Annotated in this window: 52 protein-coding genes and 1 riboswitch (2 of these 53 only partly in view); of the genes, 32 read left to right on the top strand and 20 right to left on the bottom strand. The window is 68.6% G+C overall.

The features are described from left to right. On the bottom strand, nt 1-282 hold the beginning of the coding sequence (locus TFU_RS06885; protein ID WP_011291822.1) for a hypothetical protein. Its footprint begins 528 nt before the window's first position; 282 of the gene's 810 nt are visible here — the first part of the coding sequence; the start codon lies at nt 280-282; its stop codon lies beyond the left edge, outside the window. A 127-nt stretch (nt 283-409) separates the two neighbouring features. On the opposite strand from TFU_RS06885, the gene TFU_RS06890 reads away from it, so the two are divergent. The 11 genes from TFU_RS06890 to TFU_RS06940 all read left to right on the top strand — a co-directional run bounded on the left by TFU_RS06890 (nt 410) and on the right by TFU_RS06940 (nt 14,422). Then, entirely contained in the window at nt 410-2,209 is a 1,800-nt protein-coding gene (locus TFU_RS06890; protein WP_011291823.1) for a carbon starvation CstA family protein, read from the top strand. Next, a complete protein-coding gene (locus TFU_RS06895) occupies nt 2,206-2,484 on the top strand; it encodes a cory-CC-star protein (RefSeq protein ID WP_011291824.1) in 279 nt (92 codons plus the stop codon). Before TFU_RS06890 ends, TFU_RS06895 begins: the two co-directional genes overlap by 4 nt. Next, a complete protein-coding gene (locus tag TFU_RS06900; RefSeq protein ID WP_011291825.1) occupies nt 2,475-3,380 on the top strand; it encodes an ArsA family ATPase in 906 nt (301 codons plus the stop codon). Before TFU_RS06895 ends, TFU_RS06900 begins: the two co-directional genes overlap by 10 nt. A 182-nt stretch (nt 3,381-3,562) precedes the next feature. Further along, nucleotides 3,563-4,210, top strand: coding sequence for a gamma-glutamyl-gamma-aminobutyrate hydrolase family protein (locus TFU_RS06905; RefSeq protein WP_011291826.1), 648 nt, complete (start codon nt 3,563-3,565; stop codon nt 4,208-4,210). Nucleotides 4,211-4,305: 95 nt separating this feature from the next. Next, a complete protein-coding gene (locus TFU_RS06910) occupies nt 4,306-4,974 on the top strand; it encodes a CDP-alcohol phosphatidyltransferase family protein (RefSeq protein WP_011291827.1) in 669 nt (222 codons plus the stop codon). A gap of 151 nt (nt 4,975-5,125) precedes the next feature. After that, entirely contained in the window at nt 5,126-7,624 is a 2,499-nt protein-coding gene (locus TFU_RS06915) for a mannose-1-phosphate guanyltransferase (protein WP_011291828.1), read from the top strand. A gap of 307 nt (nt 7,625-7,931) precedes the next feature. Beyond that, a complete protein-coding gene (locus TFU_RS06920) occupies nt 7,932-8,468 on the top strand; it encodes an FHA domain-containing protein (protein WP_011291829.1) in 537 nt (178 codons plus the stop codon). 238 nt (nt 8,469-8,706) lie between these two features. Beyond that, complete coding sequence (locus TFU_RS06925) at nt 8,707-9,177, top strand: bifunctional nuclease family protein (protein ID WP_011291830.1); 471 nt, start codon at nt 8,707-8,709, stop codon at nt 9,175-9,177. Between the two features lie 199 nt (nt 9,178-9,376). After that, nucleotides 9,377-9,985: a MerR family transcriptional regulator gene (locus TFU_RS16055; protein WP_016188631.1), complete on the top strand. Its 609-nt coding sequence runs from the start codon at nt 9,377-9,379 to the stop codon at nt 9,983-9,985. A 101-nt stretch (nt 9,986-10,086) separates the two neighbouring features. After that, nucleotides 10,087-10,178, top strand: a riboswitch (glycine riboswitch). 96 nt (nt 10,179-10,274) lie between these two features. Then, a complete protein-coding gene (gene gcvP / locus TFU_RS06935; RefSeq protein WP_011291832.1) occupies nt 10,275-13,148 on the top strand; it encodes an aminomethyl-transferring glycine dehydrogenase in 2,874 nt (957 codons plus the stop codon). A 170-nt stretch (nt 13,149-13,318) separates the two neighbouring features. Further along, nucleotides 13,319-14,422, top strand: coding sequence for a tetratricopeptide repeat protein (locus TFU_RS06940; protein WP_011291833.1), 1,104 nt, complete (start codon nt 13,319-13,321; stop codon nt 14,420-14,422). 24 nt (nt 14,423-14,446) lie between these two features. Here TFU_RS06940 and TFU_RS06945 read toward each other — a convergent pair whose 3' ends face one another. Next, nucleotides 14,447-15,142, bottom strand: coding sequence for an endonuclease V (locus tag TFU_RS06945; RefSeq protein ID WP_011291834.1), 696 nt, complete (start codon nt 15,140-15,142; stop codon nt 14,447-14,449). Nucleotides 15,143-15,179: 37 nt separating this feature from the next. After that, nucleotides 15,180-15,746, bottom strand: coding sequence for a hypothetical protein (locus tag TFU_RS06950; protein ID WP_011291835.1), 567 nt, complete (start codon nt 15,744-15,746; stop codon nt 15,180-15,182). A 147-nt stretch (nt 15,747-15,893) separates the two neighbouring features. Here TFU_RS06950 and TFU_RS06955 point away from each other — a divergent pair, with 147 nt between their 5' ends. After that, complete coding sequence (locus TFU_RS06955) at nt 15,894-17,132, top strand: sensor histidine kinase (protein ID WP_227480862.1); 1,239 nt, start codon at nt 15,894-15,896, stop codon at nt 17,130-17,132. Nucleotides 17,133-17,152: 20 nt separating this feature from the next. Next, nucleotides 17,153-17,797 (top strand): response regulator, encoded by a 645-nt coding sequence (locus TFU_RS06960; protein WP_011291837.1) that lies wholly within the window; start codon nt 17,153-17,155, stop codon nt 17,795-17,797. Nucleotides 17,798-17,822: 25 nt separating this feature from the next. Here the strand turns inward: TFU_RS06960 and TFU_RS06965 are convergent, their stop codons facing one another. Next, on the bottom strand, nt 17,823-18,506 hold the full coding sequence (locus TFU_RS06965; protein ID WP_011291838.1) for a TetR/AcrR family transcriptional regulator C-terminal domain-containing protein: 684 nt from the start codon (nt 18,504-18,506) through the stop codon (nt 17,823-17,825). Nucleotides 18,507-18,622: 116 nt separating this feature from the next. Between TFU_RS06965 and TFU_RS06970 the strand changes: the two genes are divergently transcribed. Beyond that, nucleotides 18,623-19,018: a hypothetical protein gene (locus TFU_RS06970; protein ID WP_011291839.1), complete on the top strand. Its 396-nt coding sequence runs from the start codon at nt 18,623-18,625 to the stop codon at nt 19,016-19,018. Nucleotides 19,019-19,031: 13 nt separating this feature from the next. Continuing rightward, entirely contained in the window at nt 19,032-19,406 is a 375-nt protein-coding gene (locus tag TFU_RS06975; RefSeq protein ID WP_011291840.1) for a GntR family transcriptional regulator, read from the top strand. Between the two features lie 271 nt (nt 19,407-19,677). Here TFU_RS06975 and TFU_RS06980 read toward each other — a convergent pair whose 3' ends face one another. After that, the gene (locus TFU_RS06980; RefSeq protein ID WP_011291841.1) at nt 19,678-20,994 is read right to left on the bottom strand and encodes an RNA polymerase sigma factor; all 1,317 of its coding nucleotides are present in this window, start codon (nt 20,992-20,994) and stop codon (nt 19,678-19,680) included. Nucleotides 20,995-21,266: 272 nt separating this feature from the next. Next, entirely contained in the window at nt 21,267-22,442 is a 1,176-nt protein-coding gene (locus TFU_RS06985; RefSeq protein WP_011291842.1) for an AMP-binding protein, read from the bottom strand. 92 nt (nt 22,443-22,534) lie between these two features. On the opposite strand from TFU_RS06985, the gene menB reads away from it, so the two are divergent. From menB to TFU_RS07005, 4 genes are all read left to right on the top strand, one after another. Further along, nucleotides 22,535-23,374 (top strand): 1,4-dihydroxy-2-naphthoyl-CoA synthase, encoded by an 840-nt coding sequence (menB, locus tag TFU_RS06990; protein WP_011291843.1) that lies wholly within the window; start codon nt 22,535-22,537, stop codon nt 23,372-23,374. Continuing rightward, nucleotides 23,371-24,324: an o-succinylbenzoate synthase gene (locus TFU_RS06995; RefSeq protein WP_011291844.1), complete on the top strand. Its 954-nt coding sequence runs from the start codon at nt 23,371-23,373 to the stop codon at nt 24,322-24,324. The genes menB and TFU_RS06995 overlap by 4 nt, the downstream gene beginning before the upstream one ends. 221 nt (nt 24,325-24,545) lie before the next feature. Next, complete coding sequence (gene menD, locus TFU_RS07000) at nt 24,546-26,207, top strand: 2-succinyl-5-enolpyruvyl-6-hydroxy-3-cyclohexene-1-carboxylic-acid synthase (protein ID WP_011291845.1); 1,662 nt, start codon at nt 24,546-24,548, stop codon at nt 26,205-26,207. A gap of 207 nt (nt 26,208-26,414) precedes the next feature. Next, nucleotides 26,415-27,332: a universal stress protein gene (locus TFU_RS07005; protein ID WP_011291846.1), complete on the top strand. Its 918-nt coding sequence runs from the start codon at nt 26,415-26,417 to the stop codon at nt 27,330-27,332. Nucleotides 27,333-27,367: 35 nt separating this feature from the next. Here TFU_RS07005 and TFU_RS07010 read toward each other — a convergent pair whose 3' ends face one another. Then, on the bottom strand, nt 27,368-28,591 hold the full coding sequence (locus TFU_RS07010; RefSeq protein WP_011291847.1) for an isochorismate synthase: 1,224 nt from the start codon (nt 28,589-28,591) through the stop codon (nt 27,368-27,370). A 173-nt stretch (nt 28,592-28,764) separates the two neighbouring features. On the opposite strand from TFU_RS07010, the gene TFU_RS07015 reads away from it, so the two are divergent. Together TFU_RS07015 and TFU_RS07020 are read left to right on the top strand one after the other, a co-directional pair. Further along, nucleotides 28,765-30,387, top strand: coding sequence for a glycoside hydrolase family 10 protein (locus TFU_RS07015; protein WP_011291848.1), 1,623 nt, complete (start codon nt 28,765-28,767; stop codon nt 30,385-30,387). A 141-nt stretch (nt 30,388-30,528) separates the two neighbouring features. Beyond that, on the top strand, nt 30,529-30,819 hold the full coding sequence (locus TFU_RS07020) for a DUF3040 domain-containing protein (protein WP_011291849.1): 291 nt from the start codon (nt 30,529-30,531) through the stop codon (nt 30,817-30,819). Nucleotides 30,820-30,864: 45 nt separating this feature from the next. Here TFU_RS07020 and TFU_RS07025 read toward each other — a convergent pair whose 3' ends face one another. Both TFU_RS07025 and TFU_RS07030 read right to left on the bottom strand, forming a co-directional pair. Then, entirely contained in the window at nt 30,865-32,481 is a 1,617-nt protein-coding gene (locus tag TFU_RS07025) for a penicillin-binding transpeptidase domain-containing protein (protein ID WP_155983536.1), read from the bottom strand. A gap of 550 nt (nt 32,482-33,031) precedes the next feature. Continuing rightward, complete coding sequence (locus tag TFU_RS07030) at nt 33,032-33,730, bottom strand: lysophospholipid acyltransferase family protein (protein ID WP_038043670.1); 699 nt, start codon at nt 33,728-33,730, stop codon at nt 33,032-33,034. A gap of 185 nt (nt 33,731-33,915) precedes the next feature. On the opposite strand from TFU_RS07030, the gene TFU_RS07035 reads away from it, so the two are divergent. Next, the gene (locus tag TFU_RS07035) at nt 33,916-34,584 is read left to right on the top strand and encodes a cyclase family protein (protein WP_011291852.1); all 669 of its coding nucleotides are present in this window, start codon (nt 33,916-33,918) and stop codon (nt 34,582-34,584) included. Nucleotides 34,585-34,656: 72 nt separating this feature from the next. Here the strand turns inward: TFU_RS07035 and TFU_RS07040 are convergent, their stop codons facing one another. Both TFU_RS07040 and TFU_RS07045 read right to left on the bottom strand, forming a co-directional pair. Further along, nucleotides 34,657-35,847 carry a hypothetical protein gene (locus TFU_RS07040; protein WP_049754934.1) on the bottom strand — a complete coding sequence of 397 codons (1,191 nt, stop codon included), beginning with the start codon at nt 35,845-35,847 and terminating at the stop codon, nt 34,657-34,659. A 234-nt stretch (nt 35,848-36,081) separates the two neighbouring features. Further along, entirely contained in the window at nt 36,082-36,636 is a 555-nt protein-coding gene (locus TFU_RS07045; RefSeq protein WP_011291854.1) for a GNAT family N-acetyltransferase, read from the bottom strand. A gap of 658 nt (nt 36,637-37,294) precedes the next feature. Here TFU_RS07045 and TFU_RS07050 point away from each other — a divergent pair. After that, the gene (locus TFU_RS07050) at nt 37,295-38,221 is read left to right on the top strand and encodes a LysR family transcriptional regulator (protein WP_011291856.1); all 927 of its coding nucleotides are present in this window, start codon (nt 37,295-37,297) and stop codon (nt 38,219-38,221) included. Here TFU_RS07050 and TFU_RS07055 read toward each other — a convergent pair. Beyond that, a complete protein-coding gene (locus tag TFU_RS07055; protein WP_011291857.1) occupies nt 38,150-39,169 on the bottom strand; it encodes a LysR substrate-binding domain-containing protein in 1,020 nt (339 codons plus the stop codon). The genes TFU_RS07050 and TFU_RS07055 overlap by 72 nt on opposite strands. Nucleotides 39,170-39,247: 78 nt before the next feature. Next, nucleotides 39,248-39,616, bottom strand: coding sequence for a hypothetical protein (locus TFU_RS07060; protein ID WP_016188644.1), 369 nt, complete (start codon nt 39,614-39,616; stop codon nt 39,248-39,250). Nucleotides 39,617-40,048: 432 nt separating this feature from the next. Here TFU_RS07060 and TFU_RS07065 point away from each other — a divergent pair, with 432 nt between their 5' ends. Together TFU_RS07065 and TFU_RS07070 are read left to right on the top strand one after the other, a co-directional pair. Next, the gene (locus TFU_RS07065; RefSeq protein WP_011291859.1) at nt 40,049-41,041 is read left to right on the top strand and encodes an EamA family transporter; all 993 of its coding nucleotides are present in this window, start codon (nt 40,049-40,051) and stop codon (nt 41,039-41,041) included. Nucleotides 41,042-41,214: 173 nt separating this feature from the next. Continuing rightward, nucleotides 41,215-43,014, top strand: a complete 1,800-nt coding sequence (locus TFU_RS07070; RefSeq protein WP_011291860.1) for a hypothetical protein — start codon at nt 41,215-41,217, stop codon at nt 43,012-43,014. 7 nt (nt 43,015-43,021) lie between these two features. Here the strand turns inward: TFU_RS07070 and TFU_RS07075 are convergent, their stop codons facing one another. After that, complete coding sequence (locus tag TFU_RS07075; protein ID WP_011291861.1) at nt 43,022-43,714, bottom strand: alpha-ketoglutarate-dependent dioxygenase AlkB family protein; 693 nt, start codon at nt 43,712-43,714, stop codon at nt 43,022-43,024. A gap of 653 nt (nt 43,715-44,367) precedes the next feature. Between TFU_RS07075 and TFU_RS07080 the strand changes: the two genes are divergently transcribed. Then, nucleotides 44,368-45,522, top strand: a complete 1,155-nt coding sequence (locus TFU_RS07080) for a magnesium and cobalt transport protein CorA (RefSeq protein ID WP_011291862.1) — start codon at nt 44,368-44,370, stop codon at nt 45,520-45,522. A 563-nt stretch (nt 45,523-46,085) separates the two neighbouring features. Then, complete coding sequence (locus TFU_RS07085; RefSeq protein WP_011291863.1) at nt 46,086-46,481, top strand: STAS domain-containing protein; 396 nt, start codon at nt 46,086-46,088, stop codon at nt 46,479-46,481. 104 nt (nt 46,482-46,585) lie between these two features. Here TFU_RS07085 and TFU_RS07090 read toward each other — a convergent pair whose 3' ends face one another. Genes TFU_RS07090 through TFU_RS07105 form a run of 4 tightly spaced genes read right to left on the bottom strand, consistent with a single transcriptional unit; the run spans nt 46,586 to nt 50,368 of the window. Further along, nucleotides 46,586-47,158, bottom strand: coding sequence for a GTP-binding protein (locus TFU_RS07090; RefSeq protein ID WP_011291864.1), 573 nt, complete (start codon nt 47,156-47,158; stop codon nt 46,586-46,588). 14 nt (nt 47,159-47,172) lie between these two features. After that, a complete protein-coding gene (locus tag TFU_RS07095; RefSeq protein ID WP_011291865.1) occupies nt 47,173-47,529 on the bottom strand; it encodes a DUF742 domain-containing protein in 357 nt (118 codons plus the stop codon). Between the two features lie 5 nt (nt 47,530-47,534). After that, entirely contained in the window at nt 47,535-47,984 is a 450-nt protein-coding gene (locus TFU_RS07100; RefSeq protein ID WP_011291866.1) for a roadblock/LC7 domain-containing protein, read from the bottom strand. Further along, on the bottom strand, nt 47,981-50,368 hold the full coding sequence (locus tag TFU_RS07105; RefSeq protein WP_011291867.1) for a sensor histidine kinase: 2,388 nt from the start codon (nt 50,366-50,368) through the stop codon (nt 47,981-47,983). The genes TFU_RS07100 and TFU_RS07105 overlap by 4 nt, the downstream gene beginning before the upstream one ends. Before the next feature lie 352 nt (nt 50,369-50,720). On the opposite strand from TFU_RS07105, the gene TFU_RS07110 reads away from it, so the two are divergent. Beyond that, nucleotides 50,721-51,857 (top strand): ABC transporter substrate-binding protein, encoded by a 1,137-nt coding sequence (locus tag TFU_RS07110; protein WP_011291868.1) that lies wholly within the window; start codon nt 50,721-50,723, stop codon nt 51,855-51,857. A 40-nt stretch (nt 51,858-51,897) separates the two neighbouring features. Here TFU_RS07110 and TFU_RS07115 read toward each other — a convergent pair whose 3' ends face one another. Together TFU_RS07115 and TFU_RS07120 are read right to left on the bottom strand one after the other, a co-directional pair. After that, on the bottom strand, nt 51,898-52,725 hold the full coding sequence (locus TFU_RS07115) for a hypothetical protein (protein WP_011291869.1): 828 nt from the start codon (nt 52,723-52,725) through the stop codon (nt 51,898-51,900). After that, the gene (locus TFU_RS07120) at nt 52,722-53,648 is read right to left on the bottom strand and encodes an ABC transporter ATP-binding protein (protein WP_011291870.1); all 927 of its coding nucleotides are present in this window, start codon (nt 53,646-53,648) and stop codon (nt 52,722-52,724) included. Before TFU_RS07120 ends, TFU_RS07115 begins: the two co-directional genes overlap by 4 nt. Before the next feature lie 92 nt (nt 53,649-53,740). Between TFU_RS07120 and TFU_RS07125 the strand changes: the two genes are divergently transcribed. The 4 genes from TFU_RS07125 to TFU_RS07140 all read left to right on the top strand — a co-directional run. Next, nucleotides 53,741-54,682 carry an SPFH domain-containing protein gene (locus TFU_RS07125; RefSeq protein ID WP_011291871.1) on the top strand — a complete coding sequence of 314 codons (942 nt, stop codon included), beginning with the start codon at nt 53,741-53,743 and terminating at the stop codon, nt 54,680-54,682. 11 nt (nt 54,683-54,693) lie between these two features. Further along, entirely contained in the window at nt 54,694-54,924 is a 231-nt protein-coding gene (locus TFU_RS07130) for a hypothetical protein (RefSeq protein ID WP_011291872.1), read from the top strand. A gap of 602 nt (nt 54,925-55,526) precedes the next feature. Then, the gene (locus TFU_RS07135; RefSeq protein ID WP_011291873.1) at nt 55,527-56,060 is read left to right on the top strand and encodes a globin domain-containing protein; all 534 of its coding nucleotides are present in this window, start codon (nt 55,527-55,529) and stop codon (nt 56,058-56,060) included. 204 nt (nt 56,061-56,264) lie between these two features. Continuing rightward, nucleotides 56,265-57,671, top strand: partial view of a DEAD/DEAH box helicase gene (locus TFU_RS07140; RefSeq protein ID WP_011291874.1) — the 5' portion only. The gene runs 282 nt beyond the window's last position; only the first 1,407 of its 1,689 coding nucleotides appear in the window; its start codon is at nt 56,265-56,267; its stop codon lies beyond the right edge, outside the window.

The raw sequence follows: 57,671 nt of genomic DNA on the forward strand, positions 1-57,671 counted from the left end.
GTCGACGAAGACGTCACCGGACAGGTCGTGGGTGACGGTGACCCGGCCGGTGGCGGCGACGGCAGGAGAACCGGGTGGGAGGGCACGGGCGTCCGTGACACTGCACACGGCCTGCCCGTCGGTGAGCGTGTCGAGTAGGGCGAGGTGGGAGAAGGGCAGTGCGACGCAGGGGTGTCCTTCCCACATGAGGGGGACGGCGGGGACGCCGACGGGGCCTGACGGGCTGAGCCATGACAGTTCCGCGGTCGTCGAGTTCTCCCAGACTGTGGCAAAAGAAGACACTTCGCTCCTTTTTGTGACGTGGATCTCATGTTACGTTCAGTGAGTCCACTCAGTCGACAGGCGGCGTCACGGAACGTGTGGGGCAGCCCCTCAGTCTCGCGGACGCCGCCGCGACCGAAGGAGCGACATGCCTGCCGTTGTCGTACTGGTCGCTGTTCTCGCCCTCTTCGCTCTGGGATACCGCTACTACTCGTCGTATCTGGCCCGCCGCGTCTACGGGCTGGACCCCAACTATGTGACCCCCGCCCACCGCTACTCCGACGGGGTCGACTTCGTCCCCACCAACCGTTACGTCGTTTTCAGCCACCATTTCATCTCCGTGGCCGGAGCCGCCCCCATCGTCGGCCCCGCGGTCGCCGTGTTCTGGGGCTGGGGCCCGGCCCTGCTGTGGGTGGTGCTCGGCACGATCTTCGCTGCGGGCGTGCACGACTTCGGGGCGCTCGCGGTCTCGGTCCGCCACCGCGCGAAAAGCATCGGCACGCTCGCCGGTGAGGTGGTGAGCAGACGCGCCGGCACCCTCTTTCTGATCATCATCTTCTTCCTGCTGACCCTGGTGAACGCGGTCTTCTCCGTGGTCATCGCCAACCTGTTCGTTTCCACCCCTAGCGTGGTGCTGCCCACCTTGGTCACGATTCCCTTGGCGATCGGTGTGGGCCAGTACGTCTACCGCACGCGCAGCGCGGCACTGCTGCCGTCCCTGGTCGTGCTGCTGCTGGTGTACGCGTCCATCCCGCTGGGCCTGCTGTTCCCGATCACTATCGACCCGCTGGCTGCCGCGGTCGGCCTCACCCCGAAAACCCTGTGGATCATCCTGGTCTTCGGCTACGCTTTCGCGGCGTCCCGGCTGCCAGTGTGGCTGCTGCTGCAGCCGCGCGACTACATCAACCAGCAGCAGATGCTGGTGGCGTTGGCGGTGATCCTGCTGGGCGTGGCCGTAGGCTTCGACTGGATCGTGGCGCCTCTCATCAACGACGTGCCCGACGGATCCCCGCCCTGGTTCCCCCTGCTGTTCATTACCATCGCCTGCGGGGCGATCTCCGGGTTCCACAGCCTGGTCTCCTCGGGGACGACAGCGAAGCAGATCGACCGGGAAACCGACGCCCGTTTCGTCGGCTACCTGGGTGCTGTCGGGGAGGGCACGCTCGCGCTGTGCGCCATCCTGGCCTGCACGGCGGGCGTGGCGGCGACCCGCGCCGACTGGGATGCGCTCTACACGGACTATGCGACCGCGTCGGGCAGCGCCACCGACAACTTCGTCAACGGGGTGGCGAACTTCGCGTCCCACCTGGGCATTCCCGAAACCGTGGGTGTGGTGTTCGCCGCCGTGGTGATCATCAGTTTCGCGTCCACCACCATGGACACGGGGGTGCGGCTGCAACGCTACATCGTGCAGGAGATCGCGGAGACCGCCCGGATCCGGCCGCTGGCACGCAACCTCACCTTGGCGACCCTGGTGGCGGTGGCGGTGCCGTTGGCGTTGGCGCTCACCCCGGGCGACTTCGCGTTCGGCACCCTTTGGCAGCTGTTCGGCACCACCAACCAGCTCACCGCCGGACTGGCGTTGGCGGTGATCGCAGTATGGGTCACCAAGAGCAGCCGCAACCCGCTCGCGGTGCTCATCCCCCTGGTGTTCCTGCTCGTCATGACCTCGTGGGCGCTGGTCCTCAACCTGGTCCGGTTTGTGACCGCTGACGACCCCATGCAGGTGTTCCTGCTCGCCCCCTTGGACGCGGTCATCTTCGTGCTTGCACTGTGGCTGATCGTTGAAGCGTCGCTGGCGCTGCGGACCGCGTGGCGGGCCCGCACGGCTGCCGCCGGCACTCCAGCAGTCCCGGCAGCGGACCCGAAGACCGGTACGGATGCGGCCCCGCCCGCGGGGGACAGCCCGACGGATCCGGCGGAGCCTGCGGGAGCAGGGGAGCAGTGAGCACCGGGTTTGCGGGGCGTGCCGTGCGCGCCTGGCGGCGGCTGGAAGCGTTCCACGAAGAGTGGTTCGCTGCACGCTGGCGGCATGCGCTGCAGCGGGAGGACCGCCGCCAGGCCGACACGTTCCGCGCCATGCTGCTGTTGCACTCGCTCGGCGTGGACGTGCCCGTGGCCTACGAAACCCTGGACCTCATCCCGTACCTGGTTGCGGACGTGCACGACTGGCATCGCCGCATGGGGCGCGACCGGTGGGGTGATGCGGGGGTGTGCTGTTGACCGGGGCAGCGATCACGCTGTTCGGGGGTAAGGGCGGCGTCGGCAAGACCACGCTGGCCGCCGCCCACGCCCTCGCCTTAGCGGACAGCGGGCAGCGGACCCTGCTCGTCTCCACGGACCCCGCGCATTCGCTCGGCGACATCCTGGACGTGCGGTTAGGGGACCGGCCGCGTCGGGTGACCGGCTGCCTGTGGGCGGTGGAACCCGATGCGGAGGCGACCGTGCGCCGCAGGATCATCCAGGTAGCGGACGAGGCGCGCACCGTCGTGCCGGACGAGGTGATGCCCGCGGTGCGGCGGCACCTGCGGCACGCTGCCGCTGCACCCGGCATGGTCGAGTCCGCGCTCCACGACCGGCTGATCGACTATGTCGACCAGGTGCCGGAAACGTGGGACCGGCTGGTCGTGGACAGTGCGCCCACCGGACACCTGCTGCGGATGCTGGCCTTGCCCACCCTGCTCGCCCCCTGGGTGCACGGCCTGATCCAGCAGCGGGAACGTGCGAGAGCAGTGGACGGGTTCGCTGCCAGCGTGTTCGACCCGGAGCCGGGACGGGATCCCGTGGTGGAGAAGCTGCGGGCCCGGCAGCGCCGCTTGGCGGCGGCCGCGGCCCGACTGCGCACTGACGCGGCCGTGTGCCTGGTCACTGTGCCCCGTCGGGCAGTGGTCGCGGAGACGCGCCGCGCAGCAGCGGCACTGCGCGACGACGGGATCCCCCTGGGCGTGGGGGTGGTCAACCAGGTTCCTTCCCGCGTGGATACCGCGGTCCTGGCGGAGCTCCGCGCCTTGTTCGCCCCGGTCGGCTGGGTGGAGGTGCCGTTGCTTGACACGGAGCCCATCGGGGTGGCGGCACTGCGCGCCCTACCGCGCCTCACCGGGGCAGAACCCGGCCCGTGACGTGCCGCCTCGCCAGGGCGGCCCTGTGGCGGGCGGCACGGCGAGGCGGCATGTGTCCGACGCTACGGCGGGAGTGAGCGACAGCACGGCGAAATGTTGTTAACGTCAAGGAGAGTGTGAATTCCCGCACACTCGCGGGATTTCGCGCTGCTCCCAACTGCCCCTGCCATCCAGGAGGACGCATGCCCCGGCCGCTCATCGGTATCACCAGCTATCTCGGACCGGCACGCTGGGGACACTGGGTGCGTGAGGCGTCTGTTGTCGCCACCCCGTTCCTCCGCGAAGTGGACCGAGCGGGCGGCCTGCCCGTCGTGCTCGCTCCCGTCCACCCTCGGCGCATCCCCGACCTGCTGCACCGGATCGACGGCTTCGTCTTCACCACGGGGGCACCTGTGGGGGCCGACACGGAAGCGGAGAACGCTGATCCGCGGCGCGACCGTTTCGAAATCGAACTCATCCGTGCCGTGCTCGACGCGGGACGGCCGTTTCTCGCGGTCGAACGCGGACTGCAGGTTCTCAACGTCGCCGTGGGCGGCACGCTACTGCCCGCCGCCGACACCGGTCCGGGCCTCGCCGACGCCGAGGTGATCATCAACGTCAGCAGCATGCTGGGCAAGGTGCTGGGTGACCGTGCCCGGGTGCGCTGCGCGGCCAGCCCGGGCATCAACCGCATCGGGTCGGGCCTGATGCCGGTGGCGTGGGGCGCCACCCAGACCGTGGAAGCGGTGGAAGCGGTCGGCCACCCCTTCGGGGTGGGGGTGCGGTGGCGTCCCGAAGAGGGGACGGACCGTCGCCTGTTCTGCGCGCTCGTCGACTACGCGGCGGGGTGACCCCGTCCTCGCGGATATCCCCGCAGCCACGCGGGGATATGGCACGAAGAGAAGTCCGCGATGCCGGGTAGGCTCACCTCAAACGGGGAGGTGAGATGGCGACCGCGACGAACCAGGGGGAACGCGACGACACCGTAGACCGGATCTGGACGATCCCGAACATGATCAGCGTCCTGCGGCTGCTCGGTGTCCCGTTGTTCCTCTGGCTGGTCCTCGGCCCGCAGGCCGACCTTTGGGCACTGGGTGTACTCGCTGCCGCCGGGCTGTCGGACTGGCTGGACGGCAAGATCGCCCGGGCATGGAACCAGACCAGCCGGCTCGGCACACTGCTCGACCCGATGGCCGACCGGCTCTACATCTTCGCCGCACTGCTGGGACTGGTCGTCAGAGACATCATCCCCTGGTGGCTGATGGCGATCCTTGTCCTTCGTGACGTCCTCATCATCGGCGCGCTACCGGTGCTGCGCTACTACGGGTACGGGCCGCTTCCCGTGAACTTCGCTGGAAAAGCCGCGACGCTGTGCCTGCTCTACGCGTTCCCCCTGCTGTTCCTCGGCGGGTATTCCGGAGCCGTGGGATATGTGGCGCAAATCGTTGGTTGGGCTTTCGCAATATGGGGAACAGCCCTCTACTGGTGGGCCGGACTGCTGTACTCGGTCCAGGGCTCACAGTTGATCAGACAGAGTCGTGCCCTGGAACGCGAAGAGGACACGAACCCTGGGCGTGGACAGCGGACGGACCGGCCGGCACCGCAACGGCGGTGACACCCCAGACTCAGGCAGCATCGCCTGAGCGGTCCGTAGCTGGTCACTCCGGGCCACCACGTCGTGACAATGAAGGGAGCAGCATCCCCACCATGAGACCCCGTGCTATGGCGGTTCGCCGAACGATTTCCGGGGCTTGGAGGTGGCCGCGATGAAGGCCGTCGTGATGGCTGGCGGGGAGGGCACCCGACTCCGCCCGATGACCGCTAACCAGCCCAAACCACTACTTCCCGTGGTCAACCGGCCGATCATGGAGCACGTGCTCCGGCTGCTGAAGCGACACGGGTTTGAGGACACGGTCGTCACCGTGCAGTTCCTCGCCACCCTGATCCGCAACTACTTCGGCGACGGTGAAGAACTCGGCATGAGCCTGCGCTACGTCGCCGAAGAAGTGCCGCTCGGGACCGCGGGCAGTGTCAAGAACGCCGAAGAGCACCTGCGGGGCGAGCCGTTCATCGTCATCTCCGGTGACGCGCTCACCGACATCGACCTGACCGACATGGTCCGGTTCCACCGGGAGAACGGTGCCCTGGTGACCATCGGTCTCAAACGGGTCGCCAACCCCCTCGAGTTCGGCATTATCATCGTCGACGACAACGGGCGCATCCAGCGGTTCTTGGAGAAACCCACCTGGGGCCAGGTGTTCTCCGACACCGTCAACACCGGCATCTACATCATGGAGCCCGAGGTCCTGGACCATGTCGCACCCGGCGAGAACGTCGACTGGTCCGGCGACGTCTTCCCTAAACTCCTCAAAGCCGGCGCCCCGCTCTACGGCTACATCGCCGACGGCTACTGGGAGGACGTGGGCACCCACGAAAGCTACCTGCGCGCCCAGGCCGACGTGCTCTCCGGCAAAGTCGACGTCGAAATCGACGGCTTTGAAGTGTCCCCCGGCATCTGGGTGGCGGAAGGCGCCGAAGTCGACCCTGAAGCGGTCCTCAAAGGCCCCCTCTACATCGGGGACTACGCCAAAGTCGAGCCGGGTGCGGAGCTGCGCGAGTTCACGGTGCTCGGCAGCAACGTGGTCGTGCGCTCCGAAGCGTTCCTGCACCGGGCCGTGGTGCACGACAACGTGTACGTGGGCACCCGCGCCAACCTGCGCGGCTGTGTCGTCGGGAAGAACACCGACATCATGGCCGGGGTGCGGATCGAGGAAGGCACGGTTGTCGGTGAGGAGTGCGTCCTCGAATCCGAGGCCTACCTCGCCAACAACATCAAGGTCTACCCGTTCAAGACGATCGAAGCCGGCGCGGTCGTCAACACCAACGTCATCTGGGAGTCCAAGGGGCAGCGGTCGCTGTTCGGGCCCCGCGGCGTGTCCGGGCTGATCAATGTGGAGATCACCCCGGAGTTGGCGGTCCGTTTGGCCAGCGCGTACGCCACCACGTTGAAGAAAGGCGCGGTGGTGACCACGGCACGGGACGCTTCCCGGGCCGCGCGCACCCTCAAACGGGCGGTGATCAGCGCGCTCACCGCGGCCGCCATCAACGTCCAGGACTTGGAGGCGACCCCGCTGCCGTTGGCGCGCTTCCACACCTCCCAGCCGGGGTTGAGCGGCGGTATCGCGCTGCGCACAACCCCGGGCGACCCGCAGTCGGTGGACATCGTCTTCCTCGACTCCAGTGGCGCCGACTTGTCCCCGGCCGCCCAGCGCAAACTGGAGCGGGTCTTCTCCCGGCAGGAGTACCGGCGGGCCTTCCCCGGTGAGATCGCGGAACTGTCCTTCCCCTCCCGCAGTGTGGAGGCCTACACCCGGGAGCTGTTGCAGAGCATCGACTTGAGCGGGGTGGCGGAGGCCAACCTCAAAGTCGTGGTGGACTGTGCGGGCGGTACCGGGTCGTTGATCCTGCCGGCCCTGCTCAGCCAGATCGACGCCGATGTTCTCACCGTCAACAACCGGCTCGATGAGGCGTCCCCCACAGACACGCCGGCCAAGCGCACCCGCGACTTGCAGCGTCTCGGGGAGCTGGTGGCGTCGGCGCGCGCCGACTTCGGGGTCCGCTTCGACCCGGTGGGCGAGCGGATCCAGCTCGTGGACGGCAGCGGGACACTGGTGGACGACGAGCGGGCCCTGCTTGTCGTGCTCGACCTGGTAGCCGCGGAACGTCAAGGCGGCCGGGTGGCGCTTCCGGTCACCACGACCCGGGTGGCGGAACAGGTCGCTAACCGTCACGGCGTCGACGTGCAGTGGACCCCCACGTCGCTCGACGCGTTGACCAAGGCTGCGCTCGCTGACGACATCATCTTCGCTGCCGACGGCCGCGGCGGGTTCATCCTGCCCGAGTTCTCGCGGACCTGCGATGGAATCGCCGCATTCGTGCGACTGATCGGACTGGTGGCGCGCACTAAGATGTCGCTCAGCCAGATCGACCAGAGGATTCCGCAGGCGCACCTGCTGCGCCGTTCCGTACCGACTCCCTGGGCGGTCAAGGGCAGCGTCATGCGTGAAGTGGTGGAGGCCGCACAAGGCCGTGAGATCGACACCACTGACGGGGTGCGGGTCATTGAACCCGACGGCTCCTGGGCGCTGGTGCTTCCCGACACTGCCGAGGCGGTCACCCACCTGTGGGCCGAAGGCCCCGATGATGAGACCGCCCAGCGTCTGCTGGAGGAGTGGTCGGCCGTGGTCGAGCGAGCCGAGGGTTGATCCCGTGACCGGGCGCGCGGCCGGGGACACCCTCGACCGCGCGCCCGGCGTATGCGGAGTTTGAAATCGGTCTGGTTTCACGGAAGACTCCATCACTGCACGGTTCCACTGCCGTGCGGCTAAGGTTTAGAGCTGACTGCTCTTGGTGTAAGAGATGGTGAAAAAAGAGGTGATTATGGGGAAGAGATATGGAAAGGACCTGAACTGAAAACCAAGGTCCATGAACCACCATCTCCGTCCTCCGTCACCTGTAAGTCACCCAGCCGATTCAAGGACCGCCCCGTGCGGTAGGAGGCCGAGCCGACCTATGTCGAACTGCACGCAGTGCGGTCACGCCGTTGCGGATGATGCCCGCTTCTGCTCCAACTGCGGTTCCCCCGTCAACCGGTCGCGATGGGATCACTCGCAGTCGCGTGGCCGCGACCGCGTCGGCGAGACGACGTCCACGATTTCTCTCAGCGGCATCCAGGCGCTGGAGGCTGAAGCCGACGGCGTCGACCCCGTCGGCCCTGATGCGGCCGCGGTGGAAGCCCTGCCCCCTGGGACTGCCTTGCTCGTCGTGAAACGCGGTCCGAACGCGGGGAGCCGTTTCCTGTTGGACAAGGACCTCACCACGGCGGGACGGCACCCTAACAGCGATATCTTCTTGGACGACGTGACGGTCTCCCGGCGGCACGTAGAGTTCTACCGGCGAGGCGGCTCTTTCGGTGTCCGCGATGTGGGTAGCCTCAACGGCACCTACGTCAACCGGGAACGCATCGACGAAGCGGAGCTCGGGGGCGGAGACGAGATCCAGATTGGCAAGTTCCGACTGGTGATCCTCACCAGCCCGCGCCGTGGCTGACCGGTAGTCGACGCTGACACGACTGTGCGGCGGGCGGGGTGCCCTACTCAAGAGGTCCCGTCCGCAAAAATAGAGGTTTGTCACGCCTCGGAGCGGAGAGCTTTAGAGGAGGACCCGCTTCGGATACGCCGCCCGCCCCTGACGCGGACATCCCCCGGCGGTGTACCGTGGGGAATGGAGCAGAGCGCACTTCGGCGTGTGCCCCTCCGAACGCGACAAGTCGTGGGACGGAGCCGCAGTGAAGCATATGGAGGTCGTCGGCGTCCGAGTCGAGATGCCGGCAAACCAACCGATTGTCCTGCTCAAGGAGACTGACGGGAAGCGCTACCTTCCCATTTGGATTGGCACGGTCGAGGCTACGGCCATCGCACTGGCCCAACAGGGTGTCAAGCCTGCGCGTCCGCTCACCCATGACCTTCTTCGCGACGTGATCGAGGCGTTGAACACCAGCCTGGCCACGGTGAACATCACCGCGCTGGAAGACGGTGTCTTCTACGCCGAACTGGTCTTCTCGAACGGGGTTCAGGTCAGCGCGCGCCCGTCGGACTCGATCGCGCTGGCGTTGCGCACGGGAGCGCCGATCTACGCGCGCGACGACATCCTGGACGAGGCCGGCGTAGCAATCCCGGACGAGCAGGAAGACGAAGTGGAGCGTTTCCGAGAGTTCCTCGACAACATCACTCCCGAGGACTTCGGACGCATGACCTGAACGAGGGTGAACGGTGGTCGACGGGCGCGTTCACCGGCAGCAAACCAATGTTGTGCACGACGCGCCGACGGCTGTCGTTGACGCTGCCCACGCTCCGGCTTACCGTCGGGGGAGTGAGGCCGCCTGCGGTGTCGAAAACAAGTCGTGTTGTCTCCCCATAGTCCGGTATCGCCGCAGGCCAGGAAGCCGGAGGTTCGGCGTGGCGGGTATCAGCGGCAAGCAGAACGCCTCCGAGTATCGGCGGTCACCCGTGCGATGGACGGGTGAAGAATGCCTGCTGTGTGACGAGGACGTAGTGGGGCTGCCGATGAACGTCGGATACCGTGGTCCCACCGCCTGTATGGCAGCGGGAATCACGTATCGCCAGCTCGACTACTGGGCTCGTACTCAGTTGGTCGAGCCCAGTGTGACCGTGCCCGGCAGCTCGCCGGCGCATCGGCTGTACAGCTTCCGCGACATCCTCATCCTCAAAGTCGTTAAACGGCTGCTCGACACGGGGATCTCTCTGCAGCAGATCCGCACCGCGGTCGAGCACCTCCGACAGCGCGCCACCGCTGATCTCGCCCACATCACGTTGATGAGCGACGGGGTCAGCGTCTACGAATGCACCTCCCCCGACCAGGTCGTGGACCTGCTGCAGGGCGGCCAAGGCATGTTCGGGATCGCGCTGGGACGCGTGTGGCGGGAACTGGAGGGCAAGCTCAGCGAGCTGCAGGGGGAGCCGCTCACCGAGCAGGCCCGCATCGCCATGGAGGCGTATCCGAGGGACGAGCTGGCGCAGCGCCGCCGACAGCGCCGCACCGGCTAGTCGACCCGTGCACCGCGGTGCTCCCGGGGCAGGGGGCCCGGGGCCGGTAGCATGAGAACGACACGGTGGACCGGACACACCCGGCCGCCGACACGCGCCGTTGACACCACACGGGAGAGACTCCGCGCCGCGGAGCGCCGACGGGGCAACCCTCCCCAGCAACCTCTCAGGCACCAAGGACCGTGTGGGATAGGCACTCTGGAGCACGGCGGCACACCAGTCGCAGGCGACAGAGGGGGAGACCTAAAGGAAGCACACCGTTGATCGGCCCAGCGACCAGGAGGTCTCCATGTCGGACCGTTCTGTTTCCCGTCCCCCTGCGCTCACGTTCCCGGACCGGCACATCGGCCCTGACCCGGCGGAACGTGCCGCCATGCTGGAGACGGTGGGATACGCGTCCACCGCAGACCTCATGACCGCGGCCCTGCCCGCCGACATTCTCACCGCCCCTGATGCTCCCGCGCCTTTGCGCCTGCCGGAACCGGTGGGGGAGGCCGAGGTGCTCGCGGAACTGCGGGCTCTTGCCGCCCGCAACCGCCTGCTGGTCTCCATGATCGGCCAGGGCTACTACGGTACGGTCACCCCTCCGGTGATCCGCCGCAACATCCTGGAAAACCCTGCCTGGTACACCGCCTACACCCCCTACCAGCCGGAGATCTCCCAGGGGCGGCTTGAGGCGCTGCTGAACTTCCAGACCATGGTCGCCGACCTGACCGGGCTGCCCATTGCCGGAGCCTCCCTGCTGGACGAGGCCACCGCGGCGGCCGAGGCGATGACGTTGGCTCGCCGGGTGGACAAAGGGAAGCGGTCGGTGTTCGTGGTCGACGCCGACGTGTTCGGCCACACGCTGGCCGTGCTGCGGACCCGGGCCGAACCGTTGGGGATCGACCTGGTCGTCGCTGACCTGAGTGCAGGACTGCCGGATGTGGACGCGTTCGGGGTCCTCGTGCAGTATCCGGCGGCCAGCGGCCAGGTACGGGACCTGCGCCCGGTGGTGGACGCCGCCCACGAACGGGGCGCGCTCGTCGTCGTGGCCGCTGACCTGCTGGCGTTGACCGTGCTCCGCAGCCCTGGAGAGTTCGGTGCGGACGTGGCTGTGGGCTCCACCCAGCGGTTCGGGGTGCCCATGGGGTTCGGCGGCCCGCACGCCGCCTACATGGCAGTCCGGGACGGGCTGCAGCGGCAACTTCCGGGCCGCCTGGTCGGGGTTTCCGTGGACGCGGCAGGGAAACCCGCCTACCGGTTGGCCCTGCAAACCCGGGAACAGCACATCCGCCGCGAGAAAGCCACCAGCAACATTTGCACCGCCCAGGTGCTGCTCGCCGTGATGGCGGGCATGTACGCCGTCTACCACGGCCCGCACGGGCTTCGCGCGATCGCGGAGCGGGTCCACCGCCGCACCGCGGAACTCGCCGCCGGGCTGCGGAAGCTCGGGGTGGAGGTGCTCACCGACGCGTTCTTCGACACGCTGCGGGTGCGGGTGCCGTCCCGGGCCGCGGCCGTGGTGCGCACCGCGCGTGACCTCGGCATCAACCTGTTCTTCGCCGACGAGGACACGGTCGGTGTCTCCTGCGATGAGACCACCACATCCGAGCATGTGGCGGCTGTGCTGCGCGCGTTCGGGGCTACCACCCCGCCGCAGACCGGGGACGTCCCGTCCGCGCTGCCGGAAGGGTTGCGCCGCGACGTCGACTACCTCACCCACCCCGTGTTCCACACCTACCGCAGCGAAACCGCGATGCTGCGCTACCTGCGGCGGCTCGCCGACCGGGACCTGGCGTTGGACCGCACCATGATCCCGTTGGGCTCGTGCACGATGAAGCTCAACGCCACCGCGGAAATGGAGGCGATCACCTGGCCCGAGTTCGCGGAACTGCACCCGTTCGCCCCCCTCGACCAGGCGGAAGGCCTGGTGCAGATCGTGCGGGACTTGGAGACGTGGCTCGCGGAGATCACCGGATACGACGCGGTCTCCCTGCAACCCAACGCGGGCTCCCAAGGCGAGTTCGCGGGCCTGCTCGCTATCCGCGGCTACCACCGCAGCCGCGGTGAAGAGCAGCGCGACATCTGTCTCATCCCGAGTTCCGCGCACGGCACTAACGCGGCCAGCGCCGTCATGGCGGGCATGCGGGTGTCTGTGGTGGCGTGCGACAGTGGCGGCAACATCGACCTGGCGGACCTGCGCGCCAAGATCGACGCTGCCGGGGACCGGCTGGCCGCGCTCATGGTCACCTACCCTTCCACCCACGGGGTGTACGAGGAGACCATTGCCGAAGTGTGCCGGCTCGTGCACGAGGCGGGCGGCCAGGTCTACGTGGACGGCGCCAACCTCAACGCACTCGTCGGCTGGGCCAAGCCCGGGAAGTTCGGGGCAGACGTCAGCCACCTGAACCTGCACAAGACGTTCTGCATCCCGCACGGCGGCGGTGGCCCCGGCGTGGGACCGGTCGCGGTCCGCGCCCACCTCGCCCCGTTCCTGCCGAACCATCCGGCGCACACCGAGGCGGGGCCGCACACGAGCGCGGGCCCGGTGGCTGCGGCCCCGTTCGGTTCCGCGAGTATCCTGCCGATTTCGTGGGCCTACATCCGGCTGATGGGGGAGGAAGGGCTGCGTGCCGCCACCGAACAGGCGGTGCTTGCCGCCAACTATGTGGCCCGGCGGCTGGCCCCCTACTATCCGGTGCTGTACATGGGACGCAACGGACTGGTGGCCCACGAATGCATCATCGACCTGCGCGGCCTGCAGAAACGCACCGGAATCAGCAACGAGGACGTTGCTAAACGGCTCATCGACTACGGCTTCCACGCGCCCACCATGTCCTTCCCGGTGCCGGGCACGCTGATGATCGAACCGACGGAGAGCGAGGACCTCGCCGAACTGGACCGGTTCATCGACGCGATGATCGCGATCCGCGGCGAGATCGACCGGGTGGCGGAAGGCAGCTACGACCGGGCAGACAACCCGTTGAAGAACGCTCCGCACACGGCAGAAGAAGTCACCGCGGACGAGTGGAAGCACGCCTACTCGCGGTCGGAAGCCGCCTACCCGGTGCCGAGCCTGCGCGCCAGCAAATACTGGGCGCCGGTGGGCCGGATCGACCAGGCCTACGGGGACCGCAACCTCGTGTGCGCCTGCCCGCCCCCGGAGGCTTTCGCGCAGTAGCGGCCCGCGACAGAAGGCTCCGGTCGAGGCAGCCCGGCCCGTCCGTGAGGCTGCGCGGCCGCCCGCCGTTCCCGGCGTGGCCGGGAACGGCAAGACCGGTACAGGGGGCGGGGAGGAACCGCTAATCTCCGAAGGGTCCTTCACCCCCGGACGGAAAGCAGTGTGCGACCGTGCAGTCCTCCCGACCAGCCTCCCCGCCCCGGCTCGACGACCCTGCGGCAGCGACCCTGTGCAGCCAGGCCCGCGATTTAGCTGAGGCGGGGCACGCGGACCGGGCCGCTGAACTGTATGAGCGGGTCGTCGCCGACGCCGGGCCCCGCTACCGGGCCCAGGCCGCGCTCGGGCTCGCAGTGGTGCGCGACCACCTCGGGGACACTGCGGGCGCTCGGCAAGCAGACGAGACAGCGATTGCCGCCGCCGACCCGGAGTTCTCCCCACGCGCCGCCTACCACCTGGCGCTGCTGTGCGAAAAAGAAGGGGACGGCGACGCGGCCGCCCGTGCCTGGCAGACCGTGGTGGAATTCGGCAACCAGCGCTACCTGGGGGCGGCCCATCACGGGCTGGCGCGCCTCGCGGAAGCCCGTGGCGACGATGAGACCGCGCGCAGCCACTGGCAGTACGCGTTGAACGCTGCCGACCCGCAGACGGTAGCGGATGCGGCCCGCGAATATGCGCGACGGCTGTTGGAACGCGGCGCTGCCGCCGAGGCAGCGGAAGTCCTCGCCCGCGGGCTCGCCGCCCACGACACGCCGGACCTGCGGCTCCTGCTCGGCGCGGTCCGGGTGGAGCAGGCCATCGCCGAGTTCGACACGGCCCTCGCCCAGCAGCCGGCAGACCCCCACGACACTGCGGTGGCCCGGGAGCTTTTGGCCCGCCTGCTCGCCGTGCGCGGGGATTCCGCCACCGCGGAACGCGTGTGGTACGACGGTCTCACCCACGACGACCCCCAGACCGCCGCCGAGGTGCGCGCCCGCCTGCGGCGCGGCTTCCTCACCCCCGACCCGGACGTCGCCGCAGAAACCGGGGAGGCCACGTTCTGGTGGGACCCCTACCTGGAAGCAGCCGTGGCCTCCGACACCACGCCGATGCTCGCCGGGGAACTGTTCGCCGCCCTCAGCCGAATCTACGCCCTGCTCGCCCAAGCCGACAGCGCTGCCCGGGTGGACGCTGCTCTTGCCGCGGCGCTGCAGGTTGTCGACGACTACGTGTGGGGTGCGGCCCTCCGCGACGATGTGCACGCCCAAACCGGCCGCACCACCACAGGCCTCGACTGAAACCGGGTCGGGGGACTGGCGCGGTCACGCGCGGCCGGATGCGGCCAGTTCCCGGCGCGACAACTGGTCGGCGCGGCGGATCGGCTCACAGATCCGGTAGCGCGGCGACAGCCGTAGCACCAGCTCGCACGCGGAATCCAAGTCCACCCGGTGCCCCACCGACACGTACACCGGTTTGACCCCGTCGTGGACCCGCAGGCAGCGGCCCACCACTTCACCGCGGTCCACCAGGTCGGTGGCTGAGCCCCGCCGCGGGCCGGGTTCGGCGGCGTCACCCACAAACGCGGTCTTCGCCACCCCGAACACCGGCCGGTCCACCAAAACCCCCAGATGGCAGGCCAGCCCGAACCGGCGCGGATGCGCCAGCCCGTAACCGTCGCAGAGGTACACGTCCGGTTCGACAGGCAACTGTTCCAGTGCGGCGAGCAGCGGCGGCAGTTCCCGGAACGCGAACAGGCCCGGCACATACGGGAACGTCGGCGTTGCGCGCACCGTGGCCTGGGCGGTGACCTCCAACGTGGCGGCGTCCACGACGACCGCGGCCGCCACCAGCTCGGTCGGACCGTAGCTCACATCCAGGCCTGCGACCAGGCGCACCGCATCCGGGTCGCAGGGGTGGACACGTACCCGGGACGCCAACCGGCTTTGGAGGGCACGTGCCGCATCAGGGTCGGTAGGCCACAGTTCCATGGCCGCCAACTCCGGGGTGATGTGGGGCATGGCACCTTCCCGTCGGGTGAGGCGAGGGCAGACCTGACTACCGTGCCACGCTTTCAGTGTCGGCGGTACCTCGGGAAGGCAGCACCGCTTCCACACACCCCCACACGAACACCACCGTGTTGATCACCGTGAACCCGGCAAGCGGCGGGAAGAACCCCTGCAGCTCCGCGGTGCGCGCCGGGTCCCCGACATACCAGATCAGTCCGGCGAGCACGGCCGCGCCCACGCCCGCGGCCACCAGGCCCCGCACCCATCCCACCGTCTCGTAGCGGAGTGCGGCCCAGCCGCGGCGGGGCCGCTGCGGCGGTGGCGGGCCGCCCATGAAGCGGTGCGCGAACCGCGCGTCCGCCCACGCGATCATGCTGTGCCCGTACGCCACGGTGAAGCCGAGGTAGAGGGCACCGAACCCGTGGCTGGCGTCAGCGTGGCCGCCCGACCGCAGATGCCAGGCGATGATCAGCAGCAGCGCCACGTCCAACACGGGGACGAGCAGGAGCAGCACCGTGCTCAACCAGCGCAGCCGCAGCAGGTAGCGGGCGCTCAACCCGCCGAGCAGCAGCACCCAGAACAGCACTTCGCAGGCGACGATTGCGGCCACCACCATGACGGTTTTCCCTTCCCGGCCCTTGTGTGACAGCTCCTGTCCCCACTGTGTCGCGCAGGCCCGCGGTGGCGCGTCCGCGGAAGGAACGAATCGATGTACTGCTTTCGGACGACGCTCTAGGCCCGGCATGCGTGCTGAGATGGGAATGTGCGACAGAAGTGGATGGAGTTCCTGGACCGCGACATCCTCGGCGGTTTCTCCCGCATGGGCAGCCTGCTGTGGGCGGCTGCGAACACCGCGGTGGGACTGCTGCTGTGGGCTTTGGGCGCGTCCGTGGACCGTCCCGGAGTCCACCGGTTGTGGCTGCTCGTTCCGCTGCTTTTCGTCTGCGCGGCACTGCTGCTGCGCCGCACCCGCCCCGGGGTGGGGCTGACGATCGGCACGATCGGTCTAGCTCTCGACCTTGTCGTGGTCGGCCCCTCGGTTTGGCCAGTAGCGGTCTACGGGGACCTGCTGTACGCGGTGACCGTGTGGGGCGGCAGCCGTCTCGCCTACGGGGTGGTCGCCGCGGTAGGTGCGCTCGGTGTCCTCGGCGTGGGCGGGGCCGTGCTGGTGTGGCCGGAGGAGCTCCTCGCTGAAGGGCTGCTGGGAGTGCTTTCGCTGGTCGGCCTCTACGTTCTGGTGTTCGTCACCCCGATGACCAGCGGGTTGAGTGTGCGCGCCCACCGGGCACGGGCCGAATTGGAACGCCAGCGGGCCGTGCAGGTCACGCGGATGGCGGAACTGGACCGGGCCAACGCGATCGCGGCCGAACGGGCTCGTATGGCCCGGGAACTGCACGATGTGGTCGCCAACCATTTGAGCGCGGTGGCGCTCCAGTCCACGGCGGCTCTCGCGCTCCGCGAGTTCGACCCGGAGCGGGTCCGCGGGGTGCTGCGCACTGTGCGGGACAACAGTGTGCGCGGGCTGGCGGAGATGCGCCGGATGATCGAAGTGCTGCGGGCCGGGGAGCAGTATGAGGCCGAACGGGTCGCTCTCTGCTTGAGAGATGTGGGCCAGTTGGCCGCCACCGCGCGGGACGCGGGCCTTGACGTGGTGCTCTCCGGGGTCGAGGAGGCCGGGGAACTGCCGGCGCGGGTGGACGCGGCAGCGTACCGGACCGTGCAGGAGTGCATGACGAACGCGTTGCGCTACGCTTCGCCGCCGCGGCTGCGGGTCACGGTGCGCCGCACAGCCGACGCCGAGGACGCAGGGGAGTGGCTGGTGATCGAGGCGGAGAACCCGGTCGCAGAGCCGGCGGAGCCGTCCCGGACCGGAGCTTGGGGGTCGGGGACTGGGCTGGCGGGGATGCGGGAGCGGACCGTGCTGCTCGGCGGTCGATTCCGCGCCGGACTCAACGGGGACGGGCAGTGGCGAGTACGGGTCGAGCTTCCCATCGAGTCGTAGCAGGACAGGGTGGAGGACACGTGGTCAGGGTCGTGGTGGCTGAAGACCAGGCGGCAGTGCGCGCCGGGCTGGTGATGATCTTGGAGACCGATCCCGGCATCACGGTGGTGGCCGAGGCAGCCGACGGGCAGGAAGCGGTGGACACGTGTCTGCGGCTGCGGCCTGACGTGGCGCTCATGGATGTGCGCATGCCGCGGCGGGACGGGATTTCCGCCACCCAGGAGCTTGCCGCGGCCGGGATCGATGTGCTGGTGTTGACCACTTTCGACTTGGACGAGTACGTGTTCGGGGCGCTGCGGGCGGGGGCCGCGGGTTTTCTGCTGAAAGACGTGGAGGCTGCGGACCTGCTGAAAGCGGTGCACACGGTGGCGCGGGGAGAGGGCATGATCGCGCCCGCGGTGACTCGACGGCTCATCAACGAGTTCGCCGCCACCCGGCCGCGGGAGCAGGAGAAAGCAGACCCCGCCATCCTGGAGCGGCTCACCCCCCGGGAGCGCGAAGTGCTGGCCTGTATCGGGGAAGGGCTGTCGAACCAGCAGATCGCGCGGCGCCTCTACATTACCGAGACCACGGCGAAAACCCACGTCAGCCGGATTCTGACCAAGCTGGACCTGCGTAGCCGGGTCCAGGCGGCCATTGTCGCCCGGGAGGTCGGCTTGGGCTGACCAGGGGTGGCCGACGGGGCCGGCCTCACCGCTCGCCGTGCTGGACCCGGGGGGCGGTGAGACCGGCCAGGAGCGCGTCCAAGCCGGTGCGGAAAACCCGGTCGTGGTCGACGTCGATCGAGCTCAACGCCATAACAGTGGGGAACCGCCCGTCGAGGACGGCAGGGTCGCTGCTGGGCAGTCCTTCGGAACGCACCTGGTGGATCACCGCGCCCAAGACATAGGAGGTCAACGCGGCTGCCGCCCCGGGAACCTCCTCCGGGGGCAGGCCTGCTTCGGTGAACGCCGCATAGTGCAGTTCCGTGGCGCGCAGGGCCGCCACCGTGTCGGGACGGCGGTGGATCATGAGAGGCAGCGCCCCCGAGTGGCGGAGCAGGGCGGCACGGTAGTCGCACGCCCAGTCGCGCAGCCGCTGGTCCCACGGCCGCGGCTCGGGTTCAGGATCGGTTTCGGGGGTAGCCTCATCCTCCGGGGCGGTTTCGGCTGCAGGGGAGGCGAGAGCCCGGGCAGGGTCGCTGATGTACTCCACGATCGCGCTGTAGAGCTGTTCCTTGCCCAGCGGGAAGTGGTGGTAGATGGCCATCGCTTCGACGTTGAGGGCGTCGCCGAGCCGGCGCATGGTGAGGCTGCGCAGGCCCATGCCGTCGATGATGCGGAGAGCCTCGGCGACGATCCGTTCCCGGCTGAGACCAGCGTTGTTGCGACTCACACCGCCATCCTAGACTTACTACGTAAAGTCAGGTGCGGATGGCGGTCGGGTGTCGGAAACCGGACCACTGCAGCCCTCTAAAGTGGGTGCTAACCATCCAAGACAAGGGAGCGAGCATGGTGCTGGGAGCCCGCAAAGTCGGAGCAGAGGCGCGTGCGCGATACGCAGAGGACACCGAGAAGGCGCAGCAGCTTCCCGAGCTGCTCGAAGCAGCCCGGAAAGCGGAGGAGGAGCTGCTGCGGGCCCGCCGGGAGGGCGCCGACGTGGTGGAGCTCAACCGGTTGGGGGTCGCCTACGATGCGGCTCTCACCGAGGCGATGCGCGCCGCCTACGCCCACCAGCGGGTACTGGTGGGCCTCCGCGGCTACGAGGACCGCATCTACCGGCGGCGTCGTCTGGCCCGCCCAGAGGTGAAGAAGGCCACGGAAGTCGCAGAACGGCTGTTGAGCCTGCGGGAGCAGCACCGCCTGCACGGTATTGAGCGGGTCCCGCGCAGCCCAGTGACAGCCTGAGGGGCGTGACACCATGGCGACGGACTTTGTGCGTATCGACCCGAATTCCAAAGTTCCGCCGTACGAGCAGATCCGCGCGGCCGTCGCCAACGCCGCTGCGAGCGGACGGCTGCCGGTCGGCTACAAACTGCCTACGGTGCGTGCCCTAGCCAGCGAACTGTCGGTGGCAGTGAACACGGCGGCGCGCGCCTACCGGGAGCTGGAACAGGCAGGCGTCGTGGAAACCCGGGGCAGGTCGGGCACGTTCATTGCGGCCGGCGGCGACCGGCAGCGCGCCGAAGCGCTGGCGGCGGCACGCCGCTACGCCGAAACAGTGTCCCGGTTGGGGATCTCCCAGCAGGAGGCTGTGGACATCGTGCGGGCGGCAGTAGAGAACCTCACCCGCTGACGGGGCACGAACCAGCAAGGCAGCCGTCCTCGCAACAGGCACAGAACGACCGTCAGCGCCCCGCCGGGTGCTGCCCCGCGTTCGCCGGGCAGGACGAGTCCCGTTCCCCAGACTGGGGGCGTGGCGGGCTCACAGCTCAGCGGCCACGCCGTGACAGGGCACGTGTCGACGCTGCCGGGGATGCCTGGACGAGCAGCGGCTTCTCCCGCGCGTCGCGGCGCCGCGTACCACCCGTCTGGTGCGGGAGCCGCGACGCGCGGCCCATACCGGATCAGCTAGCGAAGTCCAGCAGTTGCCGGGCGCGGCTGGGATGCCGCAGCTTGGACAGGGACTGCTTCTCCAACTGTCGGATCCGCTCCCGGGTCAGGCCCAGGTGCTTGCCGATCTCGTCCAGGGTGCGCGGACGCCCGTCAAATAGGCCGAACCGCAGCGACATGATGGTCGCTTCACGGGGCTCCAGGTCGTCGAGCGCGCGACGCAGTTGGTCGGCCATCAACTGGCGGTCCACCACCTCGGACGCCTCGGACGCGTCCACGTCCTCGATGAGGTCGCCGATCCGGGTCTCCCCGTCTTCGCCGATCGTCGAGTCGAGACTGATCGGCTGGCGGGTGATCCGCAGCAGCTCTTCGATCTGCGCCGGGGTCTTCCCGAGCTCCTGGGCCAGCTCGTCGGGGGTGGGTTCGCGGCCCAGCGTCTGGTGCATATCGCGCTCCAGACGGCTGAGCTTGCTCAGCAGCTCCAGCACGTGGACCGGCAGCCGGATCGTCCGCGCCGAGTCCGCGAAACCGCGCTGAATCGCCTGGCGGATCCACCACATGGCGTAGGTGGAGAACTTGTAGCCCTTGGCGTAGTCGAACTTCTCCACGGCGCGGATCAGCCCGAGGTTGCCTTCCTGCACCACGTCAAGCAGGGGCATGCCGCGGTCGCTGTACTTTTTCGCCACCGACACCACCAGGCGCAGGTTCGCTTCCAGCATGTGCGCCTTGGCGCGGCGGCCGTCCTCAGCGATCCACTCCAGCTCTTCGCGTTCGGTCTCGCTCATCTCCTGGGGGCCGGGAGACTCCTCCAGCCACCCCAGCTTGTATTCGGCGTACAGGCCAGCCTCGATTCGCTTGGCGAGCTCGACCTCCTGCTCCGCGGTGAGCAGTTCCCGGCGTCCGATAGCCTTGAGGTAGGTATGGACAGAGTCGCCCAGAGCCGGTGAATGGTCGTCAAGATCGGCCTCGGGGGCGTCAGTAGTCTCCGCCCCGGCCTGGGCTGGCTGCTTCTTCCGGCTTCTTTTCTTGGCAGAACGGCGTCGACCGCTCCCCTTCGAAGTCGTCTCCAGAACAGCTTCCAGCGTGTCGTCGTCACCGGGGTCCACCGGAGTATCCTCGTTGTTGGCGATCCGGACTCCGGTGTCGGACAGCTCCCGGAGAAGAGAACGGCCTTCGGCAGGGGTGATCCCGGCCTCGGAGAACGCAGTACGCAGCTCGGAGAGAGACACGTGTCCCCGGGCGCGTCCCCGTGCGATCAGCTCATCAAGCGTCGCCGAGGCGGCCTCGATCTCCGCCGTTACGGGAGAGGCGGCTTGGGCAGTGCGCGACATGAGAGCACCTCCCTCCCTTCAAGACAGTCGGGCACGCGGCGGAAGAGGAAAACCGCCGTCTTGGGCGCGCCACTATGTCCAACGTGTGAAAGAGTCAAATGTTCCCGAATCTCGATTGGATATCGACCTAAGTGACCGCGGTCACCAGCGTGGTAGGGGATGGCGAGGTTCCGGGCGGGGAAGAGAAAAAGACTTGGACGGCAAGGAGGGAGGGGGTTAACGGCCCTCCCTGGCAACAGATATGACGCTGGGTGACGCCGGGAAGTTCCCGGTCATCCCTGGCTCAACTGGCGCACGTCCGGTTTTCCGGAGGGAAGCAGCGGCAGCTCCGCGCGAAGGTCCAGTTCCCGGGGCGCGGCATAGCGGGGCAAGTGGGCGCTCACCCACTCCCGGATCTCCGCCAGAGTCGGGGGATGCGTCGGATCGGCGGGAACCACGACCGCGGTGACCCGCTGCCCCCACTCCGGGTCGGGACGGCCCACCACGACAGCGTCCGCCACCGTGTCCAACCGGGTAAGGAGCGCCGCCACCTCCCCGGCTACCACCTTGTGGCCCCCCGTGTTGATGACATCGTCGGCACGCCCGCGGACCCGCAGCCGCCCGTCGTCCACCACGCCGAGGTCCGAGGTGCGGAACCAGTGGCGGCCCGCACGCTCCGCCCGATGGGCAGCGGTCAAGTCCGGGCGGAGCCGATAGCCGCGGTACAGCACAGGTCCCGCCAGCAGGATGCGGCCTTCCGCGTCAACGTCGACGGCGACCCCGTCCAACGGCAGGCCGTCGTACACACAGCCGCCGCAGGTTTCACTCATCCCATAGGTGGTGACGATGCGCCCGCCCGCGCGGCGGGCCTCCGCGAGCAGGCCGGGATCGGCGGCAGCACCCCCCAGCAGAATGGTGCGGAATTGCGACAAGTCCACGCCTGCGGCAAGCAGGCGGCGCAACTGAGTGGGCACGAGGGACACGTGCGGGCGCTGCCTGGCCGCGGCCTGCACCGCTTCAACCGTGAACGGGCGGAAGAGCACCGGCGCGTCCAGCAGGCGGGCCCGCAGCAGCACTTGCAGCCCGGCGATGTGCGCGGTGGGCAGCACGCACAGCCACGGCTCGCCCTGCTGCGCACCGATCCGCGCGGTCGAGGCCCGGGCGGACGCGAGGAGCGCGTCCGCGCTCAACTCCACTCCTTTAGGCTGGCCGGTCGACCCCGACGTGCTGACGACCACTGCCACGTCGTCGGCCACCGGGACCCCGTCGGCAAGCGCGACCACCCCCTGCGGGGTGCGCATACTGGTGGGGCGCAGCGTCTCAACCAGGCGCCGGAGGTGGGAATCGGGAACGTCCCCGGGGATCGGCAGGAGGGCGGGCCCGTGCCCGGCCACGGCGGCGTCGACAAGCTCGGCGAGACGCTCAGCGGCAAGGCCTACCACGGCCTGCAGGGGACGTCGGTTCCGCATGGTTGTCCAGGGTAGTGCGCAGCCGGTTCCACGGGGGGATTAGGGTTGACCCCCGAAAGTACAAGGTTGGACAGACCAGGAGAGGCAAGAACGTGGGCAGCGTGGTGGACTGGAAGCGGTCCGGGGACTACACCGACATCATCTACGAGACCGCGGAGGGCATCGCCAAGATCACCATCAACCGCCCGGAGGTACACAACGCTTTCCGCCCACAGACCCTGTTCGAGCTGCAACACGCCTTCAACGTGGCCCGAGACGACTCCTCCATCGGTGTGATCATCCTCACCGGGGCCGGGGACAAGGCGTTCTGCTCCGGCGGGGACCAGAAGATCCGCGGCGACGACGGCTACCTGGGCGACGACGAAGTGGCCCGTCAGGGGATCGGCCGGCTCAACGTGCTTGACCTGCAAGTGCAGATCCGGCGGCTGCCGAAACCGGTGATCGCTATGGTCGCGGGCTACTCCATTGGCGGCGGCAACGTGCTGCAGATCTGCTGCGACCTGACGATTGCCGCCGACAACGCCCGTTTCGGACAGACCGGCCCCAAGGTCGGCTCGTTCGACGGCGGCTACGGCTCCTGGCTGCTGGCGCAGACCGTGGGCCTGAAGAAAGCCCGGGAGATCTGGTACCTGTGCCGCCAGTACACCGCGCAGGAAGCCCTGGAAATGGGCATGGTTAACGCGGTGGTGCCGTTGGAGCGGCTCGAAGAGGAGACCGTCGCCTGGGCGCGGGAGCTGCTGGAGAAGTCGCCGCTGGCGATCCGCATGCTCAAGGGCGCGCTGAACGCGGTCACGGACGGGGCCGCGGGCATGCAGCAGTTCGCCGGGGACGCCACCATGCTCTACTACATGAGCGAAGAAGCGCAGGAAGGACGCGACGCGTTCAAGGAGAAGCGCCGTCCCCGGTTCGACAAGTTCCCGCGCCGCCCGTGACCGGCCGGGCATTCGCCATCCCGCTGCGCACCCGCTTCCGGGGGATCACCGTCCGCGAAGGAATGCTGGTGCGCGGCGCCGCAGGATGGGGAGAGTTTTCACCGTTCGCGGAGTACGGTCCCCGCGAATGCGCCCGCTGGTGGGCGGCCTGCTACGAGGCGGCGGAACTCGGCTGGCCAGCACCGGTGCGCGACACGGTTCCGGTCAACGCCACCGTCCCCGCAGTGGGCCCGGAGGAGGCCGCGCGTATCGTGGCCTCCTCCGGATGCACCACAGCCAAAGTGAAGGTGGCGGAACGCGGGCAGAGCGAAGCCAACGACGTGGCCCGGGTAGAGGCGGTGCGGGACGCGCTCGGCCCGCGCGGGCGGGTCCGTATCGACGTCAACGGTGCGTGGGACGTCGACACCGCGGTCCGCATGATCCGGCTGCTCGACCGCTTCGAGTTGGAGTACGTGGAGCAGCCGTGCGCCACGGTCGACGAGCTCGCCGAGGTACGGCGGCGCGTGTCGGTGCCGATCGCAGCAGACGAGTCGATCCGGCGTGCCGAAGACCCGCTGCGGGTGCGGGACGCGGAAGCTGCCGATGTGGTGGTGCTCAAAGTCCAACCCCTCGGCGGGGTGCGGGCCGCGCTGCGGCTCGCTGAAGAGTGCGGGCTGCCCGTCGTGGTCTCAAGCGCCGTGGAAACTTCGGTAGGGTTGGCCGCCGGAGTAGCGCTGGCCGCGGCACTCCCCGAACTACCGTACGCGTGCGGGCTGGCCACGCTGCGGCTGCTGCACGCCGACGTGTGCGACGACCCGCTCCTGCCCGTCCACGGGGTGTTGCCCGTGCGCCGGGTGGACGTGTCCGAGCAGCGGCTAGCGGAGGTGGAGATCGACCCTGCGGCGTGGCAGGCGCGGCTGGCAGCGGCACGCGCCGCCTGGGAGCAGGTCGAGCGAGAGCCGGGGCCGTGAACTACGGTGGGGCGCGCCTGTGACACGCGGCAGCAGCGGACATGAGAGCGGGTGACGGACCGGTACCGGTGACGAACCGGTCGACACGGGGGCATATTCTCGGGTTCGTCACGGTCGGCTCGTGGTGGCGTTCCGGGGAAAGCCGACCAGAACACCTAGGCGCGGTGTCAAGGTGTTCGCGGATACGACTGGCAAGTAGGTCTTGCGGTGAGAGAGTACGCATGAATCCGTCTACCGCACTGGCGCGTGTCCTTGTCGACGAGCTGGCTCGGCTGGGGCTGACCGAGGCAGTGATCGCGCCGGGCTCCCGTTCCACGCCGCTGGCCTTGGCCCTGGTGGCCGACACCCGGATCCGCACCCACGTCCGCATCGACGAACGTTCCGCGTCCTTCCTGGCTGTCGGTCTGGCCCGCGCCTCGCGCCGCCCGGTTGCGCTCGTGTGCACCTCCGGTACGGCCGCAGCGAACTTCCACCCCGCCGTGCTGGAAGCTGACCAGAGCGGGGTCAGTCTCATCGTGCTCACCGCGGACCGGCCTCCCGAACTGCGGGGGACCGGCGCCAACCAGACAGTGAACCAGATCGGCCTGTACGGTTCCGCGGTCCGGTTCTTCGCGGAAGTGGGCGTGCCGGAACGCGAAGCAGGCATGGTCGCCTACTGGCGGTCCCTGGTCTGCCGGGCCTGGGCTGCCGCCCAGGCGAACAAGCCGGGTCCCGTCCACCTCAACCTGGCGTTCCGGGAGCCGCTGGTTCCGGAACCGGGAGGGCAGCCCTGGCCGGAACCGGTGACGGGGCGGCCCGACGGGAAACCGTGGATCACCGTCGACCTCCAGCGGAACGAACCCGAACCGGTGGAACTGCCGTGGGTGGAGCGGGGCGTCATCGTCTGCGGTGACGGTGACTACGACCCGATCCCCCTGCTCGCCCTGTCCGCCCAGACCGGCTGGCCGCTGCTGGCCGAACCCACCTCGAACGCCCGCAGGGCGGAAGCCCTCTCCAGCTACCGGCAACTGCTCGCTGTCCCCGAGTTCGTCGCCGCCCACGAACCGGAACTGGTGGTGAGCGTGGGACGGCCGGGCCTGTCCCGGCAACTGCTCGCCTACCTGCGCCGCGCCCCGCGGCACGTAGTCGTGGGGGACCCGGTGGCATTCGCCGACCCGGTGCGGACCGCCACCGACGTGGTCGGCGCGGTCACCGCCCCGCCGTCCGCCACCCCCGACACGGCGTGGGCCGCATCCTGGGCCGCAGCGGAAGCAGCCGCCCGGGCCGCCGCCGACCGGCTGCTCGACAGCGACGAGACGCTCTCCGAGCTGCGGCTGGCCCGCGACCTGGCCGCCCACCTGCCCGCAGGGTCTCTCCTGTTCGCTGGGGCCAGCATGCCGATCCGGGACTTGGACGCGGTGATGCGGCCGCGGTGCGGGCTGCGGCTGATCGGCAATCGAGGCGTCAGCGGGATCGACGGCACCGTCTCCACCGCGGTGGGTGCAGCCCTCGCCCACCAGGCCGACGGCGGAGGGGAAGCGTTTGCCCTGCTCGGCGACCTGGCGCTGCTCCACGACCAGAACGGGCTCCTGCTGGGCCCGGACGAGCCCCGCCCCAACCTGACGATCGTGGTGGTCAACAACGACGGAGGCGGGATCTTCTCCGAACTGGAGCAGGCCGGGCACCCCGACTTCGAACGGGTTTTCGGCACCCCCCACGGCGTGGCCGTGGAACAGGTCGCCGCCACCGCGGGACTGCCCTACACGCGCGTGGAGTGGGCCACCGACCTGCCCAAAGCCCTCATCGGGGACGGGCTGCGCCTCGTGGAGGTTCGCACAGACCGCGCTGCTTCAGCCCGCCTGCGCCGCGCTCTGCAGGAAGCAGTCGCCGCCGCGGTGCGGTAACCCCGCGGACCGGACAGGACCCGGAGAGCTTTCGCGGGAACCACGCCGTCCCGGCCGCACAGGTCCGGCTCCTGGGGTGACGCACAGTAGTGTGCTGCTGGCCCGGCCACCATTGTCGCGGCGGGACACGCGCGGCCTGCCGGGCCCGGAGCCGCCACGGAGCAGCCGGGTAGAAAAGGCGAGACGCCGACCAGGGAAGGAGAGCGCATGTCGGACCGAGAAACCGTGCCGGGCACGGTCGTGGTCGGAGTGGACGGCTCGGAAGGCAGCCTGCACGCCTTGGACTGGGCGATTGACGCTGCCGCGGGGCGCGGGGCCACGCTGCGCCTGGTGTATGCGATGGGGCTGCCGCTCGTCACCGTCCCGCTGGGAGGACCGATCCGCACCGCCCCTTCCCCGGAAGTCTCTCAAGCAGCAAAAGCGCTCCTTGAAGAAGCGCTGCGGCGCGTCCAGGAGGCCGCACCCAGCTTGCGGGCCGTCACCGAAGTGTCCCGGGCCGAAGCCCACCACGCCCTGCTGAAATCCGCGCAGGACGCGGAACTGCTCGTCGTCGGCTCCCGCGGGTACAGCGGGGTCGCGTCGCTCTTCCTCGGCTCGGTAGCGCAGCGTGTCGCCTCCCACGCCACCTGCCCGGTCGTGGTGGTGCCGCCGACCAGCCAGGAGGCCGCGGCCCGCCGCGGCCGTGTCGTCGTGGGCGTGGACGGCTCCGAGCATGCCGCTGCCGCGCTGCGGTTCGCGCTGGTCGAAGCGGAACGGCTGCGCGCCGAACTCGTCGCTGTATACGCGTGGCAGGCGCCGGACGCCCCCGTCGACCCGTTCACCGTGCTGCAGGCCGACGTGGCAGTCGACCGGGAGCAGCAGGTCGCTCGGGCCCGCGAATGGCTGCTCCGCACCGTGGATGAAGCCCGGACCCCGCTCACCCAGCGGGTCCCGGTCCGTGTAGAAACCCCCGAGAAGCATCCCGCGGCAGCGCTGCTGGACGAAGGCGCCGACGCCGACCTGATCGTCGTCGGGTCGCGGGGCCGCGGCGGGTTCACCGGGCTGCTGCTCGGCTCGGTCAGCCAGCAAGTCCTGAACCACGCCGTCGTGCCCGTCGCTGTCGTGCGCGTCTCCTCGGCTGGTTGAGCCCGAGGCGCCCTGCTGCGGGGCGCCTCGCAGCGTTACCGTCCGGTGAGGGCGGCGCGCACCGCGCGGAACTTCGCCACGGTTTCCGCGAGCTCCGCCTGCGGGTCAGAGTCGGCGACGATCCCTGCCCCAGCGAAGAGGCGGGCCCGCGGCCCGGTGATCTGAGCGCAGCGCAGCGCGATCCCCCACTCCCCGTCGCCGCGCGCATCAATCCACCCCACCGGCCCGGCGTAGCGGTCGCGGCGCATTCCTTCCAATTCGCCGATGACGTCCATCGCTACCCGGGTCGGGGTGCCGCCCACCGCGGCAGTGGGATGCAGGGCCGCCAGCACTGGCAGGGTCGCCGTCTTTGCGGGGAGTACGGCCCGCACCGGGGTGGCCAAATGCTGCACGTTGGCAAGACGCAGCAGTTCGGGGTGGCGGGGCACGTCCAGTTCCGTGCAGAACGGGGCCAGCGACTCGCGCAGCGACTCCACCGCATAGGCGTGCTCTTCGACATCTTTCGCGGAAGTGAGCAGCGTTTTCGCGAGCACAGCGTCGTCGTCCGCGGTGGCCCCCCGCGGCGCGGTCCCCGCCAGCACCAGCGACTCCAGGCGGGTGCCGGTACGGCGCAGCAACAGTTCCGGGGTAGCCCCGGTCAGTCCCACCACCGAGTAGACGTAGCAGTCCGGATAGTCGGCGGCCAGCCGCTGCAGCGGGGTGCGGACATCAATGGGATGGTCCGCTTCCGCGACAAGGTCGCGCGCCAGGACCACTTTCGCTAGCCCGGTGGTGTGGATGCGGTCCACGGCCTGGCTCACCACTGCGCACCACTCTGCTTCGCTGAGCGTGCCCGGCCGCCACCGCAGTGCCCCCACCGGGCGGGGTGGCGGCACGGCCGGCAGCGGGTCGGCTTCGTCACCCACCACGGTGAGCCACGTCTGCCCGTCCCGCCGTCCCACGACGACTCGCGGCAGGATGAGCGTGGATCCGGCGTCGCGGCCGTCGAACGTGAACGAGCCGAACACCACAGGTCCGCTACCCGGCACCCCCACGTCGTCGTCCACCACGATCGTCGAGAACAGCGATTCAAGCCATTCATCTGCCGCCGTGAACCGTTGAATGCCGGACCGCTCCGGCTCGGCGGGCAGTTCCAAGCGCGCCGCGACTCCCCACGCCACCAGTCCCTCACCCCGCCGAACCCACGCCAGCGGTGCGGCGGGAGGCAGCAGGTCGAGCAGAGCGCGCTGGTCACGCAAGGCAACGGTGCGTGCGGTCACACGTGCACCGGAGGTCGGAGAAATCACGAGGATGGAGTCTATGCTGCCGCCCTCTCCGGCCGACGCCGCCCCGCTGCCTCGCCCGGCTGTCCCGGCATGGGAGGGGGCGAAAGCCGTCTAGGCTTGCCAACGTTTACCCCTCTTCTACCGAAACGTGTCGTGGAGAACACCCCATGGGATGGTTGACCCGTGCCACTGCTGCCGTGATGCTGCTGTCTATGACGGCCGCATGCGGACCAGTCCCCGAGGGGGCCGTCCCCCGCGTGACTACTCCGACCACTGAAACAGGCGACGCCGCCGCATCTCCCGCACCGAGTGCCGCGGCAGAGCTCACGCCGATCCCCGAGGACTGCGCAACAGACCCGGCCTATCCGAAACGGCAGATGCGCGGCGTATGGCTCACCACCGTCCGCAACATCGACTGGCCTTCCGAGCCCGGGCTGAGCCCTCAACAGCAGCAGGAGGAGCTCACCGCTTTTCTGGACCGCGCTGTCGAACTCGGGTTGAACGCGGTGTTCTTCCACATTCGCCCCACAGCGGACGCGGTCTACGCCTCAGACAAGGAACCGTGGGCCCGCTACCTGACCGGCACCCAGGGCGGCGACCCCGGCTACGATCCGCTGGAATTCGCGGTCGCAGAAGCCCACACACGCGGCCTGGAACTGCACGCCTGGTTCAACCCCTACCGGGTGGGGTGGCGGGAAGCCGACCTGGAGCACCTTGCCGACGACCATCCAGTGCGCCGCAACCCGGAGTGGATGATCGTCTACGACGACCAGGGCTACCTCGACCCCGGCAACCCCGAAGTCCGCGAATGGGTGGTCGACGTGGTCGCGGATGTCGTGGAACGCTACGACGTCGACGGGGTGCATTTCGACGACTACTTCTACCCGTACCCTGCCTCAGGGGAGACGTTCGACGACGACGCCAGTTGGCAGGCCCACGGCGACGGTTTCCCCGACCGGGACGCGTGGCGGCGCGACAACGTCAACCAGCTCATCCGGCAGGTGCACGAACGCGTCCACGACATCAAACCGTGGGTGCGGTTCGGGGTGAGCCCGTTCGGGATCTGGCGCAACCGCAGCAGCGACCCTTCCGGGTCGGCCACCAGCGGCCTGCAGTCGTACGACGCGCTGCACGCCGACACCCGCACGTGGATCCGCGAAGGCTGGATCGACTACGTGGTCCCGCAACTGTACTGGCCGCAAGGGTTCGCCGCCGCTGACTACGCGGTCCTCGCGCCGTGGTGGGCCGAGGAAGTGGCGGGCACGGGAGTGGACTTGTACATCGGCCAGGCCGCCTACCGGGTGGGGGAGGACGGCTGGAAAGGTGCGGACGCCCTCGCAAAACAGCTCGACTTCAACACGCAGCACCCGGAGATCACCGGCGACATCTATTTTTCGATGAAGGACCTCAACGGCCGGGCCCGCACAGCCATAGAGCAGGTGGCTGCCAACCACTATGCGCGCCCTGCGCTGCCCCCCGTCGCGAGCGGCGCGTCAGGACAGCCCGCCCCGGTGCGCGACCTCGTCGCCGACACCGGTGAAGACGGGGTGACCTTGCGGTGGGAAGGCGACGCAGACCACCGGTGGTACGCGGTCTACCGGGTGCCCGCAGACACGGACGCGTGCGCCCTCGCCGACGCCAAGCACCTGGTCGCGGTGCTCGGCGGCGACCAGCACACCTACCGCGATCCGGCACCGGGAAATGAAGCAGTGCGCTACCACGTGACAGCGGTGGACGCGTTCCGCGTGGAAAGTGTCCCCTCCGCGGGGGTGGTCGTGAACCCGAGGTGAGCGAAGACCAACCTTTCAGTTAGGTCTGGGCGGCCTAGGCCTGGTATCGCCCCGTCGCCGAACGGATAAGAAACTGGGTAACACCGCACACACGCGCAGACGCGCACCGGTGCTGGTCCCCAGTCGGTGAAGGAGGGCGCCATGTCGTTGCGGGAGAACGAGAGACGCATCCTGGCGGAGATCGAACACCAGCTCAGTACCGACGATCCGGAGCTCGCTGAGGCACTGGCCTCTTTCGACGGGGGCGACCGCTTCTCATCAGAAGAGATCGCGGAGACGTGGAAGCCGTGGGCGATCTGCGCGGCGATCGCGTCCGTGGTGGCAGGGCTGCTCGTCGTCCTGTTCCTCGCGATCCCCGGCCCGCAGCCCAGCGGGGAGGATGCGCCGTCGCCGCGCCCCAACGGGATGGTGATGCAGATGCGCGTCCGGTAACCGGGAAGCAGGCCCGTGACGGTGCCGGCCTGCCGTGCCTCCCGGTCACAGCCCTTCCAAGAAGCGCCGGGCCACCGGAGCGGCGGCTTTCGCCCCGCTACCACCGTCCTCGACGAGTACCGCGAAGGCCACGTCGCCTTCGAAACCGACGAACCAGCCGTGCGCGGACATTTCCTCGTCTTCCACGTATTCACCGTATTCGGCGGTGCCGGTCTTCCCGTGCACGTCCCCGGAAAAGCCGACGTTCTTAGCGGTGCCGTCAGTGACGACCGCACGCATCAAGGTGCGCAGCTGCTCGGCAGCGGGCACCGGGACCGGGTCGGGAAGGCCCGCCGGGGCCGGGTCGGTGACCAGCACCGGGGGACGCCAGTGCCCGTCGGCCACCGCCGCGGGAATCGTCGCCATGTGCAGCGGCGAGGTCAGGATCTGTCCTTGCCCGATGCTCGCGGCAGCCAGCAGGGTGTCGCTGTCCGGGGTCGGGAACGACGGCGTCAACGCGGGCACCCCGAGGCTCAGGTCGCGGTTGAACCCGTACCGTTCGGCCGCGGCAGTCAAGGAGCCGCCGTCCAACCGGTGGACCACCTCGGAGATCAGCGCGGTGTTGCAGGAGGTGGCGAACGCTTCCGTGACGCTCTGCTCACCGTAGGCGGCGTCTCCCGCGTTCTTGAACGGCCACCCTCCCACGGTGACGGTCTCCGCGCAGTCCAGGGTGGCGTCCATGCCCATCCCGGCGTCCAGCAGTGCGTCGTAGGAGATGATCTTGAACGTGGAGCCAGGAGCGTACTGGCCTTCCAAAGCCCGGTTGAACCCGCCTGGAACATTCGCCACGGCCAGCACTTCCCCCGTCGACGGCCGGACCGCTACCAGGGCAGTGGCTTTACGCTGTCCGATCACGGCGTCGACCGCGGCCTGCTGCACCGCCATGTCGATGGAGAGGGTGACGTCCTGGCCGGGACTGCCTTCGATAGTGCCGACCACCGCCGCATCCTCCGGCTCCCCTTCAGGCGGCGCCCCCTGGTCGACGACGTGGATCACCGTGGTCGGCGTCCCCGCGAGCCGATCCTGCTGCGACCGCTGGATGCCGCTCTTCCCCACCGGGTCGCCCTCCTGGTAGGCGGGGCCGAGCTCCGCCGCGTCCTCAGCGGTGGCGGGGCCGACCTCCCCGACGATCATCTGGATTGACCCGGACACGTCAGAGGTGTCCACGGGGGTGCCGTCGGCGGCCCGCACCCGGCCGCGCTCCCCCCACGCGTTGGTGCGCGCCAACGTCTGGCCGGGACCCAGCTCCGGGTGCAGCACTGCGGGACTGAAGTCGACCTTCCACTGGCCGTCGATCCGCTGGAGCGGCAGCTCCCCGTCGTAGGTCCACGTCCCGCTGTGGCTCAAGGTGAACGTGGCAGTAAAGGGAACAGTGGCTGTGTCCCCGTCCACCACCGCTTCCCCCGTGGTCACCTCGACCGACTCCACTCCCAGGTTCTCTGCCACCTCGGTGTAGAACGCGGACGCCTCCGAGGAGGTCGCCCACTGGTCGAGCGTGGAGTAGTCCCCCGACGTCCAGGCCGCCACATACGCGTCAGCGGTCTCTTCGGGGACCGGGCGGGAGGACAGGTACCAGTAGACGCCGCCGCCCAGCAGCGCCGCCACGAGGACCGCGGCGAGCACGGAGAACAGGAGGCCGCGCCGGGACCGCCGCGGAGCTGGGGCGGGACGCGCACTCCCTGGGAGAGGTCCCTCCCCGCGAGCGGGCCCGGCGCTCTGAACGTGCCAGGAAGCGGGAGTCTCCCTAGGGAGGCGGTACGGGCTGTGAGGGAAACCGTGTGAGGGTGCGCCCCCCGGCGCAGGACGGTGCCCGCTGCCCGGGGCAGGGGGCGGGGGCTGCGGCTGGTAGGGACGTTCCCGGAAGATCCCTTCGTCGTCCACGCTCAAAAGTAGTGTCCTTAAGATCGGGGTCGGTATGGGGAGCAGGCCCCGCGGGGAAGGACATACGGGGCGGAAGAGCGCACTGGTGCGGCTGCTGCGCAGCAGAGAGCACGGCGCCGTCCCCTGGGACCGTGCGGACCGCGCCCGGAGTTTCCGCGTCAGAGCCCGGGCACGCCACGACCCGGAGTACCACACCAGTCAAGCAGAGATTAACCCATGGCCCAGGCGGGGTGCGGCCCCGCCGTCCCCGTGCCGTCCCACTGCAGGGCGCGGGCAGGGGAGTGGCGCCGGGCTATGCGGCCAGGCCCCGCTGCTGGGCGAGCTCCGCTTTGACCGAGGCGGCGAACCGCGGCACCTGCTCTTGTCCGGAGAGTTTCTGGATCGCGGCCATCACCGCATCAGTGGCTTCCCGCCGGGCCCGAGCCCGGCCCGCCTGGCCTGCCCACGGCGACAGGTCCACCGGCTCCCCGAACCGCACCCCGATCCGGCGGAACGAGGGGATGCGGCGCCCCGCGGGCAGGATACGGTTCGTGCCCACGAGGGCCGCCGGGACCACCGGGGCGCCGGAGGTCAGCGCCAGCCACGCCAGCCCGGTCTGCCCCTTGTAGAGGCGGCCGTCAGGCGAGCGGGTCCCCTCAGGGAAAATTCCGAAAACTCTGCCTTCGGCGAGCACGGCGAGACTGCGGTCCATTGCCTCCTGGGCGCTCTGCCCGGGGCGGCGGTCGACGGACACGTGCCCGACGGCACGCAGGGCACGGGTGAAGAGCCGCTGGGCCAGGTTGCCTTCGGCGAACAGCTCCTTTTTCGCGATGAAGACGACGGGGCGTGGCACGACCACGCTCAAGAAGAGCGGGTCGAGGTTGGACAAGTGGTTGCTGGCGAGGATCACGGGGCCGTGCGCGGGAATGTGGTGCAGGCCCTCCACGTGCAGGGGCCACAGGGCCCGGGTGGTCGGGGCTACAACGGCTTTCGCGGCATCGTAGAGCGTCAGCGGCACGGCCGGTCCCCTTCTGTTGTCACGTGCGCCACCGCGGAGAGCCGCGGGGGATTGACCTCGGCTTGGGCGGCACTTTACCGGGTGGGGGCAACAGCGCGGTCACGGGCAGCGGGGAAAGCCGGAGGTTCCTTCGCGCTACAGTGGTCTAGACCTATCGGGAAGAGACGAGGATCCACACCATGGCGCGTCTGATCGATGTCAGCCACCAGATCGTGGCTGGTATGACCACCTATCCAGGGCTTCCCGGCCCGGTCATCGACGACCACTTGTCGTTCGAGGACTCTCACGAGAACTACGCCCCAGGCACAGAATTCGAGATCCGCCGCATCTCGATGGTCGGCAACACGGGCACCTACCTGGACACTCCCTCCCACCGCTACCGCGACGGCTCCGACCTGGCCGACCTGCCCCTGGAGAAGGTCGCCGCGCTGCCGGGGAGGGTGATCGACGCCCCGGGCCGCGCCATCGGCCCCGAGGCTTTCGCCGGAGTGGACCTGGCCGGCCGGGCCGTGCTGCTGCGCACCGGATGGGACCGGTACTGGCGCACGGAAACCTACGGCTCCCCGGACCACCCCTACCTCACCGCGGAGGGAGCCAAGGCACTGGTGGATGCCGGAGCCACCCTGGTGGGGATCGACTCGGTCAACATCGACGACACCTCGGAGGCCAGTGGGGGAGCCCGCCCCGCGCATTCGATCCTCCTGGCTGCGGGAATCCCCGTGGTGGAGCACTTGTGCCTGCTCAACCAGCTTCCCGAGGAGGGATTCCAGTTCTTCGCGGTCCCGGTGAAAGTCCGCGGCATGGGCACCATGCCGGTCCGCGCCTTCGCTCTCGTCCCCTCCCCGTAGGAGGCCTCGGCCGGCTTCCGCGACAGCATACGGGCCGCGGCATCCTGCCCTGCGGGGGAGCAGCGCCACAGGTCACGGCTGTGCTGGCTGCCCCCCGTGGGGGTCGTCGGCCGCGGGCGCGGCCGGTACCGCGGCCCGCAGGCGGCGGAGCTCCGCCAGCGCCTCGTCGAGCTGCGCTTCGGCGCGTTCGGCGCGCCGCAGGGTCTGGGTCCGCGCCTCCTCCAACGCGGCCAGGCGTTCCGCGGCGGCCTGGCGTGCTTCGGCCAGCGAGGCGGTGAAGGCTTCGCGTTCGGCGCGGGCGCTGTCCCTGATGTGCGCGACTTCGTCGGTGAGCCGGTCGCGTTCCGCGCTCACCCGGGCGAGTTCCGCCGACAGGCGCTCCACCCGCTCTTCGGCCTGCCGGGCCTGCTCCGCAGCCCGATCGGCGTGCTCCTGCGCCGCTTGGCGGGCGGCCACGGCTTCGGTCAACTGCTCTTGCAACCGGTCCAACCGGGCCACGAGCTGCGCCCGCTCGGCCGCGGCTCGCTGTTCGACGTCGGCGATACGCTGCTGGGCCTGCTTGCGCTCCTGGGCGACGAGTGCTTCGGCTTCCGCGCGCGCCGCTGCCACCTGCTCCCGGGCTTCGATGCGGGCCGCCTCCCGGTCGGCGAGGGCAGCGTCGCGTTCCTCGGCACAGGACTGGGCCTCCGCGAGCGCCGCATCACGTTCCGCGACCGCGGCATCGCGTGCGGCTATCGCCTCGTCTGCCATGCGTTCCGCTGCCCCCGCCGCAGCCATCGCTGAGGCGGCAGCCTCCCGGGCCTGCTGGGCGTCGGCTTCCGCGGCGCGACGGGCCCGCTCTGCTGCCCGCCGCTTCTCCTCGGCGGCCAGGCGGGCCGCTTCCGCGTCGGCGACCTGGCGGGCCGCGGCAATACGCGCCGCCTCCACCTGGGCCTCAGCCGCGGCAGGATCCGTCATCGTGGTGAACGCCGCGGTGGCTTCCTGCAAGGTTGCGGTGAGCTGCTCGGCTTGGACCGCGAAACGCGTCAGGAGGTCTTCGGCGCGCAGCCGTGCTGCGGTGACCGGGGCGGCCTCGGCGTGGGCGGGTGCGGCCGCGGCCGCAGCGGCCCCGTCGGCCGGTCGCTGGGATACGGTCTGCTCACGCCGCTCCTGTGCGGCCTGCGCCTCCTGCTGGAGGCGCTGCCGCTCCCGCCAGGCACGCCACCGCGTGTGTTCGGGAAGGTCGCAGTACTGCGGGGGGCGTCCCGGGGAGGAGGAGCGCATGACGGGACGGGTACAACCGGGGAAGTTACACAGGGCGGAGTCGGTTTCGGCCACGCCGACGAGCCTAACGGCTGCGGGGGGACTGCGGGGGCCAGCCACACCGGGCAGCACAGCCAGGCGCGGGGGAGCAGCGGGGAAGCAGCCCGGCGGTGCTCCTGGGATTCCTGTAGACAGGCCGCGGCGGCCGAAGCCAGCCTGGTCTTCGGCCGCCGCACACAGCTCACTGCGTGCTGTTTAGTCGTGGGGGCCCACTCCGATACGCGACACCATCGTGGTCACAAACGGGCGGAAGCCTTGGCTTTCGTAGAAGCGGATGGCCGCCGAGTTCCCGGACACGGCAGGCAGCTCCAGGTCCCGCACACCGGTCTCGGCGAGCTGCCGACGGACCTCGTCAAGGAGGCCGCTGCCCACCAACTCCAAGGAGTAGTCAGGGTGCACCGCCAGGGTCTGGACGACCGCGACCCGGTCCCCGCGGTCCCACGAGCCGTGGTGCTCGTCGCGGATGGTCACCATCGCGTAGCCGACGTCGACCCCGTCGCTCTCCGCGATCACGGCGATCGTCTCCGGCTCGGACAGCCACTCCACATACCGCCGGCTGCGGCGACGCCACGATTCTTCCGCGCTCACCGTGCCGAGCAGGTCCTCCAGGTGCGAGGCGATCGTCGTGTGCTGCTGATGGAGGGGTTTCCACAGCTCGGCCAGCTCGTCTACCTCAAAGGGACCGATGTAGCGGAAACGCAGCACGCCCGAAAACCCGGAACGGGTTTTGGTGTCCAACGAAGTTTGCATTTTTTCTCACCTGCTCCTGATGGGGTGATGCGTGTCGCGCAGCGGCGATCGTCCCTTTCAATGCCTGTATGAGCGCTGGTTATGAGCCTACTTGCTTGTTTCTGCAAGAGTGGCGACGGGGCTTGGAAAAGGATGCTCCTCGTACCTAAAAGAAAAATTTTGTCATTTTTAACAGATGGTTGGGTGTGAGGGGGATCTCTTCGGGCTCTCTCCGTCGCCGCGCAGGAACGGAACGTTGCGGTGGGCGTGCAGTGGATCACGTCTGCACTGCTCAGCGGGAAAACGCGAGCTCCCCAGACGGCTGGCCGTCTGCCGGAAAACCCGCCCAGCCAGCAGACCGGGGCGGGGTGCAACCTTTCCGGCAGTTGCGGGGTTACCCGGATGTGAGCACTATCGCAGCGACCGTCGTCGGTGTCGCCACGGAGCTACCGAGCTGGCCGCCCTGCCTCGCCCTCGCTGCCCGTGGTGGCCAAATCCTCCCGGAGGAGCATGCGGATGTGGCCGTGCTGAGCAGGCCTGCGACGGCGCCCGGCGCCGCGCAGGGGCAGGAGTGCACCACCGCAGCGGTGCGCCACTGTGCACCGCGCACGGTACGCCCGGCGGAGCGCCGTGCACGGCGCACGGAAACCACCAGCAGGAAATTTCATAGGATGAGCCCATGATTGACGTCCGGCGGTTGCAGGTGCTGCGCGCCTTCGCCGAGCACCACACCGTGGCGGCGACCGCGGAAGCGCTGGGGGTCACTCCCTCAGCGGTCTCCCAACAGCTCGCCGCATTGGCCAAGGAAACCGAAGTCCCCCTGGTGGAGCGGAGTAACCGCCGATTCGTGCTCACCGGGGCGGGGCGCGTCCTGCTGGAACGCGCTCAGGTCATCTTCGCTGAACTGGAGCGCGCCCAAGCCGACCTCGCCCGGTACGCCGAAGGATCACTCGGATCCGTGCGGGTAGGCGCTTTCGCCACCGGCATCTCCAACCTCGTCGCCCCCGCCGTGGCCCGGCTGCGCCACACCCATCCGGGTTGGGACTTCTCTGTCATCCAGGCCGAACCCGAACACAGCACCGAACTGCTGTGCACCGGCGAGATCGACATCGCTGTCACCATGTCCTCGCCGCATCTGCCCGCGACCGGAAGCCCCGGGTTCCAGTTCCACCCGGTGATGGTGGAACCCCTGGACGTGGTCCTGCCCTACGAGCACCCGCTGGCGACCAAGATGGAACTCGACCTGGCCACCGACCTCAACGACGCCGACTGGATCATGTCCGCCCCCGGCACCGTCTGGTTCGACACCGTGGCCGCCGCCTGCCACCAGGCCGGATTCCATCCCCGCAGCACCCACGTCGTCACCGACTTCAGTGCGGCGTTCGCTCTCGTCGCCGCAGGACTGGGCGTGTCCATGGTGCCCCGGCTGGCCTGGCACGGGATAGCGATCGCCCACATGGTGGTGCGTCCGGTCCGCAACGGTCCGCGCCGCCACGTCCTGGCCGTCACCCGCAGCGGGGCGAACCCCGAGCCGCTACTCACCGCGATGCGGGAAGCCGCGCACCGGATCACTGTCCCCGCGGGCCGGTTCGTCCTCAGCGCCTGACCCGTCCGCAGCCGCCCCCTCGGAAAACCCACTCGCCACCGGGTCCAGCACGTGGCGGGCAGCCCGGTGGATCGCGTGGGCGACGACGTGCAGCGGCCGCCACGCCCACGCCCCGGTACGGGCCACCAGGGAGATGCGGCGCTCTCCCGCCAGCTCGCCCAGCGGGGTATGCACCACCCCGGGGTGGGGCGGGGACGCAGCCAGCTTCGGCAGGAGCCCCACCCCCCATCCAGCGGCCACCACCGCGCTGAGCGCCTCCAACGTGTCGATGCGATGCCGGATCTGCGGTCGGAAGCCCGCGTCCGCGCACATCCGGAGCACAAGCTCGTCGTCGTCGCTTCCGCGCGAGTTGGCGATCCACGACGCGTCGGCCAAGGCACGCAGCCGCTCCCGCGTCATGGTCGCCCCGCTCGGGTTGCTCGCCGTCGGCTCGGCGAGGAACAAGGGTTCCCGCCCCACCGGGTGCACGGTGAGCCCTTCCGGAATGCGGCGGGGGACCAGCGTGTACTCGTAGATCAGCCCAAGGTCGGCCTCCCCGCTCAGCAGGAGGTCCAACGCCTGGTCCGGTTCGTGCTCGATCAGGCGCACCTCGAGTCCCGGGTGCTGCTGGCGCAACTGCTCCATGGCGGGCAGGATCACGGGGACCGTCATGCTGACGAACGTCACCAGGTTGATGCGGCCCACCGGCGGCCCTTCACCTGCCATTTCGGCTCGCGCCGCCTCGACGCGCTCCAGGATGTCCCGCGCATGCTCGGCGAGCCGGCGCCCCGCGGGGGTCAACCGGACCCGACGGCCGTCCGGAACGAGGAGGCGCACCCCTGCTTCCCGCTCCAATACGGCCAAATGCTTGGACACCGCCGAGGTGCCCATGCCCGTGACCTCGGAGACCGCCGTCATCGTCCCCAGCCGCCGCAGTTCTACCAGCAGTCTCAGCCGTGTCAGGTCCATCCTTCAACCGTAGAAGAAGGCGTGCGCAAGGCGGAATGTTTCGACCCCGCGCACGCCTTCTTCTACGGATGAAAGACCTCAGGCAGCGAGCTGGAAGAAACGCGCCCGCAACAGGTTCGACAGCGCCTCGTCGAGCCGGCTGAGGAGCGCCGTGTCATCGAGGCGGCGGAACGCCCGGACATCGGGGTGGGTGGGGTGGGAAGTGAGCCAGTCCTCACCCACCAGGTCAACCACGGCAGTGCGGAGGGCGTCCAGTTTCTCCCGCAGGGTGCCGGGAGCTTGGGAGAGCGCGGTCTCGCACGCAGCGAGCGCGTGGAACAGGGAGAGCAGTCGCAGATGAGTGACGTCGTCCTTGGCCTCGCGCAGGGTGTGCTCGGCGATCGCGCGCGTCCGGCGGAAAGGGTTCAGCGTTCGCGTCGCCGATGGCTCAACCTGGGTCAGCACCATTCTCCTCTCTCATCGTGGTGGGGCAGCCGTCCCGCGGTCGCGTGGCCGAAACAGCCGTGCGCGCCGCGTCCGAGGCGCTGGCACCTCCGGATCCGAGAGGTTTGCGGTCCGCAAGGGGTCCTCCCGCGGCGGACCGGCCATCGAGTGGACATCGAAGGGGTGTGTCGGTCGGTCCGCGCGGTGCGCGGAGCCGCCTCCCGGTAGCTGCTCACCAAAGTTGATGTCCACCAACTCAATTTTTTACCGCCTCTTAAGTACGGCTAAACCTGGCACAGAGGTCAACACAATCCGCTGCACGACGTTCTGTTGCGTTCCGTTGCGCTGAGTGGGGGTGAAGCGCGGGTGTGGACGCTAGATCTTCCGCTAAAGAGAAACGATTCATCAACTAACGGTGCCTGGACGGAAACAGAGAATAGGAGACACAGTGGTGGGATGATCCTCTCTTTTGTCTCGTTGGTTCGGCATGCCCACCTGAGGGTCCCAGCCCCGCTGCTCACCGTCCTCAGCCTGGTCCTGCTGCACATGGGCAGCGCGGGAGCCGTGCACCTGTTCGCCATCGCGGGACCGCTCGAAGTCACCTGGCTGCGGCTGAGCTGGGCTGCGCTCCTCCTCTTCGCCGTCGGCGGGCGCCCCCTGCTCCGCGCGGCACGGGCCGCAACCTGGTCGGATCTCGCCGCTACCGCCGCCCTCGGCGTAGTCAGCGCGGGGATGACCCTCCTGTTCTCCCTCGCCCTCGACCGCATCCCGCTCGGCACCGCAGCCGCGATCGAGTTCCTCGGCCCCCTCACCGTCTCCGTGCTCGCCCTGCGCCGCCGCCGCGACCTGCTGTGGATCGTCCTCGCCGTAGCCGGAGTGCTCCTGCTCACCCGCCCGTGGCACGGGGAAGCCGACCTGCTCGGCATCGCCTTCGGCCTAGGCGGGGCCGTCTGCGTGGCGCTCTACATCGTCTTCTCCCAGACCGTCGGCTCCCGGCTGGGCGTCCTCCCCGGCCTCACCCTCGCAATGACCGTGTCCGCCCTGGTCACCGCCCCGCTGGGTCTGCCGGGGGCGATGGCGGCCGCCGACCGGCACCTGGTGGCAGCCACCCTAGGGCTCGCACTGATCTACCCCCTGCTGCCCCTCCTGCTGGAGATGGTGAGCCTGCAACGGATGAACCGCGGCACCTTCGGCATTCTCGTCTCCGTCGACCCCGCCATCGGGCTGCTCATCGGCCTGCTCCTGATCGGCCAGGTCCCCGTCCCCCTCCAAGTGGCGGGCATGGCCCTGGTGGTCGCCGCCGGGCTGGGCGCCACCAGAGGCACCAGCGGACGCACACGCGGAGGCGCAGACCCGCACGCCACCGACGGGGAGCCGGAAGACCGCACCCCGGACCGCCCTGCTCCCGACGACGCCGGGCACCACACCACCGACCCCGTCACAGTGTGACCATCATTACATCCCGGTGCGGGGCGGGGTGTGCCGCCCGGGTAACCGCAGTGTGGGCTGCAGCGGTACCAGGCCACCGAGGCGAAAACAGCCCGTAGCGGGCAGGGGAGCACGGAGTCAAGGCCCGATACGTCCGCGGACACCCCACACATCCGTTAGGGTCAGGCGCGACCATGAGCGCTAAAACTGACCTGGAACTGCTGCGCGCCTACGAACCCGTGCTGATGTTCACCCGGGGGGAGCTGTTCTTCCCCACGGACGTCGAAGCCTACGTGCGCTGCTGCAGTCTGTGGCTGGACCTTCCCGAAGGCGGGGAACGCGAAGTCGTCCCCGCCGGGGAACTCACCCTCGACCGGCTCGCCCGCGCCGACGCCGAATGGCCGGGCTACCGCCAGCACCTGCGATTCGTCCAAGAATCGTCGCTGCGGGCCGAAGCACGCCGCTTCCGCAGACGCGAACGGCCCGTCATCCCGAAAAGCGGACGCCTCGCCGCGGTCGGGGTCCTCGGCCGGATCGTGGACGTGCTGATGCGGCTCTCCCTCCTCATCCGAGGAGCCGTCCCCGGCGGGGTCGCAGCAGCCGCAGCCACCCGCTACCGCGACCGCATCGACACCGGCACCACCGCCACCTACTACGGCCGTGTCGTGCGGGAAGGCGGTTACGTCGTCCTGCAGTACTGGTTCTTCTACGCCATGAACGACTGGCGGTCGGTCTACGGCGGCGTCAACGACCACGAGGCCGACTGGGAGAAAGTCACCGTCTACCTGGTCGAAGAAGAGAACGGGGAGTACCGCCCCGTGTGGGTGGGCGCCTCCTCTCACGAATACCTCGGCGACGACCTGCGACGCCGCTGGGATGACCCGGAACTGCACCGCGACGGCAACCACCCGATCATCTACGTCGGGGCCGGATCCCACTCCCACCAGATGCTCCCCGGGGACTACCTCATCCAAGTCGACCCCGCCTTCCTCCGGGGAGTGCTGCGCGCCTGGCGGCGCTTCACCGCCCGCTTCCTGCCTTCCTCCAGCCGCCTCCGCGGCATCGGCGTGCCCTTCGTTGACTACGCGCGCGGCGACGGCGTCCGCGTCGGCCCCGGTGGAGAACGCACCTGGACCCCGGTCCTCATCGACGACACCACTCCCTGGGTCCGGGGCTACCGCGGACTGTGGGGCCGCAACACCCGGGACTGGTTCGACGGCGAACGCGCTCCCAGCGGCCCCCGATACGAACGCGACGGCACCGTCCGCCGCTCCTGGGCCGACCCCCTGTGGTGGGTCGGGCTCCACAAAGTCCCGCCGACCCCCGAGGATACGCGGGCCAGCCTCCAAGCCCACCTGGACGATCTCGACGCCCGCATCGCCGAAGCCGACGCCAAGATCGAAGAAGAGCGGGCTGCCCTGCGCCGCCTGGCCGCAGCCGAAATGGTGCTGAGTCGCCACGCCAGCGCTAAAGCGCGCGCCAAGGAGTACCGCGCCCGGATCGCCGAACTGGAACACTCCCTCGCCGCCCGCTACCGGGAACGCACCCACCTCGTGGACGAGCGGGAAATGCACCGCGCCGCACTGGCCAACGGCGACGTCCTCGAACCCCCGCCGCAGGCCCACCTCCGCTCCCCCCACCTGCCGTACGCCTCCGGCCGGCAGCACACCACCCGGTTCCTCCACGTGTGGGCGGCGATGAGCACACCGTTGCTGCTCACCGCGCTGGGCGTGGTCATGGTGGTACTGCGCGGCAGCCTGGCACTGCTGGCCGCGGTCGGCGTCGTCGTGCTGTTCGCCGCCTTCGACGCGCTCGCCCGCCGCCGCTTCCTCACCTTCCTGATCGGCTCGGCCTTCCTCGCCCTCGCGCTCGGCGTCGTGGGCGCGGTGATCGCGGCCTTCCTCATCAACTGGCGGATCACCGTCCTCGTGCCGATGACTTTGGCGGTCGTCAGCCTGCTCTACCTCAACGTGCGCGACCTGCTCCGCCGGTGAGCAGCCCTCAAACCGCTTCCGAGGACGACGCCCCGGCTGGGCCCCGCTCAGCCGGGGGCAGCCCGGAAGCACGCACGGTGATGTTGATCCGCCCCGACTCCAATCCGAGTGCCGGGTTGGCTGTGCCAGCGAAGACACGCGGCACGCCGTGGTAAGCCCAGCGGGACGGGCCGCCGAAGACGAAAAGGTCGCCGCTGCGCAGCTCCACGTCGGTGTACGGGCGGGTGCGGGTAGCGGTGTTCCCGAACCGGAACACGCAGGTGTCCCCCAGGCTCACCGAAACCACCGGGGCATCGGTGCGTTCGTCCGTGTCCCGGTGCATCCCCATCGTGGCTGTGGCCGCATAGAAGTTCACCAGCGCAACATCGTAGGCGGGAGCCGGGGCAGGGACCGTGCCGTAGGCGGCGGCCAGACCCCGCAACGCCAGCGTGGACAGCACCGGGGGCAGCGGGGGCACCGGTCGGCCGTCCGGCAGGGTCGCCGAATAGCGGTAGGGGCGCCAATACCAGCCCAGCGAGGTCATCGCGACACTCATGGTCCCGCCCCGGGTGCGGTGCCGGGTCATACCGCCGGGGCCGCGCATCCACTCGCGGCACAAGTCCACTAAAGCGCGCTGCTCCTCCAGGTCCAGCCATCCGGGAACGTGGACGGCACCCGGGGCGACCTCGACCCGGCCCGGGGAGAAGAGCGGTTCGTCCATAGCGAGCGGCCTCCTCAACCACCAAAACAAAATTGTGACGCATATCACTTCATTGCTGGGTGGCGTGGCGAATTCCACACCGCAGCGCAGAAAGGCCGGACCCCTCCACCGGAGGAGGAAGCACACGGCCCCGCTCGCCGCGCCGCGCACCGGCCCGCCACAGCCCGCATCCTTCCTGGTGGGCACGGGGACCGGTCCCGGAAACGTCGCGCAGCGCGGCCCCCGGCACCCTACTGCCCGCCACTGACGATCACGCCGCGGCGCCGGGCCGCTGTCCCGCACGCTGCTGCGGACCATCCCTCACGGAAGCGAATCCGCGCAGCTCCCATTACCACAGGGGCCGTATTAAGGTTGGGCATAGCGAGACTCGAGGCCGTCGGCCTTGGACTGTAGGAGGTGAGGCCAACCATGAGCCAACCTCCTAGTACCAACTAGTGCGGTGCCCCATTTCTCACGTTCCGCGCTGGTTCTCTCCAGCCCACACAGACTTCCGCTGTGATATCCGCCCCCGTCTCCGGAGGGCGTCGCAGGGCACGGCACTAGTTCCCTAGCCCTTTTCTCCAACTCTCTCTTTGTGGCGTGCGTCCCGTTTGCTGCGGTGGAGACGCACCCCACCGGTTGTCCCGAACCGTCGAACTCATCCGGGAGCTCCCATGTCGCAACGTCGTATGCGTTCGTGGCTGCCCAGCCTGCGTCCCGTTGCCTCGGTAAGCAAAGCGCACACCGACACGCCCGAATACGTCATGGACCCTCGAAGGGACCACGAAGCGACCACCCCGCCAGTCGAAGCCAGCGTCGTCGACGCCGCGATCTACATCGACGGCCGCCGCCAACCCTGCGAAGTCGAACTGGCCCGGCTGCGCGACCAGGTCGCCCAGCAGCCAGGAGCGATGGCCTGGCTGGGACTGCACCAGCCCTCCGAAGCCCAACTGCTCGCTCTTGCCGACCAGTTCGGTCTGCACGAGCTCGCCGTCGAAGACGCCATCGTCGCCCACCAGCGGCCCAAGCTCGAACGCTACGGCGACACCCTGTTCGTCGTGCTACGGGCAGCCCGCTACCTCGACACCACCGAAGAGGTGAGCTTCGGGGAGATCTACCTGTTCGTCGGCACCGACTTCGTCATCACCGTGCGCCACGGTCAGGCCCCCGACCTGTCCGCGGTACGCCGCCGTCTCGAAGACGACCCTGACCTGTTGAAGCTGGGCCCCGAAGCGGTGCTGTACGCGGTGATGGACGCGGTCGTCGACGGCTATGCACCGGTCATTGCCGGACTGCAGAACGACATCGACGAAATCGAAACCCAGGTGTTCAACCGGGACCCCCGGGTGTCCCGGCGCATCTACGAACTGTCCCGCGAAGTCATCGAATTCCAGCGGGCGGCCCGCCCTCTGCTGGGCATCCTCTCCGACCTGGAAGCCGGATTCGACAAGTACGGCACCAGCGAAGAACTCCAGCGCTACTTGCGTGACGTCGCCGACCACGCCACCACGGTCGCGGAACGGGTCGACGGTTTCCGTCAACTGCTCAACTCCATTCTCGCGGTCAACGCCACCCTGGTCAGCCAGGCCCAGAACGAGGAGATGAAACACCTCACCGAAGCCAGTTACGCCCAAAGTGAGGAAGTGAAGAAGATCTCCTCCTGGGCGGCTATCCTGTTCGCTCCTACCGTGGTCGGCGGTATCTACGGCATGAATTTCGACGTGATGCCGGAAACCCACTGGAAGTACGGCTACCCGATGGCGATCGGCCTGATGGTGGCGGTCAGCGTCGCCCTGTACGCGATCTTCAAACGCCGAGGCTGGCTATGAGGCCCGCCCTTGTCCCGGTGCGGCGACCCTACGCGCCGCACCGGGACAAGGGCGCCGTTTGCAGGAGAACACGGCTGAAGAGAGCGGCGGCAGCCGCGCTGCCCCTTCCCCTGGCCACGAACCCCAGGCGGGCTCCCGCAGCCCGGAGCTGCCGGCCCCGGCAAAGACTTTCCGGATGCGAGATAAGGGACTGGTCCGTTCCGCAATCCTCCCCTTGCCCTGCTGTGCTCTCCCGTCACTGAAACGGTCCGCAGGTAATGCGCCATTCCGCGAGTAACCATGGCGCAATAGGTGAGCAAAGCCTCGAAGGGGCGATCCTTGTCCTCCGAATAACAGGACCGAAAACCACCTCTGAAGAGCGTTAATGCAGAATTCTCCGGGCAGGAAGACGCCGCAGAAACGCAAGATAGCGGACGAAACAGACAAAATTCTGTGCTCGAGTGTGTGAAAGCCGCACATATTCCTTCAGTTTCGTGCTTCTTCCTGTGCACCGTCCTCCAGCCAGATACGATCATGGGGCACGGGGGGAGGGAATACGTTGTTACAAGGGAGGACGCGGCGGCGTGTCCGGACACACCCAGGAGTCTTTTCCGTGTGGTGAGGCGGTCGTATTCACCGTGCGCGGTGAGATCGACATTGCCAACGCCACTCAACTGTGCGCGGCACTGCTGCACGCCACCGACCGGTCCGAGTGCCAGTGTCTGATCGTTGACCTGTCCAAAGTCCAGTTCATCGACCTCAGCGGCGTGCGTGCGCTCTACGAGTGCTGCCGGGTACTGACATGGGAGGGGCGTCACATGGTGCTGGCCGAACCCTCGGCAGCAGCCCAACGGGTACTCACCGCGCTACGGATGGACCGGGACTTCGAGATCTACCCGATCGTGGAGGCGGCACTCGTCCATACCGCTCGACAGCGCTACGAAGAAGGGCCCATCACCGGGGTCTGCGGTTGTGACTGACCGCCGCTGGACCGGTGACGAGCAGCAAGCAGAAAAGAGAGATCCTCGCGGCGCGGCTCCCCGAACAGTGCCACCACTGTCGGGGCGGCCGCGCCGCCCCCCACTCACGCTCGGGACAGTTCCAGCTCCAGCACGTGGGAAACGAGCTCCACCATGACCCGCTTGACCGATTCCCGTTCCCGTGCATCGCACAACAGAACCGGAACGTGCGGTTCCACGTCCAGGGCGATACGCACATCAGCGGGCATGTGGGTGCGCACCCCGTTGAAGCAGTTCACCGCCACGACAAACGGAATGTCGCGCTGCTCGAAGAAGTCGATGGTGTCGAAGCAGTCCTCCAAACGTCGGGTGTCAGCCAGCACAATAGCGCCGAGCGCCCCCTCGGCCAACTCCTCCCACATGAACGAGAAACGCTTCTGGCCGGGGGTGCCGAACATGTAGATCACGGTGCGCTCGTCCAAGGTGATACGACCGAAGTCCAGCGCCACGGTCGTCGTCGTCTTGGACTCCACCCCGTCCAGATCGTCCACGCCCACGCTTTCAGCGGTCATCACCTCCTCGGTGTGGAGCGACTCCACCTCGCTGAGCGCGGACACCAGGGTGGTTTTCCCAGCGCCGAACCCGCCGGCGACCAGGATCTTCAGCGCGTCGGGAACGGGCCCGACACTGTCGGACATGCAGAAGTCTCCTTTCACAGCGCACGGATGCGGTCGAGGACCGTTCGCAGAGTATGGACATCCGGTCGCCTACGCTGCCACTGCGATTCGTGCACCATGACGTATCCGCCATCAAGCAGGTCGGACAGCAGGATACGCAGCACACCAAGCGGCAGTTTGGTACGTGAGGCCAGCTCAGCTACTGAGACGGGTGCGGCGCACACCTCCAGGATCGCGTGGTGCTCCGGTTCCAGCTCGGCGGGCTGACCCACCTGCGGCACCGCCACCACCTGGGAGGTCATCGCGAAGTCCGAACGCGAAGGGCGGGTGCGTCCGCGAGTCAAGGAATACGGCCGAATAAGGCGGCCGCTGTCGTCAGGAGAGCTGGACATGGCGCTCACAGCCCTTCAGCGGACCGACCTTGCATGGGACGACGGTTGCGCGGCAGCGTGGACAGGTGCGGACCGACCTGGCGCACCAGTCGGTTGATCTCATAGGCGACCAACCCGACATCGCAGGAGGAGTCGGCCACCAAGGCCAGGCAGGCGCCGTGCCCGGCGGAGAGGACGAACAGGAAAACATTGTCCATCTCCACAACGGTCTGCCGGACCTCTGCCGCGCCCAACTGCTTGCTCGCACCTCGGGCCAGGCTGGAGAAGCCCGAAGCGATCGCGCTGATCCGCTCGGCGCGTTCCCGATCCATGCCGTCGGAAGCCGACAGCAGCAAGCCGTCTGCGGACAGCAGTACCGCCTCGCGGGCTCCCTCAGTGCGGGAAACCAGGTCGCTCAGCAGCCAGTTCAGTTCAGAGGAGGTGGAACGGGGCGTGGAAGTTGTCTGCTCGGTCATCGTGTCTCCCTGGTGGGGTAATCAGTGTTGCCTTCGGCGCGTCCACTCCGGGTGCCTCGCTGGAAGGCACTCATCATCTGCCGGATTTCCTCCAGCGATCGGTCAGGGTTGACGGGCCGGGAGATGGACGGTGCGGGCGCCTGCGGTGCTTGCTGGGAACGTCGCTGGGACCGTCTCCGGCGCGGCAAGCCCTTGTACGTGTCGGCCGTGTCCCCCGACGCGGCAGCTGGGAGCGGAGATCCAGGCTCGGTGGGCTGGGAGGATGCCAGCGCCGGCTCAGGTGCGCTGGGAGTGGAAGGCACCGAAGGAGGAGGTGCGGGGGCGGCCGGTGCGGGAGTGGCGGAGACCGCCGCGGAAGGCGCCTCCAGCTCCGCGGGGGCCGGCGCTGGCTTGGCTGCGACCGCGCGTGGGGCGGTCAGAGTCGTGTCGATAGCCTCGGGCGGGAACACAATGATCGCCTGGGTCCCGTTGTAGGGGGAGGGACGCAAGGTCACCTTGAGGTTGTGTCGCTGAGCGATGGTGGCCACCACGATAAGCCCCAGTTGGGAGTCCTCCCGCATGTCCGCGAGGTTGAACCGCTGGGAATTGCCGCTGAGCAGCTCGTTGGCCTGCTGGTACGCCTCAGGGAGCATGCCCAAGCCGCGGTCTTCGATCTCCAAAGCGTAGCTGCCGTGAGGCAGGGCCTCACCACGCACGGTCACCACAGTACTGGGCGGGGAGAACGAGGTGGCGTTCTCCAGCAGCTCCGCCAGCATCCGCACACTGTCGTTGGCGACCGAGCCTTTGATGTGCACCATGGGCATCGGCAGCAGCTTGATCCGCGAGTAGTCCTCGATCTCGCTGGAGGCGGCGCGCACGGCCTGGGCCAGCGACAGCGGTTCGCCTGCCTTGCGGGACGGGCGGTCGTCGGTGAGCAGCATCAGGTTCTCCGCGTTGCGCCGCATCTGGGTGCTCAGGTGGTCGATACGGAACAGCGACTCCAGCACCTTCGGGTCGGTTTCGGCCTGTTCCAGCGAGTCCAGGAGGCTGAGCTGGCGGTGGACCAGCGTCTGGGCGCGCCGCGCGATGTTGCGGAAGATGTTGCGCACACCTTCACGCAGCTTCGCCTCCTGGGTGGCTGACTCCACGGCCGCGCGTTGGGCCGTGTTGAACGCCTCGGTGACCTGGCCGAGCTCGTCGTTGATGTCCACCGGGATGGGGGGAGCGTCGGTGGCCACGTCCACTTTTTCTCCGGCGCGCAGCCGGGCAGTGATCTCCGGCAGGCGGCGGTGCGCGTAGTCCAGAGTGGCTTCGCGGAGCGTGCCAAGCCGGCGGTTGAGCCAGGTGACGGTCCGCGTGCTGAAGAACACGGACGCCACCACCACGGCCAGGGTGGCCACGCTGAACAGGGTGAGGAGGGCGGTGAGCTGCAGCGCTTCGGACCGGGCCTGCTCAGTCAGCGCCTCGATCTGGTTGTCCGTCACCTCACTCAAGGACTCGTCCAGCTTCGACCAGGCAGCGCTCCACTGCTCGATGTCGATCGGAGGGTCGCCCGAAATAGCGCCCGCCCGGATCACCTCGTTTTCCAGCGCTTGGATGGTGCGGAACTCTGCGCTTCCGATGACCTTGTCGTATCCGATCCGCTCTTGCCCAGAGAGTTCAGGGGCGATCTGCTCGTACAGGTAGCGCTGGGCGCCGACCGCGGCAGCGAAGTCGATATGGTCGGCGGTGTTGAACATCCCGGCGAGATTGCTGTAGGACAGCATTCCGTCTTCCTGGGAGAGCAGCTCGTCAGCACGGAGCAGTGCGGCGAGGCTGCGCATCTGGTGCGCCTGTTCCTCGGCGACCAGTTTCTCCTGAATGTCCCACAGCTGCAGGCCGGCTTCGATGGCCTCGTTGTAGGTGGAGGCCGCGCCTTCTCGCACCGGGGAGGAGGTGTCCAGGACTTCCCGGTGCATGGGAAGCACCTCCAGCGTGCCCAGGAAGCGTTCGATACGCTCGCGGGTCTCCTCCGGGAAGCTGGTGAGACCGGCGTCCTCGATTCCGGTGCGGAAGTTCTCGATGGCCGCGTCCGTGGCGGCCCGGTCCTCGCGGAGTGTGGACGTCAACGAGCCCTTGCGGTTCTTCTCTGACTGGGCCAGGTGCTCCATCGCGGCCTGGCGCTCCGCTTGCAAGGCGGAGATGACGTCCAGGGCGGGAAGGCCTGCCTGCTCCAGGAACGTGGTGCTTCGGTTGATAGAGAGCAGGGTGCCCACTGGTGTGACGGTGGCACCGATCCAGAGGATCAGCAGAGCGGTGCTCGGAATGAGGGCTAACGCGAGGAGTCGCACACGGATCGTTCCGCGCTGCTCCGCGGACAGATGGCGCAACCAGCGGAGGAAGGGACGGCGCTGCTCTTTGGTCATGGACTCGCTCTGAGTGCGGACGGGGGGATAGCTCTGTGGTGGGCAGACGGGAGGTGCGGTCCTGTCCGCCCGGGAAACGGAGAGTCCGTCTGGGTCTTTGAGCTAACCGCGATCGGTGGAATTAGGCAAGCCCAATTTGAGACACAGAGCACTACATACAGTGATCTGGGTCGCGGACTCTCTGTTGGACATGTTGCCGCGGAAAAATAGTTGGTGTTCTGGCTGTTCCGCCAGAGTTACCGTCAAGTTGTCACCAAGCCGTGCTCGTTAGTGCAGGCTTGGGTAAGGAAGAGGCACTGGGGGTGAGAGAGCCGCACGGACACCGCGCAAGGCGCGCAACCAGGGAGGGGGTATGCGGGCCACGGGAGAGCGTTCCACCCCGGCAGGGGTGGTGTGCGCTGCCGCGTTGAGTGTCCTGCTATGCGTCGTGGGATGCGGGCCCGAGCCGCCGCCCGTGGACGGCTCGGAGTACGGGGCGGCAGCGGCCGCCACCACAGCCGCGGACCTGGGCGGAATGGCGGAGCTCATCACCGCAGCGCAGGCTGAAGGAGAGCTCAACATCGTCGCTGCCGCTTCGCCGGAGGCGGATCACCGCGAGCTGATCTCTGCTTTCGAAACCGCATACAACATCCGCGTCAACGTGGCCGCCCCGCACGCTTCAGACGAGGAGCAGATCGCGGCCGCGGTCCGCTATGCGGGAACCGACCGCGCCCCCGACGTCTTCATGGTGGGGCAGGACACGGCAGCGGCCCATGCCGCCGAGCATTTTGCGGAATACCGGGTGCGCACCTGGGAGGAGGTCCCAGCCGACAGCAGGGATCCGAAAGCCCGGTATGTCGGCGGGGCGGCTGCCCGCTTGTCGCTCGGGTTCGCCGCCGACACCGGACAAGCCCTCCGAACCGTGTCCGACCTGGGGGAAGGACAGGGGGAAGTGGCCTTGGCCGGCGACCCCCAAAAGGAAGAGGCTGCCCTGCTCGGAGTGGTGTTGACCGCACTCGCAGCCGGGGGTGGGCCCGCAGACCTCGCCCCTGGCGCGGCGCTGCTCGACGAACTGGACCGGGCCGGTCAGCTCCGGTGGGGCACTCCCCGCCGCGCTGATTTGGCCTCCGGGGCGACCACCGCGGTCATCGACTGGGAGCACGCCAACCTGCAGCGGGCAGCAGATCTGCGTGGCGTGCGCGAATGGGAGGTGGTCGTCCCCTCACCCACGGTCGGCGGACTGGTCTGCCAGGCGGTCAACCAGGAGGCCCCGCACCCGGCAGCGGCCCGGTTGTGGGTGGAATTCGTGCTCTCCGACGAAGGCCAGAACCTGCAGTTCCGCAACGCCTCCTACCCGGTGCGGTTTGCCGCGATGCACCAGGACGGCACGGTCGATACGGGGGAGCGGGCAGCGGGGGCCGCAGAACCCCCGCTGCTGTTGACCCCGCAGCAGGTGGCGCAGGCGCGTGACACGCTCCGCGCCTATGGGATCGGTCCCGGGGACGAGTGACTCCGGCGGCGGTGCGTGCCCGGGACCGCCGCCGGAGTAGTCAGACGTCGGTGCGGTGCAGCGTCCGCAAGGCCGCACCCCAGCAGAGGGCGAGCCAGCCCGTGAGGACCGCGAGCGCCGCCCACGGGTCCATGTGGAGCGGGGATTCTGCTGCGGTGGCGCCCACCACGTTGTCCCAGGCGCCGGTCGGCAGGTAGCGGAGCACGTGCCGCTGCACCGAGTCGGGAAGCAGCGTGCTGACCATCGGGGGGAGCAGCAGTGCCGCCAGGACGGCGGCGGTTGTGCCCGCCACACTGCGCAGCATGGTCCCCAGGCCCAAGGCGAGCAGGGGGAAGACCGGCAGGGTCACCCCCAAGGCCAGCGTGGTGCGCCACTGCTCGGCAAGGCTGACCGTGGGCATGGCGAAGGATTCGAGGATGGCCTGCGAGGCAGCGAAAGCAGCCGCCACGGTCACCGCCCCCACGGCGAGGACGGTGCCGACGAGGACCACGGTCTTGGCGAGCAGGACACGTCCGCGGCGCGGGTGGACGGCGAAGGTGAGCCTGAGCTGGCTGGGGTACTCCCGGGCCGAGAACTGGGCGGCGAGGACGACGAGCGGGATCACCCCGAACACTGGGCCGACGTGGGCGAGCGCGGCAGCCTGCTCGACCGGGTCCACTCCGGGAGGAAGGGCTTGGGTACCGGCTGCGCCGATACCCAACGCGGCGAGGGAGCTCAAGCCGACGCCGAGCAGCAGTGTGACCGCGAGGCAGACGTAGGTGGCGCGCACCGAGGTGAGCTTGGTCCACTCGGCGAGCACAGCTGCCCCTAGGCCAGGGGAGGCCGGGGGACGGGCAGGGCTGGAAACAGCAGTGGCGGATGCGGTCATGCCTGGCTCCTTTCCGAGGCGGGGATGCTGCCGGAACGGTGGGGTGTGGCGGCGGCAGTGAGTTCCATGAAGACCTCTTCCAGGCTGGTGTGCTGGGGGGTGAGTTCCCGCAATGCGATGCCGCAGCGCAGCGCGATCTCCCCGACGTGCGCGGCTTCCAGCCCGCTGACGAGGAGGGCGCCGTCCGCGGAGCGGACTTCGGCACCCGCGGAGACGAGTGCCGCGGTCAGAGGGGTGGTGTCCGAGGCGACCACCCGGATGCCGCCGGTGTAGCGGGCGGCTAGCTCAGCCATGCTCATGTCGGCGAGCAGCCGGCCGCGGCCGATGACGATCACGTGGTCTGCGACGGTTTGGATCTCGTGCATGAGGTGGCTGGAGACCAGCACCGTGCGGCCTTCGGCGGCTAGTTGGCTCAGCAGGCCGCGGAACCATCGGATGCCCTCGGGGTCGAGGCCGTTGACGGGTTCGTCGAACAGCAGCACGGCGGGATCGCCGAGGAGGGCGGAGGCAATGCCGAGGCGCTGGCGCATGCCCAGGGAGAAACTGCCGATGCGCTGGTGGGCGACAGCGGCCAGGCCGACCAGTTCGAGGACTTCGTCGACGCGGCGGCGGGGCAGTCCGGCGCCGCGGGCCTGCCACAGCAGGTGGGCGCGGGCAGTGCGCCCGGGGTGGGCTGCTTCGGGGTCGAGGAGCGCGCCCACCTCGCGCAGGGGCGCAGGAAGAGTGCGGTAGCGGCGGCCGTTGATCGTGGCCGTGCCAGAGGTGGGTGAGGTCAGGCCGAGGATCATCCGCATCGTGGTGCTCTTCCCGGCGCCGTTGGGGCCGAGGAAGCCGGTGACCCTCCCGGGGGCGACGGTGAAGGTGAGGCCGTCGACGACAGTGGTGGCGCCATAGCGCTTGGTGAGGTTGTGTACGTGGATCACCGCGCTTGTCCCTTTCCTCCGAACGAGTTTAAAAAAGTGATATCACAATGCTAGACTTGAGTCATCAGTCTGATAGTGAGAGGAGCTGATGGATGGCTCGGGAAGCCGCGGTGGCGGTGGAGAACCTGGAAACTCAAGTGGAAGAGCGCCTGATCGAAGGCGCATCCGGCATACCGGTCCTCATCTTCTCCCTGGTCATGATGCTGGCCGGGGCAGGCGGGGCCATCGGCGGAGTGGTGCGGATCAACACGCTGGACGCGGCTGATGTGAGCGCGGTCGCGCTGATCGTGGTGGGCGCGCTGCTGTTCCTCGCCGGTCTCTTCCTCCTGTGCGGGTTGACCATGATCGACCCCAACCAGGCACGTGTCGTGCAGCTCTTCGGCCGCTACATCGGTACGCTCCGCATTGACGGGCTGCGCTGGGTCAACCCGCTGACGACCCGCAAGCCGGTGTCCACCCGGATCCGCAACCACGAGACCGCCGTCATGAAAGTCAACGACGCGGACGGAAGCCCCATCGAGATCGCCGCTGTCGTGGTCTGGCAGGTCGAGGACACCGCTCGCGCCGTCTTCGAAGTCGACGACTTTGTCCAGTTCGTCAGCACGCAGACCGAGGCGGCCGTCCGGCACATCGCCAACAACTACCCCTACGACAACCACGAGGGCACTGACCGCCTGTCCCTGCGGGACAATGCCGATGAGATCACCGAGAAGCTCTCTGCGGAACTCGCCGAACGCGTAGCCTCGGCGGGGGTGCGCATCATCGAGTCCCGTCTTACCCACCTCGCGTACGCGCCGGAGATCGCCCAGGCGATGTTGCAGCGCCAGCAGGCGGGGGCGGTCATCGCAGCCCGCCAGCAGATCGTGGAGAGCGCGGTCGGCATGGTGGAACTGGCGCTCAACCGGCTGGCTGAGCAGGGTGTGGTGGACCTCGACGAGGAGCGCAGGGCCGCAATGGTCAGCAACCTGCTCGTCGTGCTGTGCGGCGACCGTCCCACCCAGCCGGTCGTCAACACAGGAACGCTGTACTCGTAGAGGTTGGTTCGGTGGCAAGCGAGCGTAAGAAAATTCTGCTCCGGCTCGACCCGGCGGTGTATGACGCGCTTGCCAAATGGGCTAGTGACGAGCTGCGCAGCACGAACGCGCAGATCGAGTTTCTTTTACGTCGGGCGCTCATCGACGCGGGCCGTATGCCTCAGGGAGTCAAAGCGATCCCCCGCCGGGGCCGCCCTCGCAAGCAGGACACCTCACCGCCCGCGGACGACTCCCCTTCCTAACCCTCAACACTGCGGTGGTGCCGTGCCAGGCATGCCTGGCACGGCACCACCGCATTCCCTTTGGAGCGCCGGACGGCCGCACAGACGACACACGCGGCACGTACCCCCAGGAGCGTCCTCAGGCGCGGGGAGTACCGAGACGCTGACTCCGGATCATAAGAGTGCACAGCTCGGCCCCCGTGACTTCCCTCACAAAAAACCGAAGGGACAACAGGGGAAACTCTTCTCTTTTCTGGCAAATCTTCCTGTTGAGTATCGAACAGGCTCCACAGCGTATCGGAAACACCGAAAAGAGAGCGGATAGCAAGGCGGGAGCACTAGAGTCCAAAGTCCCGCAAAAAGACCATGGAATTTCGGTGTGAAAAAACCCTCCTGTCCGCGAAGGGTGCCCCGGATTAAAGCACGGTGAACGACGGTCTAAAGTAGCTGTCAGAGCCTGTCCCACCAGCAAGGACTAGGTCTCCAAGAGGTTTGTCGTTCCTATTTTTTGATGGTATTCGACATCCTGTTTTATTTTCCGGAACTATTTGTGCTGCCTGGAAAATTTGCTGGGAGACAAAAAGATATTTCTGGGGGATAGGAGAAAAGGGGAGGAAAACGTTATGGCTATTGCGGTGACCCGAGAGCTGCCGCGCCCCGACCTCCGGACGGTCAGCCTCGTCCAGGCCCTCTGCGCCGACCTCTTGGACCAGCCAGAAGTCCTGGCTGACCGCTTCTACCACCACCTGTTCCGGCTGCTGCCCAGCTGCCGCGACCTGTTCCCCGAGGACATGGGGGAACAGCACGTCCGGATGGCCCGCGTCCTCGTCGAAGTCGTCAACCATCTCGACGAACCCGAAAAGACTTGGGATACCCTACGTAAGCTCGGTGAGTACCACTACGTCCGATGGGGACTGGGACTGGAGGAGTACCGCTGCGTCGGACACGCGCTGATCGAGGCGGCCCGCGACATCTCTCTTGAGTGGGCTCCCTCAGTAGGCTCGGCGTGGGTCACCGTTTACGAGTGGATCGTCTCGGCCATGCTCAGTGGAGCGGCCGAAGCCGCACAGGCGCGATCTGGAAGGAGAACCCGAGCCGGTAGGCCCATGACTCCGCCCTCCAACGCGGAGAATGGTAAACCTACAGCGGCTTCTTGATTGAGCGGTCTTCTCCGCGTCTCACCCCACGGCGGACGCGGATGTCCCTGATCCCCGGTTCTTCCGCGCGCCACGGGTGAGCGGCTGCTGACCGTGCTGAACGAGGGATAGATCGCGCACGGTAAGGGGCCGTTGTGAGCGCGGGGAGACGCCGACGCAGTCGGCCAGTCCCGTGCGTGTGTGTTCAGCGACGAGGAGCCGCAATTGACGGAGAAGACCATTACAGAACAGTTTAGTTTCGCCGACCTTGGCCTCCGGCCGGAACTGCTCGATGCCCTCGCCGAGGTCGGCTACGAGGAGCCCACGGCCATCCAACGCGAGGCGATCCCCTCGCTGTTGGAAGGCCGTGACCTGCTCGGCCAGGCCGCAACCGGTACGGGGAAGACCGCAGCCTTCTCCCTGCCGATCCTGCACCGGCTGCCGGACAGCGACCGCGGGGACACTCCCTCGGCGCTCATCCTGGTGCCCACCCGGGAACTGGCCTTGCAAGTATCGGAAGCACTCCACCGCTACGGCCGCCACCTGAAGGCACGCATCCTCCCCATCTACGGCGGCCAGCCCATCGGCCGCCAGTTGCGGGCCCTGGAACGCGGTGTCGACGTCGTCGTCGCCACCCCGGGACGGGCCCTCGACCACATCGGCCGCGGCACCCTCGTCCTGGACACGGTGCGCACGGTCGTCTTGGACGAAGCCGACGAGATGCTCGACATGGGCTTCGCCGAAGACATCGAGGCGATCATCGAAGAAGTGCCGGAGAACCGCCAGACAGTGCTGTTCTCGGCAACCATGCCCGACCGCATCGAAGGCATCGCCCGACGCCACCTCACCGACCCGGTGCGCGTACGCATCGCCCGCACTTCTCCCGCACCCGGAGAAGAGCCGAAAGTCCGGCAGAACGCCTACATCGTGGCCCGCCCCTACAAACCCGCGGCCCTGGGACGCGTCCTCGACATGGAATCCCCCACCGCGGCCCTCGTGTTCTGCCGCACCCGTGAGGAAGTCGACCAGCTCACCGAGACGCTCAACGCTCGGGGATACCGCGCTGAAGCGCTCCACGGCGGCATGAGCCAGGAACAGCGCGACCGGGTCATGGCGCGCCTCCGCGGAGGAACCGCCGACCTCCTCATCGCCACGGACGTCGCCGCCCGCGGACTCGACATCGAACACCTCACCCACGTGGTCAACTACAATGTGCCGTCGGCAACCGAAACCTACGTGCACCGCATCGGCCGCGTGGGGCGGGCCGGCCGAGAAGGCGTCGCGATCACCCTCGTCGAGCCGCGGGAACACCGGATGCTCAAAACCATTCAGCGCAGCACGAGCGGCCCGATCAGCGTCGAGAAGCTCCCCACCGTCGCGGACCTGCGGGCCCGCCGCGTCGAACTGACCCGTGCTGCGCTCCACGAAGCTCTGAAGGAGGAGGACGACGACCGCGAGGCGTTCCGCGTGGTCGTGGAGTCGCTCGCCGAAGAGTTCGACATCATGGAGATCGCGCTGGCCGCGGTGAAACTGGCGCATGAAGCCAGCGGCGCCGTCACCGAAGAGGAGGAGATCCCCGAACCGGTGCTCCGCCCCGAGCGGAGCGAACGCCGCGAACGCCGTGGACGGCGC

Source organism: Thermobifida fusca YX (assembly GCF_000012405.1).
Classification (GTDB): Bacteria; Actinomycetota; Actinomycetes; order Streptosporangiales; family Streptosporangiaceae; genus Thermobifida; species Thermobifida fusca.

Bases quoted from the DNA above. Each gene is read 5' to 3' on its own strand.
- TFU_RS06915 (WP_011291828.1), top strand. From the start codon at position 5,126: ATGAAGGCCGTCGTGATGGCTGGCGGGGAGGGCACCCGACTCCGCCCG.
- TFU_RS07135 (WP_011291873.1), top strand. From the start codon at position 55,527: ATGGCTATTGCGGTGACCCGAGAGCTGCCGCGCCCCGACCTCCGGACG.
- TFU_RS07070 (WP_011291860.1), top strand. From the start codon at position 41,215: ATGAGCGCTAAAACTGACCTGGAACTGCTGCGCGCCTACGAACCCGTG.
- TFU_RS07100 (WP_011291866.1), bottom strand. From the start codon at position 47,984: ATGACCGAGCAGACAACTTCCACGCCCCGTTCCACCTCCTCTGAACTG.
- TFU_RS07065 (WP_011291859.1), top strand. From the start codon at position 40,049: ATGATCCTCTCTTTTGTCTCGTTGGTTCGGCATGCCCACCTGAGGGTC.
- TFU_RS06975 (WP_011291840.1), top strand. From the start codon at position 19,032: ATGGCGACGGACTTTGTGCGTATCGACCCGAATTCCAAAGTTCCGCCG.
- TFU_RS07075 (WP_011291861.1), bottom strand. From the start codon at position 43,714: ATGGACGAACCGCTCTTCTCCCCGGGCCGGGTCGAGGTCGCCCCGGGT.
- TFU_RS07055 (WP_011291857.1), bottom strand. From the start codon at position 39,169: ATGGACCTGACACGGCTGAGACTGCTGGTAGAACTGCGGCGGCTGGGG.
- TFU_RS07125 (WP_011291871.1), top strand. From the start codon at position 53,741: ATGGCTCGGGAAGCCGCGGTGGCGGTGGAGAACCTGGAAACTCAAGTG.
- TFU_RS07020 (WP_011291849.1), top strand. From the start codon at position 30,529: ATGTCGTTGCGGGAGAACGAGAGACGCATCCTGGCGGAGATCGAACAC.
- TFU_RS07005 (WP_011291846.1), top strand. From the start codon at position 26,415: ATGTCGGACCGAGAAACCGTGCCGGGCACGGTCGTGGTCGGAGTGGAC.
- TFU_RS06905 (WP_011291826.1), top strand. From the start codon at position 3,563: ATGCCCCGGCCGCTCATCGGTATCACCAGCTATCTCGGACCGGCACGC.
- TFU_RS07095 (WP_011291865.1), bottom strand. From the start codon at position 47,529: ATGTCCAGCTCTCCTGACGACAGCGGCCGCCTTATTCGGCCGTATTCC.
- TFU_RS07040 (WP_049754934.1), bottom strand. From the start codon at position 35,847: ATGCGCTCCTCCTCCCCGGGACGCCCCCCGCAGTACTGCGACCTTCCC.
- TFU_RS07050 (WP_011291856.1), top strand. From the start codon at position 37,295: ATGATTGACGTCCGGCGGTTGCAGGTGCTGCGCGCCTTCGCCGAGCAC.
- TFU_RS07115 (WP_011291869.1), bottom strand. From the start codon at position 52,725: ATGACCGCATCCGCCACTGCTGTTTCCAGCCCTGCCCGTCCCCCGGCC.
- menD (WP_011291845.1), top strand. From the start codon at position 24,546: ATGAATCCGTCTACCGCACTGGCGCGTGTCCTTGTCGACGAGCTGGCT.
- TFU_RS07060 (WP_016188644.1), bottom strand. From the start codon at position 39,616: ATGGTGCTGACCCAGGTTGAGCCATCGGCGACGCGAACGCTGAACCCT.
- TFU_RS07090 (WP_011291864.1), bottom strand. From the start codon at position 47,158: ATGTCCGACAGTGTCGGGCCCGTTCCCGACGCGCTGAAGATCCTGGTC.
- TFU_RS07080 (WP_011291862.1), top strand. From the start codon at position 44,368: ATGTCGCAACGTCGTATGCGTTCGTGGCTGCCCAGCCTGCGTCCCGTT.
- TFU_RS06980 (WP_011291841.1), bottom strand. From the start codon at position 20,994: ATGTCGCGCACTGCCCAAGCCGCCTCTCCCGTAACGGCGGAGATCGAG.
- TFU_RS06985 (WP_011291842.1), bottom strand. From the start codon at position 22,442: ATGCGGAACCGACGTCCCCTGCAGGCCGTGGTAGGCCTTGCCGCTGAG.
- TFU_RS07045 (WP_011291854.1), bottom strand. From the start codon at position 36,636: ATGCAAACTTCGTTGGACACCAAAACCCGTTCCGGGTTTTCGGGCGTG.
- TFU_RS06970 (WP_011291839.1), top strand. From the start codon at position 18,623: ATGGTGCTGGGAGCCCGCAAAGTCGGAGCAGAGGCGCGTGCGCGATAC.
- TFU_RS07105 (WP_011291867.1), bottom strand. From the start codon at position 50,368: ATGACCAAAGAGCAGCGCCGTCCCTTCCTCCGCTGGTTGCGCCATCTG.
- TFU_RS06910 (WP_011291827.1), top strand. From the start codon at position 4,306: ATGGCGACCGCGACGAACCAGGGGGAACGCGACGACACCGTAGACCGG.
- gcvP (WP_011291832.1), top strand. From the start codon at position 10,275: ATGTCGGACCGTTCTGTTTCCCGTCCCCCTGCGCTCACGTTCCCGGAC.
- TFU_RS06950 (WP_011291835.1), bottom strand. From the start codon at position 15,746: ATGGTGGTGGCCGCAATCGTCGCCTGCGAAGTGCTGTTCTGGGTGCTG.
- TFU_RS06890 (WP_011291823.1), top strand. From the start codon at position 410: ATGCCTGCCGTTGTCGTACTGGTCGCTGTTCTCGCCCTCTTCGCTCTG.
- TFU_RS07035 (WP_011291852.1), top strand. From the start codon at position 33,916: ATGGCGCGTCTGATCGATGTCAGCCACCAGATCGTGGCTGGTATGACC.
- TFU_RS06945 (WP_011291834.1), bottom strand. From the start codon at position 15,142: ATGCCCCACATCACCCCGGAGTTGGCGGCCATGGAACTGTGGCCTACC.
- TFU_RS06920 (WP_011291829.1), top strand. From the start codon at position 7,932: ATGTCGAACTGCACGCAGTGCGGTCACGCCGTTGCGGATGATGCCCGC.
- TFU_RS07110 (WP_011291868.1), top strand. From the start codon at position 50,721: ATGCGGGCCACGGGAGAGCGTTCCACCCCGGCAGGGGTGGTGTGCGCT.
- TFU_RS07015 (WP_011291848.1), top strand. From the start codon at position 28,765: ATGGGATGGTTGACCCGTGCCACTGCTGCCGTGATGCTGCTGTCTATG.